Origin of the sequence: Paractinoplanes polyasparticus (genome assembly GCF_019710575.1) — a bacterium.
Taxonomy (GTDB): Bacteria; Actinomycetota; Actinomycetes; order Mycobacteriales; family Micromonosporaceae; genus Actinoplanes; species Actinoplanes polyasparticus.
The window spans coordinates 1-57,671 of record NZ_JAHWFK010000042.1 but is presented as its reverse complement, the minus strand read 5'-3'; the positions used below and the strand labels follow the sequence as shown (position 1 = coordinate 57,671).

The following is a 57,671-nucleotide window of genomic DNA, read 5'->3' as shown; positions in this document are numbered from 1 at the left end:
GGACGACGCCGAGCCCAAGACCGTGCAGTTCGTCAAGGACGGTGTGATCCAGGCGATGATCCTGCAGCGCCCCTACCAGCAGGGCTATCTCGGCGTCTACCTGCTCACGGCGCTGAAGGTGCTCGGCCCGGAGGCCACCAACAAGATCATCGAGCCGTACGTCACCGACAACGACGGCGTGCGTACGCTCAGCTCCGGCATCGGGCTGGTGACCAGGTCGAACCTCGAGCAGTTCCAGGCCGGCCTGACCGAGCTCGGCGTGCCGGCGCAGTGACCAGCGTACGCATGACCGGCCTGCACAAGGCCTATGGGACGACCACCGTCCTGGACGTGCCGGAGCTGGTCCTCCACGGCGGGCAGATCGTGGCCCTGGTCGGCGAGAACGGCGCTGGGAAGTCCACCCTGACCGGGATCCTCTCCGGCATCGTCCGCCCTGATCGGGGCACCGTGGAGGTCGGCCCGTCCACGCTCCGGCCGGGCGACCCGGTGCACGCCCAGCAGCTCGGGGTGTCCCTGGTCGCCCAGGAGTTCCCCCTGTTCGGTCAGCTGTCGGTGGCCGAGAACCTGCTGCTCGGCCGCCCGCCGGCCGGATTGTTCGTGGACCGGTCGGCCCAGCGCCGCCAGGCCCGGGCCCTGCTCGACCGGCTCGGTGCCGCGATCGGCACCGACCGGATGGTGGAGACGCTGACCGTGCCCCAGCAGCAGCTCATCGAGATTGCCAAGGCGCTCGGCCGGGAGCCACGGGTCCTGGTGCTCGATGAGCCCACCTCCGCGCTCGGGCCGGTTGAATCGGCCGCGGTGCTCACGGCGGCCCGGGAACTGGCCGCCGCGGGCGCGGTGGTCGTGTTCATCGGCCACCGCCTCGACGAGGTGCGCGAGATCGCCGAACGGGTGGTGGTGCTGCGCAACGGCCGGCTCGTCGCCGACCTGACCGCGGCCGAGGCGACCGAACAGCGACTGGTCCGGGCCATGGTCGGCGCCGAGCTCAGTGACCTGGTCGGCGAGCCGGCCACGGCCGCGACCGACCGGGACGCGTTCACCGCCGCCGGGCTCACCGCACCCGGCATCGGCCCCGTCGACCTGACCCTGCGCGCCGGTGAGATCCTCGGCGTCGCCGGGCTCATGGGTTCCGGTCGCAGCCGCCTCCTGCACACGGTGATGGGAGCGATCCCCCGCACCGGCGGCACGATGACGCTGGGCGATCGGTCCTACGACCCGGGCAGCCCGGCGGACGCGGCGGCAGCCGGCGTCGGCCTGGTGCCGGAGGACCGCAAGCACCAGGCGTTGCTGCTGGACGACTCGGTGCGGTGGAACGTGTCGCTGGCCGTGCTGCCCACGCTCTCCCACCGCCGGTATTTCCTGTCACCCGGGCGCGAACGGACGTTCGCGGCCGGCGCCGCCGCCGCGGCCGGCGTCAAGTGCGAGTCCATCGAGCAGCCGGTCCGCGGACTGTCCGGCGGCAATCAGCAGAAGATCGTCTTCGGCCGATGGTTCGCCGCCCGGCCCCGGTTGCTACTGCTCGACGAGCCCACCCGCGGCGTCGACGTAGGCGCCAAGGCCGGCATCTATCAGCTCATCGAGCAAGCGGCGGCCGACGGCATGGCGGTCCTGGTCGCCTCCTCCGAGCTGGAGGAGCTGATGCAGCTCACGCACCGGATCGCCGTCATGTCCCGGGGACGACTCGTGCGCACCTTCGACCGGGACCAGTTCAGTAAGGAGGCAGTCATGACCGCCGCCACCACGGGGGCTCCGCGATGACCGCCGCGCACACCGACCGCCCCGCCGTCACGCCCGAGGAACCGGTGGCGGAGCCGGCCGGTCGGCGGCTCGTCACCCGGCTCGCGGCGACCCCGGAGATCGGCGTCATCGCCACGGTGATCGTGCTGTTCATCGTGTTCTCGGCGGCCAGCGAGAGCTTCGCCGGCGTGTCCAACCTGCAGACCATGGGCTTCGACCTGGCCCAGTACGGGATCCTCGCGCTCGGCGTCAGCTTCGTCATTCTCACCGGCGGTATCGATCTGTCGCTGGGCTCGGTGGTGGCGCTGACCGCGGTGGTGTCGGCCTGGCTGAACGCGCGGGCGGAGCTCCCCGCGCCGGCCGCGATCGCGGTGACGCTCTTGCTGGCCGCCGCGATCGGTGTCCTGCACGGCGTCTTCGTCACCCGGCTCGGCGTGCCGCCGTTCGTCACCACGCTGATCACGCTGGTGGCGGCACGCGGCGCGGCTCTGGCCATCACCAAGGGCTTCCCGATCGACGGCGTCAGCGAGACGTTCACCGACCTCAACGCCTACCGGGTCCTGCTGATCCCGGTCCCGACCGCGATCTTCATCGTCTGCTGCGTGGCCGCCTGGGTCTTCCTGGAACGCACGTACGCCGGACGGCAGCTCTACGCGGTCGGCGGCAACCGCGAGGCCGCCCGGCTGGCCGGCATCCGCACCGAGCGCCGGATCATGCTGGCCTACGTCGTCAGCGCGCTCTGCGCCGGCCTGGTCGGGGTGCTCATCACCAGCCGGCTCTCGGTGGGCCAGCCCGGCGTCGGGCAGGGCTGGGAGCTCACCGCCATCGCCGCGGCGGTGATCGGCGGCATCAGCCTCTCCGGGGGCGCCGGGCGGGTGGTCGGCGTCGCGTTCGGCGCGATCCTGCTCGTGGTGATCAACACCGGTCTCGTCATCCTCCACGTCTCGCCGTACTACCAGCAGATCGTCCTCGGCCTGGTGCTGGCAGTGGCCGTGACCACCGACCGGATCCGATCCCGCCGTCTGGCCCGCGCCCGCCGGGCCACGCCGTGAAACGGCGCGCGTGCGTCCTCGCCACCCTTGCCCTCGGACCCTACGGTCCGTCACCGGCCCAGGCCTGGCACGGCGACGGAGGCCGGAGACGCCACCACGGTCTACCTGTCCGCCTCGGCGGCGGCACCGCCGAGGGCACCGCCGCCATCGTCCATCGGCGTCTGCCGGATCGACATCCTTGAGCTCAGCGCCGACCAGCACGAGGTCAGCCGGGTCCTGGCCCACGCGGTCGGCCTGAACCTTGCCCGCCGACTCGTCCACCGTCCTGCGCCTCCGGTGACCCCTCGTCCCCCATGATCGGAGTTTCGATGCAAGCTGTGTCTGCCGTCCTCGCGCTGCTGGTCGGCCTCATTCCCACCCCCAGGGCCGCCACCGTCTTCACTGATTCGTTCGGCAACATCCCCGGCTGGAACCGCCACGGTGTCGTGCTCGCCAAGTCACTGCCGTGGGAGAGCACCCTGATGCAGGATCCGACCCTCGTCCACAACACCGGCGGCGGGGCGAAGTTCAAGATGTGGTACGGCTCGCTGACCAACATCGGCTACGCGACCAGTGACGACGGCGAGCACTGGACGAAGAAGACGGATCCGGTGGTCAGCCAGACGCTGCCGACCGAGGGCGGCGCGCTCAACCAGCCGAGCGTGGTCTACCGCAACGGCATCTGGCACATGACGTACTTCGGAGTCGGCACTGACGGCGTCGGCCGGGTGCACTACGCCGAAGCGACGAATCCGGCCGGGCCGTGGCAGAAGTTCGGTGTGGTGCTCGACATCACCGCGGCCTGGGAGGACAACTGGATCTACAACTCGTCGCTGCTGTACGACGCCCAGGAGAGCATCTGGAAGATGTGGTACACGGCCGGGAAGATCGCCTCGGCGGGCGGTGAGCCCGAGTTCATCTGCTACGCCACCGCCACGAATCCCCGCGGCCCGTGGACCAAGTCGCCGGCCAACCCGCTCATCCGGCCGATGAACGACGGCGGCTGGGCCGGCCTCGGGATCGGCGGCCCGAACGTCCGCAAATTGGCCAACGGTACGTATGAGATGGTGGTGGTGGGCTGGCAGGCCGACTACCCGTCCCGCGGCGGAAAGCTGACCTCCCCCGACGGCATCCGTTGGAACCTCGACCGGTCGAAGATGACGCTCGACCTGGGGGTGGCCGGTGGTGTCGAGGACAACATGATCTATCGGCAGTTCCCGATCAACGTCGACGGCACCGACTGGGTCTGGTACAACACCAAAAACAACCGGCCCGGCTGGAACGAGACGGTCAACCTGGCCAAGTGGAGCCCGAGCCAGGCCATCATCGACCCGTCCAAGTGGGCGATGGCGCAGGGTCCCGACATCCCCAACGGCGCGTCGTTCGAGATGCGCAACGGCAGGGCCCAGTCGCTCGGCAACGCGCCGGCCGGGCGGCTGCAGACCCTGCAGGGCAACCGATTGATCAACGCCCGCGACTACTCGGTCGCGGCCGAGGTCACCCCGATGGAGACCACCCCGGCCGACCGCGACAACGTGCTCCTCGCCCGCTACACCGACCGGAGCAACTACTACTACGCCGGCATCGCTTCGTGGGGCAACAAGTACGCGATCGGCAAGCTGGTCAACGGGACCAACACCAAGCTGACCGGGGTCGGCTCGGACGCCGAGACCAGCGCCGGCACGACGTACCGCCTACGCCTGGAAGTCAACGGCACAACCATTTCCCTGTACGACGGTGGCCGGCTGGTCGCGTCGGCGACCGACAGCTCGCTGCAACCGGCGGCCAGCTACGTCGGCCTGCAGACGACCGTCTCCACGGGCCACGCCGCCTTCGACAACGTCTCGGTCACCACCAATTGAGACGGCGCCGGGTGCACCCCGCAGTCGGGAAGGGTGCACCCGGCGCGCCCGGGTCAGCGCAGGACGTCGCCGTCGGCCCGGTCGAGCAGGTCGAGTTCGTCGACCAGCGGCAGCCCCTCCCAGTCACCGCAGGACGCGACGGCGAACGCACCCAGCCGGCACCCGCAACGCAGCCGCTGCTCGATCGGCTCGCCACCGAGCAGCGCCGCGAGGTATCCGGCGGCGAACGCGTCCCCGGCGCCGACCGGGTCCAGCACGTCGACCGGGATCGCCGAAGCCCGCACCAGTTCGTCGCCGGCGAGGCCCAGCGCACCCGCCGCGCCGAGCTTGACCACGACCTGGGCCGGCCCCAGGGAGGCGATGGCCCGCGCGGCCTCGTCCGGGGCGGCGGTCGCGCCGAGGCCGGCGACCATGCGGGCCTCGTCATCGCCGGCGAAGACGACATCCGCGTACGCCGTGAGGTCGCGCAGCACCGTCCGGGCCCGCTCGGGCGGCCACAGTGCCGCTCGGTAGTTGTAGTCGAGGGAGACCAGGACTCCGTGCGACCGTGCCAGGATCATGCCCTGCTTCGCGGCCTGACGGGCGGTGTCGCTGAGCGCCGCGGTGATCCCGGTGACGTGCAGGACCCGCGCCCCGGCGACGAGGCCTTCGGGAACGTCGGCAGCCGCGAGCCTCGACCCCGCGCTTCCGGTGCGGTAATAGCGGACCCGGCTCACCTTGGACGTCCGTCGCTCCTTGACCATCAGCCCGGTGGGCGCGGACGGGTCCACCCGGACTGCGTCCACGTCGACGCCCTCGCCGCGCAGACGCATGAGAACGGCCCGGCCGAGTTCGTCGTCACCCACCCGGCCGACGTACGCGGCGGAGATGCCGAGCCGGCGGACGCCGATCGCCACGGTCGCCTCCGCCCCCGCCACGCCCAGCCGCAGGCTCGCCTCATGACGCAGCGGCCCGATTCCGGCGCCGGACACCACCGCCATGGTCTCGCCCATCGTCACCACGTCGGGCATCAGGCACGCCCCGGTCGCATCGAGATCATCAACCACATGGACCGATCGTCGCCGCCTTCGCCGGCAAAGTAAACACTATTCGCATATACGAATCGAGGCACATGATGTACCGCTGGGAGACGACGGCGGCGCTGACCACCCAGCGCGTCATCGGCATCGTCCGGGCCACCGAGGCGGACGCCGCGAGGCGCACCGCACAGGCGTTCCTGGACGCCGGCCTGCACACGCTTGAGGTCACCCTCACGACACCGGGAGCCCTGGGCATCATCGAAGCCCTCGCCGCCGGGACGCCCCCGCACATCGTCGTCGGCGCCGGCACGGTGCTGGACGCCGCGGACGCCCAGGCCGCGGTCCGGGCCGGCGCCCGCTTCCTGGTGGCCCCGAACGTGCGGGCCGACGTGATCCGGGCCGGGCACCGTCACGGCGTCCCGGTGCTCCCCGGCGCGGGCACCGTCACCGAGGTCATGGAGGCTCTCGAACTGGGCGCGGACGCCGTGAAGATCTTCCCGGCCGCATCGCTGACACCGGACTGGGTACGGGCGGTACTGGCCGCCGTCCCGTACGCGCCACTGGTGCCTACCGGCGGCGTGACCCCCGACTCGGCACCACAATGGATCGCAGCCGGCGCAGTCGCCTGCGGTGTGGGGGCCGCACTGACCACCGGCGGCCCGGCACAGGCGGCCGCCCGGGTCCACGCGCTGCTTCAGGCCCTGACTTGAGCGTGGCCACACCACCGCCAGCGGGGGGTGACGGCTTACACTCCCACCCCGCTTCCAGCCGCCGTTGCGAACCGACAACGGCGGGCCGCGGCGCGGGCCTCCTCGGAGGAATACCGATCTACTCTCACACTGAGCGAGTGCTCACACCAACGCTCAGGCCTGAACGGACGTCACTTCTCGCCCGGGCCGTCGCCGGGGCGAAGGGGCATCGGCTCGTACCGGTCATCGTCGACTCCGTCCCCGCCTGTCGGATCGATCAGTTCAGGCACCAGGTCGTGGACAAGCGTGTGGCGAGCCCCGGCATCTGCGATCACCTCGAGGGCGAAGACGAGAGCGCCCAGGGACCCCAGAAATGCCGCAACCTGAACCAGCTGCCGGGTCAGGACCAAAGCCGGATCGCCGATTCCCAGCACCATGATGACGCCACCCTCGGTGCCCGACCATTCGGCGACCAGGTCAGCATCGACGGACATGATGCCGACAATGACAAACGACAAGAACAGCGTTGCACCGAACGTCAGGATTTCCGTCGCGACTCGCACGGTGGCGCTTGCGACAACCGAGCGTTGCAGCGTCTGCCGCAGTCCGACCACGACGACCAGCAGCGCGGCGGCAAAGATCATCAATACCACAGCAGTCACGCGAAAGGGAGTGAGCCGGCCGACGTAACGCCAGACCTCTGACGTAACGAACAAGATGAGCAGGAGCCCGAGGAGAAGATGCAGCTCCCGCACGACGACCCGAACCACTTCAGCGCTGCGGGAGGCAACGCGGGAGCGCATGCCCATCGAGCGATCTTCTCGATTATCGTCCATTGTCATTGAATTCCTGCGCTCTTATGTGACGGACCAACGCAGATCGCTTGGCTGCTGTCGGCCGGCATCTGACCGATTGGCCCCTTGCTCGGCTGCACCCAAGCCCGAACCCGGGGCGCTCACGAGCTCGTCCGCGAGCGTGCCGGATCAAGCACTCCGGGCGTGACGCCGGTCCCGTGGGAATACGTCGCGGGCGGCCCTCTCAGTGTGCAGCAGGCCAGAGCCAGAGGATTCGAAATCTTGCGCCTGGCCGATGCCCGCAACCCAGCCATCATCGCGACTGTCGTCTCTTCCGGCCATCGACCGGCCGACGCTCAGCGTGACACGACGATCGCAAGAGATCTAATACCGAATTAGTCTCAGAGTAAGACCGGAGAATGAATAATTACCTTACGGTCGTCATCCGATTCGAAGTCCGACGTCTTCAGCCCGCGTGAGGCGACGGCGATCGATGACTGGATCACCGTTCGGCCGCAGCCGACGACTCGATCTCCAAGAGGCACGGGGCGGTTTCGATGTCACGGATACCGGCCACAGTCCCCACCGTCTCGGTGAGGAACGAGTAGAACGACCGCTCGTCCGAGGTGAGCACGGCAGCGCACAAGTTCGTCCGGCCGGTTGTGGCGGCGGCGAAGACCACCTCGGGAAAGGAGACCAGCGTCTGCCCCGTGACCTCCAGACGGTCTGGTGCCACGGTCATCCACACCGCAGTGAGCATCAGTTCTTTCGCCGCGGAGGGACGTAGGTCAACATCGAATGTCAGGTTCCCCGAGGATCGCAGGCGACGCAGTCGTCGCTCGGCTGTGCTGGGGCTCACCAAAAGCTTCCGAGCGATCTTTTGCAGCGGCATCCGGCCGTCGAGCCGCAGAAGCGCGACGATGGCCTCGTCGAGCGGATCGACAGCCGCCGGCGGTCCTGGCTCGTCGCCCTCAAGAGCGGGTCGCATCACGGCTACCTGATCCGCGGTGAGTGACTCATCAGCAGACGAATACCTGTCCAAGAAGTACGGCAATGAGCTGCGCGCGAACCGGCGGAGCTCGCGCTGCGCCGTGACATCACGCACCTGTGGCGTCCGGGGGAAGTCGCGCATGAAGAGATGCCCCGCCTCGGTGGCGGAGCGGAGGTGGATGGAAGCAACAATCTCGGTCCCGCCGGCGATCAGCGCGACCCAGGAAGTGCCGGTGCGCTTTGCGAGGGCGGCGGCCACCCTCATCGCGGAGCCCGGCGCGCAGCGAAGCCGCGCATACCATCGTTCTCCGGCCAGCACGCCTCCGTCGGTGTTGGCCGAGATTCGTAAGCCCCATTTCGCCTGAAGCGCGCTGTATCGACGCGCGATCGTCCGATCGGCGGCTCCCAGTGCCGCACCGAGCTGACGGAACGACGCCCGAGGATCGATGATCAGGGCCCGGAGCAGCTGATCGTCAACTGGATCCAGCCGCATCTTCGATCCCCCACTGATTGACGGAGAGCCCTGGGCGCACGTCCAAGATCCATCATACGAGCCGCAACACATGACCGATCCTCGCGTCCAGCTACGGCCGGCCGTCGATTTCTGTCTGCCGGCTGCCTTCCGAGGTCTCGCACCTCGTTCGGTTCCTAGAGTTGCTTCGCACCCGAGACAGCGACAAGTGAGGACGCAGATGACTCAGGACCGGCCGATCCTGTTCCGTGGAGCGACGATCGTCTCAATGGATCCGCGGATCGGGGTGGTTGACCACGGCGACCTCTTGATCGAGGACGGCCGGATCGCGTCGGTATCCGAATCCGGAGCACCGGATGCTCCGGCTTTGCCCCATGGGGGCGTCGATGTCATCGACGGGACGGGACGCATCATCATTCCCGGCTTCATCGACACCCACCGTCACATGTGGGAGGCGCTGCTGAGAAGCGGGGCGTCGCATCACACCCTGAACCAGTACTACTCGGACGTGCTGGGCGACGTCTGCCGGCGAGTGACTCCGGACGACGCGTACGTCGGCACTCTGGCCAGCGCCAAGAGCGCCCTGCTGTCAGGCATCACGACAGTGCAGGATGTGGCGAACGTGCAGCTGACGCCGAGCCACACCGATGCTTCAGTCGCCGCCCTGCGCGACTCGGGGTTGCGCACGATCCTTGCGTACGGCAAGCCGTTCGACCACATGATGAGTACCGGCACCGGCCTGCCCGACGACGTCCTGCGCGTACGCTCCGAGCTTCTGCCCCATGACGACGCGGATGTCACGATGGCCCTTCTCACCGAGTGGGGAAGCGATGACGACGAGCGCCACAACGCAGCGCTCGCCGACAAGCTCGAAGTCCGTACGGTGCGGCATATCGGGGCCACGACTCCGATCTCGCGCCTCAAAGATCTAGGCGTGCTCCGGCGCGGCACCACATTCATCCACGGAAACGGCCTCCCGGCCGCTCAGCTGCAGATCATGGCCGACAGCGGTGGAACACTGTCATCGGCTCCGGCGATCGAGCTCATGATGGGCCACGGCGTGCCTGCCGTGGGTCAGGCCCCGTACGGTCTTCTCATTTCCCTCAGCACCTCGGCCGAGGTCGTGACCGCGGCGGACATGTTCAGCGTGATGCGCGCCGCCTTGCAGACGGGTCGCCAATTCGGCCGCGGCGCCGAATCGGAGCGCGAGCTGACCGCGGTGGAAGTTCTCGCGATGGCTACCCGTGACGGTGCCCGATCACTGGGCCTGGAGGAACGCACCGGGACGCTCACCCCGGGCAAGGATGCCGATCTGACGGTACTGCGAGCGGACGAACTGGATGTCGTGCCGGTGGTCGACCCCATCAGCACGATCGTGCTGCAGATGGACCGCCGCCACATCGACGCCGTTTACCGGCAGGGCCGGCGCATGGTGGGCAACGGCTCCCTGGTCGACGATCCGCGACCGCTCATCGAGCGCCTGCGCAGTGCGGCCGATCGTCTGGGCCCCGTCCCGCGGACCGACGTCTCGGTTCAGCCGTGGCTGTGACGCCCTGACCGCGGTGTGGTTGCAGCCCGAACGCCCGCCTGGCTCCGAGCGCGTATAAGGGCGAGGTGGAAGCTCGCACATTGAGCAAGAGGACGTCTGATCAATCCCCGCAAAATGTATTAATCAGACGTCCTCTTACCAGGATCAGATGCCTCTCCTTGGAATCCCGCGACAATGTCTCCTGGCAGATCCCACCGATCCGCCGCTGCCGGGCGGAGAACCAGTGCGGCCCGGTCACCAGCCGCGGCGACGATCAGCGGGCCCCCGCGGCTGGTGCCCTTGTTCGTGATCGGCCGGGTCGGCACTCACCACCTTGGACGACTGACCAGGATGACAAAGATCGGCAGCCGGCTACGGCCCGGACACACCGGTCAAAGCCGGTAGTGCCGCTGTCCCCGAATCAGCGCACCGCAGCTCGAAGCGAGCCTCGAAGCGACCGCGTGCGGCGCGCTCGATCCGCCCGTCCCGTACCCCCGCCCAAGCCTGAACAGATGCGGCTTTACCTGGGCAATGATGCGCTCGGGACGACGGACATCGGCGCCGGCCGCACATAGGCGGCCGATGAGCGACACCCGCCGAACCAGATTCGGTCACGACCAAGATTCGGCCCGAACAACCGAACGAAGTTCGGGCGAATGCTGTTAAGCAAGGGCCGTCGAGTAAGCTTCGTCGCGCTGTCCCGCCAGCAATGACTACCTAATCGTGACCGAGCCGGTCGAGTGCTCGCCTCTGCATCGGCCGCAGGCCGCTGATCGATCGGAGTGGCAGGAAAGGTACACCCGATGGATGCAGTAAGTCCTGGAAGTTCCCATGACGGCAATGAGGTGGATAAGCCTCTGGGACGCGATCAAGAGTGCCGGGTGCTGCGTTCGATCGTGGGGACCGTGCGCGCCGGCCGAAGCGCGACGTTGGTTGTCCGTGGACCCTTGGGCGTGGGTAAGACTCGGCTGCTGGCCTACCTCGAGGACAGCGGGTCGGGTTGCGTCGCGCTGCATGCCTCCGGGGCCGAGTCCGAGATGGAACTGGCCTACTCGGGCCTGCAAATGGTGGTCGCCCCGTTGCAGGCGCGCGTTGGCCAGTTGCCGGCTCGGCAGCAGGACGCTTTGGCTGTCGCCATGGGCCAAGCCTCGGGACAGGCACCGGATCGATTCCTGGTCGGTCTGGCCGTTCTGAATCTCATGGCGGCCGCGGCGGAGGCCCAGCCGTTGCTGGTTCTGATCGACGACGCGCAATGGTTGGACCGGGCGTCGTTGGAAACGTTTGGATTCGTCGCGCGGCGGCTCGAGGCTGAGGCGGTGGGGCTCGTATTCGGGCTTCGGGACCCGGTCAGCCATCCGGAGCTCGATGGGTTGCCGACACTGACAGTTACTGGTCTCGGGAACAAAGACGCGCACACCTTGCTGACGACCGCTGTTCCGGGACGAATGGATCAGCAGGTACGGGACAGGATCATTGCGGAGAGCCGCGGGGTCCCGCTGGCGCTGCTGGAGCTCCCCCGAGGGCTCAGCCAGGTCGAGTTGGCGGGCGGATACCGTACGCCCTCAGCGGGGGCGCTCGTCAGCCGGATCGAGCGCAGCTATCAGCGCCGGCTCGCGCAGCTTCCCGCCGCGACCCGGCTCCTGCTTCTGCTCGCCTCGGCCGAGCCGGTCGGCCAGGTGGCGTTGTTGTGGCGGAGCGCGGCCCGGCTCGGAGTCGGCGTCGAGGCTGCAGCGCCTGCCGTTGCCGATGGATTGCTGGAGATCGACGCCCGCGTGCGATTCGCCCATCCCCTTTTGCGCTCGGTGATCTATCGCGAGGCCGATCTCACCGAGAGGCAGGCCGTGCATCGGGTTCTCGCGGAAGAGACCGACGGTTCATCCGATCCGGACCGGCGCGCCTGGCACCGCGCGCAAGCCGCGACCGGCCCGGATGAGGAAGTCGCCGCTGAGCTGGAATGGGCTGCCGGTCGCGCTCAGGCGCGGGGTGGCCTGGCGGCGGCTGCGGCGTTCCTGGACCGTGCGAGCACCCTGACTCCGGATCCGGAGCGCCGGACTCAGCGAATGCTGTCCGCCGCGCGAGCGCACAACCTCGCCGGCGCCCCTGAAGAGGCGTTGAACCTGCTCGGCGCGATCAGGACGGCCCCATTGACTCCGCTCGACCAGGCACGATCGGACCTCTTAAGGGGCCAGAGCGCTTTCGGATCGACCCGAGACGCTCTTCCGTTGCTGTTGAGGGCGGCCAGGAAGCTCGAACCGCTCGACTCTGAGCTGGCCGGCACGACCTATCTGGAGGCGTTGTCGGCCATTCTCTTCGCGGGCCGCCTCGCCCCGCCGGGAGTGCAACGCGAAGTCGCCATGGGCGCTCGGCACGCCGTCCGCTTGGCCGACCAGTCCCCCGGTGTGCGCCTGTTGCTGGAAGGTCTGTCGACCCGTCTGATCGACGGCTATGCGGAGGCGGCACCGATCCTCAAAGAGGCGCTTTGGACGTACCGCAACAGCAAGGCCGACCACGAGAAAGATCTACGCTGGCTCTACCTGGCCAGCTGGATCGCCATGGATCTCTGGGACGACGAGAGCTGGCACGATCTGGCCGACCGCCAGCTGCGCCTGGTCCGCGAGTCGGGAGCGATCAGCCTCCTCCCGGTCGCGCTCTGCTTGCGGAGCCGTCTGCATGTCGCGGCGGGTGAGCTGAGCGAGGGCGAGTCCCTGATAGCCGAGTCCGAGGCCGCCACCGACGCGATGCAAAGTCCGTTCGATCCTCTTCCTAAAAGTTATTACGTAGCGCTGCGCGCGCGATACGCCCACGCTCGTCGTCTGCTCGACTCGGGGTCGGCCCGGCAACGGTCGAGTGGAGGGGGGAACGGCATCAGCATCACCGCAGCCGCCTTCGGGAACGCTGTCCTGGCCAATGGCACCGGACGTTTCGACGAGGCGCTGGAGGCGGGACTGCTGGCAGTCATGCCCCCGGTGGGTCTTGGATGGGCCAACTGGGCCCTACCAGAAGTGATCGAGGCCGGCACTCGTAGCTCGGCTCGTCCCGCGGCGACAACAGCGATGCAGCAACTCGCGGAGAACACCCGGGCCGCCGGCACCGACTGGGCCCTCGGCATCGAGGCACGGTCGCGGGCGCTGCTCAGTTCGGGTGCCCAGGCGGAGACGCTTTTCCAGGAGGCCATCGACCGGCTCGGACGTACTCCGATGAGGGTGGACCTTGCCCGGGCCCACCTCCTCTATGGGGAGTGGCTACGTCGCGATGACCGCCGGAAGAAGGCCCGCGAGCGCCTACAAACCGCTTATGACATGTTCACGGCGATGCGGGTCGAAGGCTTCGCCGCCCGAGCGGCCCGCGAACTGGAGGCCGCGGACGGGGTCGCGCGGGAGACCACCACCGATCCGGCGGAGAGCCTCACCGCCCAGGAACTGCAGGTCGCCACCCTCGCGCGCGACGGATACACCAACCCTGAGATCGGAACCCGCCTTTTCATCAGTCCCCGGACCGTTGAGTGGCACATGTCGAAAGTCTTCGCCAAACTGGGCATCACTACCCGAAGAGCTCTCCGGGATGCACTTCCCAGACCGGCCGAATAGCCACCGTCTCCCAGGCAGTGCCGTATTGACCACGCTCAGAACCGCAACAGCGTCAGAGGCCGGATGTCAGCCGCGCCAGAGCTCCAGCACTGCGCGAGCCGGCCCTTGGCGCGACGCCCCACCCGCGGCACGGCCGACTTGCTCAGTCCGGCCAGGTAAACCGACGGACCCATGATTTGTCGTCGGAGCGCCATCAATACAGGGCTGAGCGGGCGAGGCCGGGTCCGGCCCACGTGGAGGGATGCTGCACCTGCCCGCGACCTCACGGGTCCGGGCCGGTTCCGGATCAACGAGTGAAGCCTCGGCTGTTCTCGAGAATCTCCGCCGCCTCACGCAGCATCTGTCGGGCTGCCATCCGGCCACCGGCCGCCCGGGCCAACTCGGGGCGTGGCACCACCACGACCGGGCAGGCCGCTCCGTGAGAGCCTCGAACAACCCCGCCGGCCGGCCAGCGACGGCCGGTGCCGATGACGAGAAGGTCGCGCGGAGATTCGACGCTGTCCTTGAGCGTCAGGGCCGGCACTCCTTGCGCCGCCCGCGCCAGCACCTCCAGGTCCCGGGGCATCTCCCCCACCGCTTCGTCAAAGGTTCCGATGATGGCCCTCCGCGTCCGGTTGGCCAGTACGCGTTCCCATTTCCGCAGGGGTGGTGTCCGCACACTTCCGTTGTACGACCAAGGCCGGACGGCCTCCAGCGGCACCTGCCGCCGACGTGCCTCGGCTATGGCGAACCGCAGCGCCTCAGGTCCCGACAAGGACGATGAAATTCCGACCACAACCTTGCCCGCACCATCACTCATTCGCACACCGTGACGCGGGGTCGGACCCGGTGACCAGCGTCATTCACGCAGAAACCATGCCGGGCGAGACGTGTTGACGGTGTATTGACACCGGCGGCCACACCCAGCTCCACTTCGTGCGGACGCGAGATTCAACTGCTGCGGCCGATGCTGAGCGAGCGCGATCGCTGCCAGGTCGGCCAGATCGGCCCGCGGACGACCCGGCGCAACCGTCACCGGGAAGGTGGTCCAGCAGAAGACGCCGAGTGGAATTCGCCGCACTTCATCCCCTCCTTCATGATTCGCCCGGCGGTCTATAGTCGGCGCGTGGCCAGAGTATTGATCACCGGCTCCTCCGCGGGCATCGGATTGGCGGCGGCGACCGCCCTGAGCAAGCAGGGGCACGAGGTGGTGCTGCACGCGCGCAACGAGTGGCGGGCGGCGGAGGCACTCGCCGCAGTGCCCTTGGCAGCGGGCGTTGTGGTGGCGGATCTCGCGTCATTCCAGGAGACCCGCGGCATGGTGGCTGAGGCAGAAAAGTTCGGACGGTACGACACTGTCGTGCTGAATGCGGGTCTCGGCCTCAAACACGCAACCGAACGGGAGCTGACAGTCGACGGCAACGAGCTGACGTTCCAAGTCAACACGTTGTCGGCGTACCTGGTGACGGCCCTGCTGTCCCGCCCGCGGCGGCTGATCTTCACGTCCTCCGCGCTCGCGGGCGAAGGCAAGCTCGACCTCGATGATCCGAACTTCATGCGCAAGCCGTTTCAGGGCTGGCAGGCCTACCTGAACACGAAGCTGCAGCTGATCCTGCTGGCACTCGGCGTCGGCCGCCGCCTTTCCGAAGTAGACAGTATCGCGTTCGACCCGGGTTGGGTGACGACCCAGATGACCCTGCGCAACGGCGACGGAGGCCCGCTGACTCCGGATCATGCGGGCGCACGCCTGGCCCGGCTCGCGACGACCAGGGACGTACCACCGGACTCCTACGACACGGAACGCCCTTGGCGACCAGGAAGAGACGAGAAGGACCCTGAGAAGCAGGACGGGTTGCTCGCGCTCTGCGCACAGCTGACCGGCTCGGCCCTCTGACACCCCCGGCCGCAGATCATCGCTGACCTGCAAGTGCTGCGGGTCAGACGGCTGTGTTGCGAGACAGCCCCATCGCCGGTCCCGCGGAAACGGCCGGATCCAGTCGGACCGCGATATCGACGGTTCGGCCCAACGCACGCCCCAAGGCCGGCTTGAAGATGGTTTTGAGCTGCGACTCGACCGAGTCACGAGTGGCAACGTCAGGCACGTCCACCACCGCTACGTCGTCGATCAGCGCCCTGCACCGGGTAAGGCGCAAAACATGCAGTTGCTCCGGCGGCAGGATGCCGGTCACGTCATCGATGACGGCACTCCACACAGCGTCGAGTTCAGGCATCCTGAGAGGCTACAACGGCCCGTACGGGTAAAGGAACCGGGACGGATCGGGGCGGATACCGGGCAGGTCGGGATTGCCGCCGGCCAAGCCGAACTGTCCCACTGGCGCAGACGACCAACTTGAGGGCCGTTGCAGTATTAAGAGGCTCGGAACCGGCCCGGCGCCACCCCGTAGGCGCGCCGGAACGCGGCCGAGAAGGCGAACTCCGTCGAGTAGCCGACCTGCCGGGCGATGGCCGCCAGCGGCGCCGGGCTCGCCCGTAACAGCTGGGCGCCCAGGCTCATCCGCCGATCGACCAGGTACGCCATCGGAGGAGTGCCGGTCACGGCGGTGAAGCGCCGGTGGAACGTCGTACGCGACATACCCGCGACCGAGCTCAGCTGCTCCACCGTCCATGGCCGCTCGGGCCGCGCGTGGATCGCGTGCAGCGCGCCGGCAATGCCCGGGTCGGTGGCCTCCGGCCGGTCCGGCACCTGGCGCAGCATCTGCACGACCATCAGGTCGATCAGGGCCGCCCGGGCCGCGTCGGTGCCCGGCTCGGGCCGGTCCAGGTCGGCGCGCAACATGGTGATCAGCGTCCACAGCTCCGGCTGCTCGGCGTAGTCCGGCGTGATCAGGACGAGCCCCGGCAGCTGCCGCAGCAGGGCGGGCACCCGGCCGTCCGGCATCCGGTAGGCGCCGCAGAGGAACTCGAAGTCGGCCTGTCCGCTCGGCGCCGGTTCCTCCACCGTGAAGACCGGTAGGCCGTCGAGGGCGACCGGCGCGTGGGACAACCCGTGCACGACACCGGCCGCGGTGAAGATCAAGTCCCCTGGGCGGACGCGCAGAGGGTCGGCCTTCTCCTGGATCAGCCATCCCTCACCGTGCAGCATCACATGGAAGCCGAGTGCGGCCATGGGTGGGAAGCGAAGTCCCCACGCACCCGACTCCGTGATGCGGCGCCCGTTCACGCGCAGGGCCCGGACGCTGTCGAGTGCCGCCGAGATCATGTCCACGACCCCGATGGTACGTCCGCGTATCGCCTCGGGCCGCGCAAGCATGGTCGAGCGGAACCGGAGCTGGTTCGGTTGACGGCGTGACATCACCACTCGTCGAGATCCTGTCCGCGCAGGCCGCGGAGACCGAACAGCAGAGCCGCCCCACCGCGAAGAGCCTGCAGGCGGCCCGGGAGGCCGGCGCCTTCGCCCTGCACGACCGCACCGCCACCGAGGCCGCCCAGTTGCTCACCGAGATGGCCCGGGGCTGCCCGTCCACCAGCTGGATCGCCGGCACCTCGCTCACCAGCAAGATCTTCAGCCGCCGGGCGATCGGCGACGTGATCGGTCCGGACGCGCTTCTGGCCGGGTCGGGCACGCCAGGCGGCCGGGGGGAGACGGCTTCCGGCGGCGTACGCGTCACCGGCCGCTGGGCGAACGTCTCCGGCTGCGAGGACGCGGAATGGGCCGGCCTGGCCCTGCTGATCGACGGGACGCTGTCCTGGGCCCTGATCCCCACGCGTGACCTGCGTGTCGAACACACCTGGTCGGCGGCCGGCATGCGCGGCACCGGCAGCCACACCCTCATCGCCGAGGACGTCCTCGTGCCGGCCGGGCGCGTCGCGCCGCTCGACTTCGCCGCACTGGCCGGCGACATGGTGCTCTTCGGCCTGACTGTGCTCGCCCCGGTCGTCGGGGCCACGCTGGGTGCGCTGGATGTGGTCACCGCGATGTTCGCGTCCGATCGCAAGCCCTACATGAGCTCCTACGCCTCCATGGGCGAGTCCCCGGCCGCGCGTACCTGGCGGGCCGAGGCCACCGCCCTCGCCCGGCGGGCCGAACGCACGATGCTCGCCCTCGCGGCGGCCGGCCCGGGCGACCACGGCCTCGACATGTCCGGGGCGGCCCGGGACTGCCGCGCGGCCATGGACCTGATGCTCGACCTGCACGGCGCAAGCGGTTTCGCCGATTCCAACCCCTTGCAGCGCTACTGGCGGGACGTCGCCGTGGCGAGCCGACACCCGCATATCAATGCGTTCCTCGCGGCCAACCGGCTTTAGCAGGACTCTGTCAGGTGGGTACGGGTTGGTGGCGGTGGCCACTGCACCAGCAGCCGGCAGTCGGGCAGGACCCCGTCACTGGCGGATGGGAGGCCTGCGCGGACTGTTCTGCTTGCGGGGCGCACCCGCAGGGTGAAGAAGTGCCCGGACAGCGAGCCGGCAGGCCTGTCTTCGGTGTTGCCCGACGCCGGTAGCCGCTCGCGCCAGTGCACGAGTGCGGCTTGGCCGGCACCGCGCTCGAGGGCCAGGTCTTGATACTGCGGGCCGTCGAGCATCAGACCACGCAGATACCGCCCCCCGTTCGCTGCACCTCACCGGCGGGGTTTACAACCCCGGGCCGCGGTTTGGGTTCCCCGGTGATCGTGCCGCCGATTCTGCCGGTCTCGCCCAAGAGTGCTCGGCCCCGGACGGAACATGTCACGGCCCCGGCGCCCACGCCGCCGCGAGCTGGTGTGCGGCAGCGTGGGGCCGGCCGGCTTTGCTGCCGTACGAGGGCAGGAAAGCGACATTCCCGGGCGGCGATCAGGGCCTCTCGAGCTCCTCGTCGGTGATCCACGAGCCGTGGAAGCCGGTCGGGACTCTTCGGGGAAGCGTGACGGAGGCGACCGGCTTACCGCCGACGTCGGTGGCATCGAGGACGAGCAATTTCGAACCACTACCGTCACGCCGGCTGGCGATGCTGAGCAGCCAGCCGTCGTCCTCGGCACGGCCGGGACTGGCGGACGGGACGAACACCGCCTCGCTGGCCACGACGTCGGGACCGAGTTGGTGTTCGGCGATGGCTCCGGCATCCGCATCGAACTTGACGATCGACGTGGCGAGTGGGCCACCACCGGAGACAGCGTACCGGTAGCGGGACAGGCGCCCGACACGGTCGTCGTCGATGGTGGGGAACTCGATCCCCCGGTCGTCCAGGTCCGTTTCCGTCACTGCGCCGGTGGCCGGGTCGAGCACCCAGCGGTGCAGGCGAGCCATGCCACTGTTGGCCGCCGCGGCGGCCGGCCCTTCCGGGTCGGGATGGCTGGGAATGCCGACTGAGGAGATCGGGTTGCCGATGACCTTCCACATTCGTGCCACGTCGGCGCCCGCATAGCGGGCGCCGTCGAGCACCACCCGCCCGGCGGCGTCGGTGTGGGCGTTGCCGACGTGGAACACGTATGACGGTTCAACCTCGTACCATCGGACTTCACCCGGGCGTTCGAGCGGCATGACGCCGATCCGGGCGCCGTAGGACTCGTCCCAGTCGTACGGGAGCGCAGCCTCGAGCCGATTCATGTTCAGGGTCATCGGTAGGTCGAGGAACACGGCGTGCTTTTCGGTGATCGCGAAGTCGTGCATCATGGTCGGCCCGGGAACGTCGATCGGCGCACTGGTCACCAGCTCGCCCGAGGCGGAAAGCTTGTGATAGGTCAGGAACGGCGGGGTCACGCCGTAGCCGAAGAAATGAAGCTCGCCGGTGACCGGGTCGGCCTTGGGGTGTGCGGTCATCGATGTGGTGAGCCGGCCGTCGAAGTCGCTGATGCCCAGGGTCTCCAGCTCAGGGGACATCACGTGCGGCAGGCCGGATTCGATCAACGTGAAGATCTTACCGGCGTGCGCGATGACACTGGTGTTCGCCTCGACAGCAGTCCGGTCGATCTGCCCGTCAGGGCGGAAAGTCGTCTGCCCGTTCGTCCGGGCGGCGAACGGCTTCGTCCGCACCCAGCGATTGCGGTACCAGGTTGCCCGGCCACTCTCCAGCCGGATGCCGTGGACCATTCCGTGGCCCACGAGCCAGTGCTCCGACGGCTCGCCCGGCAGCGGATTGGGCCCGTTGCGCAGCAGACGACCGACCAGCTCCGGCGGCAACGCACCCTCGACCGGCAAGTCGGCGGCGTCGATCTCATCCGGTACCGGAGCGAGATGGCCGGTCACGTGAAGCGGCGCCTCGGATGTGTACAGACTCGCCATGGCGGAGTCGCCCACCTGCGTCGCCCTTTGTGGCCGACGTGGCTCGTCCTCGCGGCGTTCAGTCAGATCTTGCGACATGGTTCCTCTCATGGGGGTTGTTGTGGTGGCCGGTGTGCTTGTTCAACCACCAGCCGTCCGTTCATCCACCAGCCGTCCGTCAGGAGGGCTCCTCAGGGTGCCTCCGGATCTCGCCGAGTGCTGCGGGTCGACGTGTTCAATCTCAGGCACCGGAAGCAGGTGGGACCCCGGGTAACACACGGGCACAACCCCGTGTGTTACCCGGGCCCATCTCCTCTACGGGATCCGCCATGGGGCAAAGCCTCCCTTCCGGATGATCGATGAGCGCCTTGACCGCAGGCCGCTGTCCACACGCGGAGGTGGACTCGAGCGAAACGGGCGCCTCCGCGTAGTGCCGGTCGGGCCGGAGCCGCACCAGCGAACCGGATCGCAGATCGGCCGCGCACAGCACGTCCTGCACAAGCCCACGCCCAGGCCGGCCCGCAGTGCTGCGAGCACCGCGTCGGCGCTGAGGGAGGCGAGCTGCTCAACACCGACCCGTTCTGGAAGATCGGCGTGGTGGCGGAGCGCTCGATCGAGTCGTTCGAGGTCGTCATCGGCGCGCTGAGCTGACCGTCCTGCCCCCACCGGGAACACGGTGAACGCAACCGTCGTGACGAAACATGCGGAAGGACTTCCATGACTCGCCTTGCGGGGAGAACCGCACTCATAACTGGCGGCGGGACCGGGATCGCCCGAGCCACAGCCGGACGGTTCGCGGACGAAGGAGCGACCGTTTTCATGACAGGCCGCCGCCATGCCGAGCTCGACGCGGCCGTCGAGGACATCGGCACCAGGGCGATCGCCGTTCGGGCCGACATCACCAGCACCGCCGACCTCGACCGTCTCTATGCCACCATCGCCGAGCGGACCGGCCGGCTGGACGTGTTCTACGCGAACGCCGGTGTCCGGCTCAAGGTTCACGGGATCCGCGTGAACGTCCTGAGTCCAGGGCCGACCGACACACCGATGCTGCGCACCCTGCTGTCCGACGCCGAGGTCGCCGAATTCAGTCAATGGGTGGCCGGCCAAACGCCGTCAGGCCACTCGGGGAACCGGTCGACGTGGCTGAAGCCGCGCTTTTCTCGCCTCCGAGGACAGCGCTTTCGTCAACGGCGCTGAGCTGTTCTTCGACGGAGGGTACGCCCCAGGTCTGAGCCCGGTCCACTGCAGTGCGTACCCCGTCGCCACCGCTGCCGTTAAGTTTCAAAGCGGTGTCCTTCCGTCCTCGCGGATGAAGAGAGCCGCCTGCTCGCCGACCGCCACGCTCGGCGCCATCGTGTTGGCCATCGGGACGTGGGGTAGCACCGAAGCGTCCGCGACCCGGAGCCCCGCGCAACCGATGACCCGTAGCCTCGAGTCGACCACGGCGAGTTCGTCGTTGCCCATCCTCGCGGTGCCGGTCTGGTGCCAGAAGGTATGAACACTCTCGCGCAGGTAGCGTTCCGCGTCGGCGGCACCGGGCAGCCGCTCGTCGCCGATCCAGGAGCGCAACGCGGGCGCGGTGACGATGGATCTCGCGATATTCAAGGCCTTCAACGCCTCGGTCATGTCGTCGGCGTGCGTGAAGTAGCCGGTCTCGATGAGGGGGCCGGCCGTCGGATCAGCCGAGGCCAACCTGACCCGGCCGGGATTGTGCATCGGCACCCCGACCATGAAGTTGATGCCGCCACCGGGGGCCGGGGTGACATACATGAACCCGCGCGACCAGAATCCGGCCACTCCGGTGTCGCCGGGTGGTGGCAGCTGCACCCCCGGCGCGGTGTTCCAGACCAGGTCGAGATGAGCGTGGTCCTGCAGGTTGCGACCGACGCCCGGCAGGTGGCCCGTCACCGGGATGCCGTGCCGGGCCAACTCGTCGGCGTCGCCAATGCCCGAGAGCATGAGTACCTTGGGGGTGTTGACCGCGCCGAGCGAGAGCACCACTTCCGTTCGCGCGTGGATGTCCTCGGTGCGACCACCGGTGAGAACCCGGACGCCCACGGCCCGACCGCCTTCGACAATCACCCGTAGCACGAGCGTGCCGGGCATGACGGTCAGGTTGGGCCGGTCCGGGCCGGCCACATAGGCCCGATAGGGTGAGAAACGGCGCCCATTTCGAATGGTCTTGACGGACCTCACGGAACCTCGGTCGCGCGTGGCGAGCGCCCCGTTCACGTTTGAACAGGTCGGCAGTCCGGCCTCCCCCGCTGCTGCGAGCACGGCTTCACCGAGCGGATGCGGCGACGCGGGCTGCACGTGCATCGGACCGTCCTCGATGCGCCGGAAGACCTCGCCGATCGCCTCGTGCCCCCATGCCGGGTCGCCGGTCAGACGGGCATAGCGCGCCCAGTCGTCGCGGTGCCCACGAACCCAGTTACTGACGTTGACGCTGCCTCCGCCGCCGAGAACCCTGCCCATCGCGTACGGCAGTGTTCGCCCGCCGACCGCCTGATCGGGCACCGTGGTGAAGTCCCAGACCCGCTCCGATTCCAGGTTCAGCGGCCAGAGATCCGGGTCCTGCACGGCCTCCGACTCGTCGCTGCCGCCCGCCTCGACAAGCAGCACCGACACGTCAGGGTCCTCGGCGAGCCGACCCGCCACCGTTGAACCGGACGAACCACTGCCGCACACGATGAAGTCGTACATCCCATCCATCTCCTGCTGGTGAGGAGGGCCCGGGCTCAGCGATCCCATCCGCACCCGGGTCATTAGACGGGAAACATACGGGAATGACCGACAGCCAGCCGTGACGACAAACCCGGCTGTGCCCAAAGGTGTCGACTTCCGGCGGCCCTACGGGTAACGCCGTTGCACGCGCAACCGTGCCCGAAATGGCGCGGAGATACGGTCTGAATGACAGCGAGATCCGAGGAAGGCAACCCCTTGAAAGCGATCGTCTACCGCGAGACCGGAAGCCCGAGTGTCCTGCGACTCGTCGACAAGGTGGCATCGGAACCGGCACCCGGCGAGGTCCGCGCGGGTATGGGTGTATCTGGCCACGAGAGGCCGACCAAATGGCACCGCTCAGGAGTTCACAGTCGTGCCTGCCGCGAACGTGGTGAAGCTCCCCGACAATGCTTCTTTCGACCAGGGCGCCAGCCTCGGCGTGCCGGCGATAACCGCACACCGGGCGCTGACGGTGACCGAAGGGGGTCCGCAGCGGCTCGCGCCCGGCGCTTTCAGCGGCCGGATCGTCATGGTCGCCGGCGGGGCGGGCGCGGTCGGACACGCAGCGATCCAACTGGCCCGCTGGGCCGGCGCTACGGTGATCGCCACCGTCAGCGGGCCGGAGAAAGCCGCCCTGGCTACCGCGGCCGGTGCCGATCACGTCGTCAACTACCGCGAAGGTGACCCTGTCGCGCAGATCCGAGCGATAGCTGGGGACGGCGTGGATCAGATCCTCGAAGTCGCCTTCGCGCCCAACGTGAAGCTCGACCAGGCAGTGATCAAGAACCACGGCACCATCGCGATCTACGGCGACAACGGTGGCGACGTGGCACCGCTGGACCTCGGCGTGAACGCCGCACTGAACACCCGGCTGCAGTTCCTGCTGCTCTACACCGTTGGCGAGGACGCCCTGGCTACGGCGACAGCAGACATCACGGCGGCTCTGCGCGACGGCGCACTTCCAGTCGGGCCAGAGCACGGGCTTCCGCTGCACCGGTTCCCGCTGGCCGAGAGCGCCCGCGCGCACGCGGCGGTGCAGAACAACGCGATCGGCAAAGTCCTGATAGACGTAGCAGCTTTCAAATCACCGGTGCGCCCGGAGCGGTAGGGGTGGAAACGCTGGGCTCAAGAGTCCACGGTGCGGTCGACGGCCGGGCGACACCGGCCAACTACTCCTCCATCATGGGTGAACCCTCGACTCCATCGGGTATCCAGCAACCCCCGCGAGCACAGTAGGCGGGAGAGCGGCACGATTCAGATGCGTTCGAAGGTGTCGCGCCTATCGAAGGAGGAGTTCGTGACTGTAGCGTTCGTGCACGGCAATCCCGAAAGTGCAGCGATCTGGACCGATCTGCTCGAAGAGCTGCGGAGGGTCGGCGTCACCGACACCGTGTGCCTGTCCCCTCCGGGGTTCGGCGCACCGCTGCCGGACGAGTTCAGCGGCGATGTGGCCGGCTATCGAGACTGGCTGATCGCGGAGATCGAGCTCTTGAACGTGCCGGTGCACTTGGTCGGGCACGACTGGGGCGGAGGCCACGTTCTCAACGTGGCCATGACCCGGCCCGATCTTCTACAGAGTTGGGTCAGCGATGCCATCGCGCTGTTCGAACCCGACTTCGTCTGGCACGACCTGGCACTGCGCTGGCAAACCGAAGGTACGGGCGAAGCCGACGTGGCCACTGAGTTCGGCGCCTCGCACGAGGAGAAGACCGAGCAGATGATCTCGCTCGGTTTCGCCCGGCCGATTGCTGAGCGCCTCGCCTCGGCGCAGAACGCAGACATGGGTCGCGCGTTGCTGGGGTTGTACCGCTCCGCGGCGCAGCCAGTGATGGCCGAGCTCGGTCGGGCACTGACCAGGGCGGCGGCACGGCCTGGGCTTGTCCTGCTGGCGAGCGATGACCCCTACGCGGGCTCCGAAGCCCAGCGGCGCCGGGGAGCTGCGCGAGCCGGCGCGCGGGTGGAGATCCTCGACAGGGCCGGGCACTGGTGGATGGCCCAGGACCCGGCCCGGGCCGCCGACCTTCTTGCCGGGTTCTGGGCTTCCATTCCGGATCAGCCCGCGGCCCCGACCTCGCCGACACCGCGCGCACATCCGACCTTCGGAGAAGTTCGCCCCCCACGGTCAGGAGAAACGTTCGGTGGATAGTCCTCGCCGGCCGTGTGCGCCGCGCGGGATTCACCCGCTCGGCCGAGACGCGGGCACTCTGATGCTTCTCCGCCGGAGACACGAAGTTCGCTTTCATCGCTGCGGTCGGCCACGCCGCGACGGCGGCGGAATCCCCACAGGAAGACAAGGAGGGTTGCGACGGTCGAAGCACCTGCGGCAAAGGGTATGAGCGCCGCATTTCCGTTGTCGACCAAGGGCGCCCAGCAGGAACAGGCCGGCAAGGACCATCGCAGTTGCGATGAGGAATCCGACCCCGATCGTCCGGCTTCCGCTACCACCGTTCCTCCTGCGTCATCCGCGAGTCCAGTTGCAGCTTCTGGCAACGGATCGCCGCACCGACCTCATCGACGAACGAATTCATGTCGCCCTCCGCTGCAGGCCTGGGCCGGAGACCGACGGTGTTCCCGGAGTCGAGCTGCGCTCGTTGGGAGTGGTAAGGCGGGTATTGGTGGCGAGCCCTGAGCTGGCGTCGACTATCCGGCCGGGTGAACGAATCGAGTCATTGAACGCCATGCCAACCGTTTCGATGGTCGACCCGGTCTCCGGCTGGTTGGAGACGGACCGGTGGGATCTCGACCGGGCCGACGGTGCTCGACTGGTCGTGCACCATGAACCGCGGATCGCCTCCCTGGGAGCCGACGCGGTGCTTGAAGCGGTGCGGGCCGGAGTGGGAGTGGGCCTCGTCCAGGACCTGCTGTGCGCGGCCGATCTGCGATCCGGGTCGCTGGTCCGGCTCTGGCCCGAGTGGTACTCCGCGGAAGCACCACTCTCGCTCGAGTTCACCTCCGCGCGAGGCCGGCTTCCGGCAGTCAGGGCACTCATCGACTACCTGTGGGAGAGCTTCGCCGAGGCGCGAATCCGGGTCTGACCCGTGAGCCATCCGGTCAGCCCGGCCCGGGTTCGAAGGAGACCGTCGCGAGAGCGGCCAGACGAGAGGCGGCAGCGCTCGGCGTGCGGCCGCGGTGCGTTGCGACACTGACAACTGTCTCGAGCGCGGCATCCTCGATGTCGATCCAGCGGAGGTGACTGTCACCCTCGACCGAATATCGAGGCAGGATTCCGACGCCCAGGCCGTTGCGGACCAGGGCCGCAGCATCGTTGACGTCCGAAGTCTCGATCCGGATGTCCCGCCACAGCCCGCGCTGCCGGAACTCGTTGTCGACCAGAGATCGCGACGTGAATCCCGTGTGGTTCTCGACGAACGGTTCCGAGACGGTGTCTTCGAGCCGGACCCGGGCTCGGCCGGCCAGCGGGTGATGAGCCGGGACGACCAGCCCCATGGGCGAGGTGGCCAGCACAGCGACGCTCAGGTCGGGATAGGCCGCCGGCTTGGCGCTGAGGAAGGCCAGGTCGAGGTCGCCGGTGCGGAGGCCTTCGGCCAGTCCCGTGGTGCCGGTGGCGGACGGCGCCAGGTGCATGGTGACACCGACGTGATCGGCGTGGAACCGGCCGAGCAGGCCCGGGACGTCGAACAGGGTGACGTTGGTCATGTAACCGATGCGAAGCGATCCGGAGAGTCCAGCGCCCACCGCGTCCACGGTGTCTCGAGCGTCCTGGAAGGCGTCCAGGATGGCGACCGCCTTCGGCAGCAGGGCGCGGCCCGCCGCTGTCAGCCGCACTTGCCGGGTCGTCCGATCGAACAAGCGCTCGTTCAAATCGGACTCGAGGGCGGCGACGGTCGCGGAGACAGCGGACTGCACCAGATGCAAATCATTCGCGGCCCGGGTGAAGGTTCCCGCCACCGCGACGGCAACGAAAACCTCCAGATGACGCTTGTCCATGATTTATCTCCGACTTCGATCAGAATCATCAAAATATATCGTGGCAGATGATTGGAGACGGCAGCATGGTTGCTTCATGGCTACTACCCAGACGACTCCGGTCCGGAGTGTCACCCACGGAGCCGGATTTTGGATCGCCGCGGCCGCGTTCCTCGTCGTCATGGCGTACAGCACCGTGCCGACGCCACTCTGGTCGCTGTATCAAGAGCGCGATGGCTTCTCGACTTTCGCGATCACCGTCGCGTTCGCGGCGTACGCGGTAGGTGTTGTGATCAGCCTTTTCCTGGCCGGGCATCTCGGCGACGCCTACGGACGGCGACGCATCTTGCTGATCGCCATCGGGCTGGAGATCGCCTCGGCCGTGATCTTTCTGCTCTGGCCCGCCCTGCCCGGCCTGATCCTGGCGAGAGTTGTCTCCGGGCTCGGCATCGGCATGCTGACGGCTACGATCACGGCGCACATCCTCGACCTGTATCTGAGAACGCGCCCCGGCACCGACCTTACGCGGGCCCAGGTAGTGGCGGCGGCAGCCAACCTCGGCGGGTTCGGTGTGGGCGCCTTGGTGTCCGGCGCGCTCGCTCAATGGATCACCGCACCGCTCATCACCCCGTACGTCGTCTTCATGGTTTTTCTCGTCATTGCCCTCGTCGGGGTGGCTCTCGTGCCAGAGACCGCTACTCCCCCGGACGTACGTCCGAAATACCGCCCGCAGCGCGTCAGCGTCCCGGAGAACGCGCGCGGAACCTTCTTTCTGGCCGGCGGTATCGCCTTCGCCGCTTTCGCGGTGCTGGGTTTGTTCACCTCGCTCGTGCCGGGCTTCGTGTCCGGCCAGCTGCACATCACTTCAAGATTCACGGGCGGTCTCGTCGTGTTCGTGACCTTCGCCGCTGCCGTGCTCGCACAGATCGCCCTGCGGTCGCTCACCATGCGCGCGCAGACAGCGATCGGGACCGTCCTGCTGGTCCTCGGCATTATCGTGGTGACGGTCGTCGTGGTGCAGGTCGGCGAGCTCGGGTGGTTCTTCGCCGGCGGCGTCCTGACGGGCGCCGGAGGTGGCCCGCTGTTCAAGGCAGCCCTGGCAGTGGCGGGCTCCCTGGCCGACCCCAGTCATCGTGGTGAGGTACTCGCCGGCATCTTCCTGATCGGCTATGTCGGGCTCACACTGCCGGTGGTCGGCATCGGCGTCGCGACCCAGGCGATCTCGCTCACGACGGCCCTCATCGGCTTCACCATCGCCACCGTCGCGATCGCCTTGTGCACCGCGATCCCCCTGTTGGCCCGCCTGCCGGGTGGGCCGCGGGTGCGTAAGACGTCCGCGGGTTGATCCGTTCTTTGCCCGGCACATCGCCCTGCCGGGTTGCGTCTCCCACCAACCGATCCCTCTTCAACACTGGAGAATTCTCATGTCTGACACCACCGTGACCCCGGGACGGCTTCCGGCCCACCGCTATGTGATCCGCGGTGGCGTGGTCTTGTCCATGGACCCCGCCGTGGGTGATTTCGAAACCGCCGATGTTCTTGTCGAAGGCAAGAAGATCGTGGCAGTCGGGCCCGAGCTTGACGCCGGCGACGCGGATGTCATCGACGCCCGCGGGCGCATCGTGGTGCCGGGTTTCGTCGACACGCACCACCACCTGTTCGAGACCGCGCTGCGCTCCTTCCTGCCCGACGCGCTGCTCTTCAACGACGGATCTGGCACGCCGAGCGCTGATCCCTCGTACGTCGAGTACGTGCTGCAGAAGTTCGCGCCCGTGTACCGCCCGCAGGACGTATACATCAATTCGCTGGTCGGCGGGCTGTCTCAGCTCGACGCCGGTGTCACCACGGTTCTGGACATCTCACAGATCCATCACTCGCCCGAGCACACCGACGCGGCGGTCCAGGCTCTGGTCGATACACGACGCCGGTCGGCGTTCGGCTACTTCGAGGGTGACGGCCGCGTCGGAGCGGCCTACCCTGACGACGCGTATCGAGTCCGGAAGCAATGGTTCTCCTCGGACGACCAGCTGGTGACCATGGTCATGGGCGGTGAGGTCTATCTCGGCGACGACGTGCTCACCCGGTCCTGGACCATCGCCCGCGATCTGAACCTGCCGATCGCGGCACACGCCGTCGGAAGCTTCGGGCAGGGTCCACTCATTGACGCAGTCGCACGCGGTGAGGGCGGCTCGAAGAAAGACATCGGGCTGGGTCCGGACGTCCTACTCATTCACATGACAGGGATGAGTGACTTTGCCTGGAAGGTAGCCCGGGACGCCGGCGCCAAGGTCTCCGTGGCCGTGCCCGTCGAGATGGTCATGCGGCACGGCACACCACCGCTGCTGAAGATCCAGGAAATGGGCATGGAACCGTCGCTGAGTTCCGACGTCGAAACCACGATGACCGCCGATCCGTTCACACTCATGCGCAGTGCTCTGACCGTGCAACGCATGCTCGTCAACCAAGCCGTTCTCGACCAGGGTGGTGACCACACCGGCATGCCAGCGCTACTGCGCACTCGCGACGTGCTGCGTTTCGCCACCGCCAACGGCGCCGACCACCTGGGCCTCGGCCACCGAACCGGCTCTCTGACCGTTGGCAAGGAAGCCGACATCGTGCTGCTCAACGCCAGGGCGCTCAACGTCGCACCGCTCAACAACGCGCCCGGCGCCGTGGTTTCGCTGATGGACCGGACCAACGTGGAAACCGTCATCGTGGCCGGCGAAGTCCGCAAGTGGCAGGGAAAACTGCTCGACGCCGACCTCGACCAGCTCAGCCGCGAGCTCGAGAAGTCACGCGACTATCTCTTCCGGACCACCGGCATACGCCGAAACCTCCTCGCCTGAGTCAACGAGAGATGATCACTGAGACGCCACCACATGGGCACATGACACACAAGCGTTGGCCCAGCGGCGCGTAGTTCGTCTCCATCCACCACAGGGCGAGGTCGCGCATCGAACGGACGTGCCTTCGTCGAGGGTGGCGCCCGATCCGTCTGCCGGCTGCGGCACTGCAGGCTTCGCCGTGCGGCTCCGGGCGGACGACGTACAACGCCAAGTGGCAATGGCCGCACGGGACGCTGTCCGGGCAGCCGACCACGCGCCCGGGTTCGGGCTCCTGCTGGAAGGTCTGGCCACACACCTGATCGACGGTTACGTGGCCGCGGCTCCCATCCTCAAGCAAGGGCTCCGGGCCTACTGCGACATCCAGCCGGACTTGAACGAGGATCTCCACTGGAACCACCTGGTGGTCAGGGTGGCGATCGACCTCTGGGACGACCAGAGCTGGCACGAGCTGGCCGACCGCGAGCTCCGCTTCGTCCGCGAATCGGGCGCGATCAGCTCGGAATCACCACCCGACGAGATCTTCGGGATACGCTTCCCCGGTCGGCCAAATGATTCTCGTCCGGTCGCTTCGCCGAGTCGAGCGACCGACCGCCGTACCACCGGCAGCTTGCGAGACTTGGTCAGTGAATTGGCCGTCCTGGTCGCGGCTGCATTACCGCGGTGCGCCGTTATCGGCGGTAGTCCGTAGGGGATCGGCCGTACTCGGTGCGGAACGCAGTCGCGAACTGGCGAGCACTCCGGTAGCCACACATGGGCGCGATCTGCGCGACGGAATACGAGGTCCCGTGCAGCAACTCCGCCCCAGCTTGTAACCGCATCCGACGCAGATACCGGTACGGAGTGAGCCCGGTGGTGGACCCGAAGACCCGGATGAAGTGGAACTTGCTGACGTTGACAATCGCGGCGAGTTCCTCGATCGTGACGTTCTCGGCAATCTTGGCCCGCATGTATTCCGTGATCCGGTCGACCTGCCGGGGGCTCAGCGACGGGAGCTGCGCCCCGTCACGCCGTGCGGGTCGCCTCGTCCGCCACGCAAGATGAGTGACCAGCGCCTGGGCGATGGCGTCGGCGTAGAGCGCCGGTGCGCCACTGTCCAGTGCGCCCGCCAGCGCCCACGTGCTCGCGGCTACGAACGGGTCGTATTCATTGGCTCTGTCGAGCGCCGGGACCCCTCCGGCGGCAGCGGGATCGAGCAGCAGGTGCAAGGAACGCAGCGGGGTGTTCGAGGCGCTGCGCCAGCGTATGAGGTTGTGCCGGCCAGGTGAGACGATGCAGATGGAGCCCGGCCGACGTACCTCGCCGTGCCACTTCCCCCGGCTACGGTGTTCGAGCCGGTACTGCCCGCTGGTGGCCAGGACGATGAACAGCTGGTTGGACTCGACGCAGAACTCTGCGGTGGCGGGTGGATCGGAGTATCTGGCGGCTTGGACTGTCCGCCACCCCAGGCCGGTGCTGGTCTCCAAGCGCTGGCCGGGGCCGTCATGCGCTGAGGGCGCCGCGATCGCCATGCCTCATATGGTGTCACGGTCGGCGCTGGGCCGCTTGTCCGCCGCCGGAGCGACGGCACCCGCCTGCGCATTGTCCTATGGCCTGCGCATTGTCCTATGGCTCGACGCCCCGCCGAGGCCGAGGCCGACCCCGCCCCGGTCGGCCCATTCCGGAATTCGTTCTGATGCCGGTGGAGCGGCCCGGCCTGTCGGCCCGGACTCGCAGCTCTCGCGATTGAGAAGGATCTGCTCTCAATGCGCGAGCTGATGATGTTTGGGAAGATCAGAGCTTCCGTATCCGTCCACAGCAGACCATCAAATGGTGCGAAGACCCGCGCCCAGGTATAGCCGGGTGCGTTCACGGGACTAGTGGCTGCTGGTCGTTGCTCCGCGCCGCGCCTTGAAGGTCAGCAATATGAAAGACGGTCCTACGCAATCTTCGGGACGCACCCAGGCCCCGTCGCGAGCAGTGTGGAATCGCTCGGACCGCACGGCATTGATGACATCGGGAGAGATCGGCATGAGGATGTGGAATCCTGCTGCGGACTTACAGCCAGCCGAAGTGATCAGTTGCGCCACTGCCGCTGACGTCCAGGCTGCCTTGGCCAGAGCCGCGAACGCGAGGCTGGGCGTCTCCGTGCTGAGCGGAGGGCATGGCCGGCCGGGACGCTCCCTGCAGCGTGGCGGCGTGGTGCTCGATCTTTCCCCGATGCGTGCGGCCACAGTCATCGGAGACGTGGTCATCGCCGGAGGCGGCGCCCTGTCCCTGGACGCGATGATCGCGGCTGAGAGAGAGGGGTACTCGATCGTCGCGGGAACAGTCGGCTCAGTGGGTATCGCCGGGTTCACCCTCGGAGGCGGGTACGGTCCGCTGAACGGGCTCGTCGGAACCGGGGCTGACAACTTGCTCGCCGCTGAGGTCGTCCTCGCCGACGGCCGGCTCGTCCACACCAGCGAGCGGAGTGATCCGGATCTGCTGTGGGCGCTGCGCGGCGGTGGCGGCAACTTCGGCGTCGTGACTGCGCTGCATCTGCGCGCATTCCCCATCACGTCAGTTCTCACCGGCAGGGTCACCTTTGGATGGGACCAAGCTGCTGACGTTCTGCGAGGTTTCGGCGAGCTCTGTGCGAAGGCGCCTGACGAGTTCACGGCCCGAGCCGGGGCCACCACCCTGCCGGACGGCACCGATGTGGCCTACGTCGCGCCCACCTGGCTCGGAGATCCGGCGTCCGGTGAGCAGTGGATGGAGCGGGTCACCGGACTCGGCCGACCGCTGTCCGTTGACATGCGGACCATGGCGTTCAGCGACGTCCTGCGCGAAGGTGAGGCAGCTTTCGCGGATACAACGATGCATCACGACATGGGCACACGGAATGTGGCCGCCGTGAATTCCGCGGTGGCAGCCACCATCATCGAAGCCGCAGAAGCACGCACCTCGCCATCCAGTGTCATCGAGATCGTCCCGTTCCACGGCGTTGCGACCCGCTTGCCCATCGAACTGGCCGCCTTCGCTCAGCGCAAACCGCACTTCCTGGTTGAGATGATCGGGTCCTGGAGTCCGGATGACGGGGCCACCGACAAGGACTGGGCGCGTGACACGTCTCGCAAACTCGCGCCGCACGCACTGCCCGGCGGCTATCCGAATCTTCTCGGACCCGCTGACGACGAACAGGTCGCGCACGCATACGGCCCGAACACCGAACGTCTGGTCGCGCTCAAGCGCCGTTATGACCCGCGGACCATCTTCTCCGCCACCCCGTTGCCCCGCTGATCGTGCTTGCCGGTCTCGAGGTCGGCAACGGAGACACTAGCGAAGTGGGACAGCGCGCACAGGACATTCCCGCACAGCGCGGAAGCGCGTCGAGGCGCAAACGCGCCGCCGAGCCTGGGGCACGGCCAAGTTCAGACGAACAGGTTGGTGCGTTCGGTCGTCCTCGTCGGCGCGCGCGGGTAAAGGATCACCGCGAGGGCCCGGTCGGCGCGGCGGGGTTGGCCGCGGACAACGGCTCGATGTCGTGGTCGGTGAGCGGGTTCACGATGATTCTGATGCCCTGCGGCGAGTTGATCCGGAACAGCGAGCCGGGAGCGATCGCATACCCCGGCGTCGCGCAGCACACTCACCGCCCGTGTCTCGTCCGGAACCCGCACCCAGATGTTGATGTCGGTCGTGCCTGGGTCGGCTGGCCCCGGGAGGACAACCCGTGTATCAGCTCGGTGCGCCGGTCCTCATAGCTTTTCGCCGCGTTCGCGATCTGCACTGTGACCTGGGGATCCTTCCACAGTTGCAGGAGCAGTCGCTGCAGGATGGTGGACACCCAGCCACTGCCGATCCGCGTCCGGCCGACGACGCGGGCGATGGTGGCCTCGTCGCCGACGAGCAGCGCGATCCGCAGATCAGGTCCGAAGGGTTCGGACGCCGATCGGACGAATGCCCACTTGCCGGTGACCGGCCCCACGCAGTTCGGCGGAACGTCGACCAGCTCGGCGGCGTGGTCGTCCTCGATCACCAGGACGCCCGCGTGCCCCTGGAGCAGCCGGCGCAGATGCTCGGCGCGACTCGCACTCACGGCCGCACCGGTCGGATTCTGCGCGCGTGTGGTCACGACGACGGCGCCGACGCCCGACCTGAGGGCCTCGGACAACGCCTCAGGCAGCGGGCCCTCCTCATCGACGGCCGTCGCAACGGCACGCAGATCGAGTGCGGCCAGCAGGTCGAACAGATTGGCCCATCCCGGATCCTCAACGGCCACCGAGTCGCCCGGCCGTAGATGGGCGGTGAGTAAGCGCTCGATCGCGTCCAGGGTCCCGCCGTGACGGTGACTGACGCGTCGTCGACCGGGATGCCGTCCGCCGCCAGACGCAACCGTGCGGCATCGACGAGCTCGGGTATCGCCTCGACCTTCGCACAGCCGGTCGGCGGCCCGAGTCCGTCGGCGACCCGGACCAGACCAGGCCCGAGGGGAGGCAGAAGGGTCGTGTCCGGTTCGCCGTTGGTCAGATCGCGAATGCCGGTCGGGACCGGCACCCGCAGGGCAGACCGCCGTTCTGCGACCGCTGGGCGGGATCGCACCCGGCTGCCACGGCGGCCATCAGCCTCGGCGATCCCCCGCCGGCGCAGCTCGGAGTACGCCTTGGCAACCGTGGCCGGGCTGACGTGCAGATCCAACGCGAGCACCCGCACTGGTGGAAGCGGGACGGCTCGGGGCCGCGGAGGTACAGCGCGAAGTGGCGATGGCCGCCCGGAACGCCGTTCGAGGTTCGGGGCTGGGAGGGCGGTGACGGCGGCGACAATGCCAGGCCGCCGGCCGCTCATTTTGTTGCGCAGTCTGCGGCGCACCGGCGCCATCACGGGGCGCCTCCATGGATCCGCGAGCTTCCTGCAGGCAGGCACCCAGCGGCCGAGGATGCACGCCACCCGTCAACCGAACGCGAGGATGCCGGACCGTCTCCTTGAGCGCCCGTAGTCGAGGACGTCCGGCATCATGGCTGGCATGGACGTCGAGGAACTGATCGCACGCCACCCGCGGGTATTCCACGCGGATATCGCGCTCCGACCCTGCCGAAGGCCGTGGTAAGTTATATGCATGTACATGCAAACGAGATCGTCTGAAGCCGGCCCCGAGGTCATCAGCGCGATCTGGTCGCAGGTCGCCTCCTTCACCTCTGCCGTCGATGCGGGTCTCGGCAAGTGGCTAAATGACGCCTACCGGGTGGGGCTGACCGAGTACCGGGCGTTGACCTACCTCAGTCAGGCTGCCGACAAGGAGCTGCGGGTCAACGACTTGGCCCAGCGGATCAGTCTCAACCAGAGTTCCGTGACCCGGCTGGTGAGCCGGCTGGAGGGCAAGGGCCTGGTCCGCCGCGACACTTGCCCGGACGACGGGCGCGGCATCTACGCGGTGATCACCGAGCAGGGTGAAGCCTTGGTCGCCCGGGTGCGTGGGCCGTACGAGCAGCATGTGCGTGACCTGCTCGGCAACATGGACGGGCACTTCCCGCAGATGGACGCGCGCCAGCTGAGTCGGGCCCTGAGTGACATCAGCGCCTTGATCAACTCCTAAAGGTTCGGCGCAGGCAGAACGGATGCGCTGCTCCTATATGTATGCATGTACATGCAGTTAATGCTCTTCTCCGTGTATCGAAAGGCCGTCATGAGCTGGTTCTATCTGAGCATCGCTGTGATCTTCGAGGTCGCCGTCGGGCTCTTCGCGAGCAAGGCCAAAGGTTTCACCCACGCCTGGTGGACCGTCGCCACATTGGCCTCCGGGGCGATCGCCACGTTCTTCCTCGGCCTGGCGCTGCTGTCGTTCGACGTCGGAGTGGGTTACGCGATCTGGACCAGCGTGGCGGGCGTCGGCATCGTGATCGTCGGCGCGCTCTTCCTCGGCCAGCGGCTCGACTGGAAGAAGACCCTCGGCATCCTCATCGTCATCGGTGGGGTCGTGGGCCTGCAGTTGAGCGGTTCCGCATAACCGACGTCATACCCTCAACCCCCTGGAAAGGACCGAACTAATGACCACGACATCCACGACCAACCCCAAGATCAGCCGCTCCTGGCTCGTCCTCCTGCTCGCCGGCGCCTTCGAGGTCGGCTATGCGCTAAGCGTCGGCGGAAGCGAAGGGTTCACCGTGCTCGGCTGGTCCGTTTCCGCATTCATTTTCTTCCTGCTGACGCTGTACTCCCTCAGCGTCGCCCTCAAGCACATCGACGTCGGCATCGGCTACGCCGTCTGGGCGGGCATCGGCGCAGTCGGCGCGGCGCTGTTCGGCCCCTTGTTCTTCCAGGAGTCACTCACCCCGGCCCGTGGCATCTGGCTGGCCGTGATCATCGGTGGTCTGGTCTGGCTCAAACTCGCTGACAGCCCCAAGATCAGGTCCCGGAAGACGGTAGCCGGGTCCCGGTCGGTTCGGCCAGACGCCACCACGTCGCTGCCGGGCTGAGCGTCGGCGACAGCGGTCCGGGTAAAGAGCATCGGATTGATCAGCGGGAGACTGGGTTGCGGCATCTGCGCGGGTTGATGCTGGACGGGCAGCTCAAGTTGATGCAGCCGATGGCGGCCCGGCTCGGGGTTGATCACCAGCAGCTACAACAGTTTCTGACCTCCTCGACGTGGGACGTGACCCGTGTCCGGCGACGGGTGGCGACCTGTGCCCCTGTCATCCCGTCAGAGAACATCCGCGCCGCCTGCAGACGCGACGGACGCGGCCCTGCGGACCGACTCCACCGCCGTCCCCGTATCGCATGCGCTATCCATGCACACGGACCAGACCATCAGGAATCACTCGCACCAGCGATATGGACACAAGAGTGACCTGACCCAGGAAGATCAGCAAACGACGCCAGAGACGGTGGGACCTGCCCGGTGACAGGTCCGCTGATGTTCCCGGACGACATGTGCAAGCTCTTGTCCGGTCCGTTGGACTGTAGCGATTGAGGTTCTAACTGCGCTGACAGCAACAGTTTCTCACCAGCTGTCAGTAGGAGGCCGTAGTCGCCTACGGTGGGAGATGCTCGCTGGCGGACCGCTGCAGGTGCAGGGCCCGGCAAAGTCGTGACGGTGTCCGCTTGAGTGGAGGAGTCATGCCCGCACTGCCATCGTCGCTGATCGACGCCCGTCCGAAGCGATGATCCGCCGGCTGCTGCAGTCCCTGGACCCGGATCTGCTGACCATGGTGATCGGCGCGTGGCTCACCGGCCGGACCCTGGCGGACATCCCGGCCGGTCGGCGGGCGATCGCAGTCGACGGCAAAGCCCCGCGCGGCTCCGGCACCGCGGACACGGCTGCCGATCATGTGATGGCCGCCTGCAACCAGAGCGCCGGCGTGGTCCTGGCCAGCACCGACGTCGACGGCAAGACCAATGAAATCACCAGGTTCGCGCCGCTGCTCGACCAGATCAGCGACCTGCGCGACACCGTGATCACCGCTGATGCGATGCACTGCCGGCACGACCACGTCACCTGCCTCGCCGAACGCGGCGCACACTGGATCCTGACCGTGAAAGGCAACCAGCCCCACCTGTACAAACAGCTCACCCGCCTGCCCTGGAAGGCGGTCCCGGACGCCACCCGTGACGACGACCGCGGACACGGCCGCCGCGAGATCCGCACGTGCAAGATCCTGACTGTCTCCACCGGCATCGACTTCCCGCACGCCGTCCGGGCCCTGCAGATCCGCCGCCGCAGACGCCGCCTCGACGAGCCGAAACGCTCACCACCGAGACCGTCTACGCCATCACCGACCTGCACCTCCACCAGACCAAACCGGCCCAGCTGGCCGCATGGATCCGCGGACACTGGTCCATCGAGAACAAAATCCACCGGGTGGTGTCATTCTGCATCCGGCAACAAAGTGCGTGAGTCGACCGATGGCCGAAATACGACGCCACAAGAAGTAACCCAGCACGCGCCAATCGTATTGGCCAGAAGGTCATTGGCGTCGGCGGCACGGCCGCTACTTAAAATCAAAATGCCAAGATATTGGAGCGCTCCTATCATGCCGCTGAAAGCCGGCCCGCGAAGAGCGATCTAACCCGAGCCCGCACCTCACTGAGAAGCGGTAGCAGCAGTCCCAGCGGGACAGTCATGACGATGTTGAGTATGAACGTCCGATGTCAATGGCGACGAGTGGGGTGAAGGTTTCCCTTCTCGTACCACGGTATTCGAACGGCGTAGCTGCCCACTGCCACCTGCAACGGAAGCATGGTTACGGTGATTACATCGAGCAGGTAGAGGCAGGCAGTCCAGGCGGTGAACAGCCGCGGCCACGTAAAGTGGCTGCGCGAGTGAAGAAAAAACCACGACCCAAGAATGAACACGGTTCCCAATGCAGCGGCGGCCGGCAACGCAGGGATCTCCCACTGGGCATCAAACATGAAGGCCCTCCATCGGTGCGACGTCTCCGACCCGTCATGCTCATCGGTGCCATAACGTCCGGCATCGGCCATAGGATCGAGACTTCCGCCTCCCCGGTAGGCAAGAAGTATGATCGTTGCCGCGTGGGCCGCTGCCCGATCGCCACGGCTACGGAGTTGTAAAACGCCCTGACGGTGGGGTGTAGTGAATCATGCAACTTTCGAGGGGCGAAGGCGGAGTGCGCCAGCCGGTGGGGCGTGAACGGGAGCGCCTCGCGCTACGTGAAATGCTGGACACAACGCGTAGTGGCTACCGGGCCGCTCTCGTCGTTCGGGGGCCCATCGGCGTCGGGAAGTCCTGGTTGCTCGCTTACCTGGAGGACAGCGCATCGGATTTCGCCGTCACGCGTGCCTCCGGAGCCGAGTCGGAGAAGGAGCTTCCGTACGCAGGCCTGCAACTCGTCTGCGCCCCCATGCTAGGCCGGGTGGGCCAGCTGCCGGCCCCGCAGCGTGACGCCCTACGGGTGGCGCTCGGCCTGGCGTCGGGGAAGACGCCGGACCGATTCCTGGTCGGCCTGGCCGTGCTCAACTTGATGGCTGCCGCTTCTGACGTTCGGCCGTTGCTATGCGTAGTCGACGACGCGCAATGGCTCGATCGCGCAACGGTAGAGACCCTGGCCTTCGTCGCGCGGCGGCTGCAGGCCGAGCCGGTGGCTCTTGTATTCGCTGTGCGAGAGCCAACGAACCAGCCGGACCTCGACGGGCTGCCGGCACTCGAGGTGGGTGGGCTCAACGACAAGGACGCGCACGCGTTGCTGGCGACAGCCTTGCCCGGGCGAATCGACCAGCGCGTAAAGGACCGGATCGTCGCCGAGAGCCGCGGGATTCCCCTGGCCCTGCTAGAGCTTCCCCGCGGGCTCAACCAGGTCGAACTGGCGGGCGGCTATCGCACTCCGGCTCACGACCCTCTCGTGGGCCGGATCGAACGCAGCTACCGGCGGCGGCTCGGGCATTTGCCGGCCGACACCCGGCTCCTGCTCCTGCTCGCAGCGGCCGAGCCGATCGGTCAGGTACCCCTGCTGTGGCGTGCCGCGGCGAGGCTGGGAGTGAGCGCCGAAGCTGCCACACCCGCGATCGCCGACGGCCTGGTCGAGGTCGACGCGCGCGTGCGATTCGCCCACCCGCTGCTACGGTCGGTCATCTATCGCGAGGCGAACCCGGCCGAACGGCGACGAGTGCATCAGGTGCTCGCCGAGGAGACCGCCACCGAGGCTGACCCCGACCGGCGGGCCTGGCACCGGGCGCAGGCCGCGATCGCTCCGGACGAAGATGTCGCGGCCGAACTGGAAAGCTCCGCCGGACGGGCGCAGGCCCGCGGGGGCCTCGCCGCGGCGGCCGCCTTCCTCGAGAGCGCAAGCGCCCTGACACCGGACCCGGTGCGCCGAGCACGGCGCGGGTTGGCCGCCGCGCGGATCAAAAATCTGGCGGGGGCCTCCGAAGAGGCGTTGAACCTGCTGAGCGCGGCCGAGATTTCCCTGTTGAGCCCGCTCGACCAGGCACGGGCCGACCTGCTTCGCGGCCAGATCGCTTTCGCGTCGAGCCGCGCCCGCGACGCTCCTCCCTTGCTGTTGAAGGCGGCGAGAAACCTCGAGCCCCTCGACTCTTCTCTGGCCGGCAAAACGTATTTGGAGACGTTGTCGGCAACCTTCTTCGCGGTCGGATTGGGGGCGGAAGGCGTACAGCGCGAAGTGGCGACGGCCGCCCGGAATGCCGTCCGCACCACCGACCAACCGCCAGCGGTACGTCTGTTGCTGGGTGGGCTGGCAACGCGTCTGATCGACGGCTATGCGGCTGCCGCGCCGATCCTCAAGCAAGCACTCCACGCGTACCGCGGAATCAAGCCGGACATCGAGGAAGACCTGCGCTGGGCCTATCTGGCCAGCTGGGTAGCGATAGATCTCTGGGACGACGAAAGCTGGTACGAGCTCGCCGAACGCCAGCTCACCTTCGTCCGTGAATCTGGGGCGATCAGCATGCTACCGATCACACTCGGCTTGCGCATCTACCTCCACGTAATGTCAGGTGAGCTCGCTGAGGGCGAGTTCCTGATCGCCGAAGCCGAAACCGCCATCGAAGCGATGCGGAGCCAGTTCATCCCTTATCCGGAGTGTCATTACGCCGCACTTCAAGGACGTTACGCCTACGCTCGTCCCCTCATCGACAAGGCAGTCGCCCAGGAACGGTCGAGGGGCGAAGGATTCGGTGTCGCCGCCGTCGCTTTAGCGAGTGCCGTGCTCAGCAACGGCAATGGGCGCTTTGAGGAAGCGCTGGAAGCGGCGCTGCTCGCCGGCAGCCATCCAGCGAATCTGGGCGCCACCAACTGGTCATTGCCGGAAGTGATCGAGGCGGGCACTCGTGGGCCATCTCGTTCTGCCGCGGTCGAGGCGATGCGGCTGCTTACGGATAGCGCCCAAAGCTCCGCCACCGATTGGGCACTCGGCGTGGAGGCCAGGTGCCGGGCGCTGCTCAGCTCTGGTGCGGAGGCCGAGACGCTTTTCCGAGAGGCGATAGACCGGCTCGGGCGCACTCGCATGAAGGTAGACCACACACGTGCCCATCTCCTCTACGGAGAATGGTTGCGTCGTGCCGACCGGCGTCGGGAGGCACGCGAGCAGCTACAGATTGCCCACGACGTGTTCACGGCAATGAAGGTCGAAGGCTTCGCCCAGCGAGCGGCACGAGAACTGGAAGCTGCGGACGGCGTCGCACGACCGGTTACGATCAGTCCGATCGACAACCTGACTCCACAAGAATTACAGATCGCTACGCTTGCTCGCGACGGCTTCACCAACCCCCAGATCGGAACCCGTCTGTTCATCAGTCCTCGCACCGTCGAGTGGCACATGTCGAGAATCCTGGCCAAGTTGGGTGTCACCACCCGACGAGCCCTTCGGAACGCGATTCCCGGCACGAGCGGGTCATTCTCACTCTGACCTCGGTCGCATGTCGGCGCGATCACGCAGCGGCGCACCCACTTCGTGCAGGTGACGAAGCGCCTGACGGTACGAGTCGAGCAGCGCGGTCGCCTCATATGACACACCGATCTGCTGGCAACAGGCCTACACGATCGGTTGGGCCTTAATACTGCAACGGCAGTTAGCAGGCGAGACGTCTTTATGATCGGCTCAGGATCGTCGGCGACAGGAAGTCGTCGAATCGCCCGTCGGCCTGGTAGGGCAGCGCCGTGCCCCGACCCTCCGGCACGAACAGGTCGTCGACCACCACGGTGTGCGTGCACAGCACCGCGTCCGCGTTCTTGGCGTTACATGTCTTCGACGCCCTGCCGCGGCAGTAGCGACGACATCTGCGTGCAGGCGCTGTCGTCAGCGACGATCCATCCGGTGGACGCGTCGCCGCGGCCAAGCTCGGACAACACCTCGACCTGGGTGCGCACGTTCACGCCGTGACCGCCGAACTCCTCCGGCGTGCTGATCCGAAACATGCCGGCGTCGCGCAGCGCGGCCAGGCTCTCCTCGGTGAGCCTGCGGTTCTCCTCGTCCCGGCGCCGTTCTCCCGCAGTAGCGGCACGAGCTGCTGGGCCCGCTCGAGCAGGACCTCCAAGGTCGGCTGTTCACTTGATGCCACGGCGAAAACTCCTTTAGACCCAAGTCGGCGGGGCGACCGCCACGTCCGGGCATGCAGTCTCATGGGCGGCACCGGCCCGGCGCTCACGCTGCGAACCCAAAACCGGCGGCGAATTCTGAGCGGTGGTCACAAGCTGGCCGGCCCCGCGGCCGTTCATGCTTCGGTGCGCGCACTGCCGTGCCGCCCCTCTCAACTCCGGAGTCCGTGAATGCCGCCGTTCGACACCGTTGTGTTCCGCAGGGTCCTCGGCCGGCTGCCGACGGGGGTCGTGGTGGTCACCGGAGCCGGCCCGGACGGCGAACCGGCCGGGATGACCTGCAACTCGTTCACGTCGGTCTCGCTGGACCCGCCGCTGGTCCTGTTCTGCGTCTCGTACACCTCGACCACCTGGCCGCTCCTTCGCACCTCGGGGCGGTTCTGCGTGAACGTGCTCGCCAGCCACCACGATCTGCTGAGCAGCCGGTTCGCGTCCGGCGCCGACCGCTTCTCGCCCGGCGACTGGGTCACCCGCCCGGGCAGGTTCGGCCTCGCTGACGCGGTATCCCTGGATTGACTGCGAGCTGTACACCGAGCATGACGGTGGCGACCACTGCATCGTGTCGGGCCGGGTCATCGAGCTACGCACGGTGTCCGAACACCCGCCGCTTATCTACCACCGCGGCGCGTACGACACGGTGGCCAAACGGCGTCCGCGTCCATCGCCTTGCGCCGGGCCGGTGACGACCGGCGGGAATCGATGACCGCCGCCCGCCCCCAAAGCCCGTATCGGCTCTGCAGCCGGCTCAGGTAGTCGTCGGCGCCGGCCTGTTGGTCCTGGGCGCCGCGACGGTGGATCTCGTACACGCCGTCGGAGCGGACCCGCACCACGGTGGGCGCCTGCCGATCGATCGGATCGCCCGGCTCGGATTCGTCCAGCGCCATCCTGGCAGCGGTGGCCGCCCGGCTCGGGTCGGTGCCGCTCACGTACAGCACCGGATGGTCGTCCAGGATGGACTCGACCGGCGCCCGGCGGACCCCGTACACCATCATCGAGCCGTCGACGATGGCCGGACGCATCCAGGCCGGGACGACAAGCTTGCGATCCGGCACCAGCATCATCACCCGCTCCTCGATCAGCAGGCGCAGCGCCCGTTCGGCCGTGCCGCAGTCGACTTTGACCACCTGCCCGATCGCGTACAAGGTCGGCTCCTGTTTGCTCCACAGCGCGACTTGGTGAGCCGGCGGAAGCCCTGTTCTTCGGGATGACGGCGCGGGACGCCGAGCTGCTCGACCCGCAGGACTGCGCGGCCCGGATCGGCCTCGATCCGCAGCAGGTGCTCCAGCAGAAGCCGGACGCCGAGGCGCTTTCCAGGATGGCGGACCTGCTCGCCGGGCGGACACCGGACGCGCTTCGCACCACCGGTCTGCTATGGCAAGCCGGGGTTCGTGTGCGCCGGTCTCCGCACCAAGACGACCGGTTCCGGCGCGTGCCGCTGCCCACATATCCCGTCCAGCGCTCCGCGATGGACGGCACCACTCCGGTCGAGGAGGACCGGGCGACGGCCGAGTCGTCCACCGAGGTCGAGATGACGATCGCCGAGGTGTGGTGGGAGATGCTCGGTGTGCCGCACGTCGGCGTCGGCGGCGACTTCTTCGAACTGGGCTGCCATTCTCTGCACGCCACCCCCCGTGGTGCCCGGCGGGGAACCCGTGATGTCGTACGCCCAGGAACGTCTCTGGTTCATGGACGCGTACGCGCCCGGCACGACGGCGTACACAATCCCCGAGACTTGGCGGCTGCGCGGCCCGGTCGACTCGCCGCCGGCCCCGTGGCGCGAGCGATGCTGATCACGATCGGCCCTTGCGATCGCAAACGGCCGCCTCCACGCGATGGAGATAGCAGCCAGGGCAACCACCGGGAGAGGCCAACGTGACGTTGATTCGTCGGTCCTGGATCCATGCCATCGAGTGTTCGATCTACCCGCGATAGCGGCAACCGCACTAGCGAGAACAGCAGACGACGTCACTGCCCATGCACGTGGATCCGCTCGCCTTGAGGGCTGAAAGGGAGAAGACCTCGGCCACCTCGGCCGCCGCATCGGCGTAGCCGTGGGGCTGCCGGGTGTCAAACTCTACAGCCTCACGGATATCTGATCAATGCGCTCGGTGCGCCGGACGGCGGATGGTCCGTCGGGAGCGCGCAGACGAGTGGGGGCCGACGCAGCGATCATGATGTAGCTCACCACGAGGGATTCCGACCTACCGACTTTGCGGCGTTCGATTCGCGCTGATCGGCGAGGACGCCGGCGCTCTCGCGCGTCTGTGGCTGAGATGCGATGTGCTCGGTGCCACCGATGCGCTGGCCACCCCGCGCTGCCCACGACGCTGACGGAATCCCCAGAGGAAAAGCAGAAGGGCAACGACATTCGCCGCCGCCCCGGCGAAGGGGATAAGCACAGAGCCCCCGTTGTCGAGGACGGCGGCTCCCAGCAGGGGCGCAGCGGCGATGCCGCCGTACATGGCAGAGGTGTACCAGCTCAGGGCGATCGGGGCGGTGGGCGGGTCGATCGACGACAGGCGGTGCTGGATCGGAAGGGAAGTGCCGAAGGACGCTACTCCCCAGAGGCCGAAGATCAGCGCTGTGGCAATGTACGACTCCGCCCCGAGGACTATGCAGCAGAGAACCGCTGCGGTTGCGGTGAGGAAGCCGATCGCTGTCGTCCGGCTTCCGAACTTGTCCGTCATGCGGCCCGACACCAGTGTGCCCAGCGTGCCCGTGACGCCATAGACCAGGAGCAGGATCGCGAGCAGCGTTCCCGACCCGCCGGTCACTCGCGCGGTGACAGCCGAGGAGAAGATGTAGACCACGTTGAATCCGATGAACACGAAGATCGTCGCCAGCAGGGTCAGCACCACGCGCTTGTCCTTGAGCGGGGTGAGGCGTTCCGAGAATCGGGTCCGCGGGCTGATGGGGAGGCCTCGCAGGAAGAGCGCTTTGGCGACGGCCAGCAGCAACGCGAGCGCTGCCACCACCAGGAGGGGAAGCTGCCATCCACCCACCGAGCCCAGCATGGTCCCGAGCGGTGCCCCGAGTGCGGTGGCGGCGGTGAAGCCGAGAGCGACGAAGGCAATGGCTCGGCCCCGGCTCTCCGGTGGGGCGATCGCGGCCGCAGCAGCCGTGGCCGCCGGAAGGACAGCTGCCGCGCCGACTCCGGCCACGATCCGGCCCGCGATGAAGAGCCCCATGCTCGGCGCCAGGGCCGAGGCGGCCGTGCCGCCGGCGATGAACACAAGGCCGATGAACATGAGCGTCGTCCGGGACATTCGAGCGGCCCAGATGGAGATCACCGGCGCAGCGATCGCGGCGACTACGGCGAGATAGGTGATCGAAAACGATACGTCGGTTTCCGGGACATCGAGACTCCGAGCGATGTCCGGCAGGAGGCCCGCAATTACGAAGGCGTTGGTGCCGACGAGAAACAGGCTCGTCGTGAGCAACGCTAGGCGTGGGTATAGCTTCGGCCGGTTTGGACACGGTTGTTCGGACATGACCTGTCTTTCCGACGAGGTGTGCGGTCTTGGGCGCGCGCTCCGGAGCGCGTCGGCGGCCACGACTTCGGGTATGTGCCGGATCGATGCGCCTGCTGTCAGCCGACGACCGGTGCGTCATCGAAGCTCTCGCAGCGGCGGCCTCGCGAGCTTCCGGCTCTCATCCAGCTCCGCTGGGATCCCGTCGACCCTCCGCTGGTCTTGGGTCGATAGGTTCACCCTCAGCCCGTCGGAAGTAGCGAGACCCCGGGTAACTCACGGGCGAAACCCCGTGTCACTCCTGAGGTGCAGGCTCCGGCGGCATAGACCGGGCGGCGCCGAAGTCCGGAGGCGCCGGCGCTGATCGGGCCAGCCGCGATGGTGAGCGGAGACGCAGCCACCCGTTGTGAAGTCCGTCGCCTCGAGGCGAGGGAGCGTCATTTTACGGATGTCGACGCGCCGCTCGACGCGCTGTGCTTTTCGAGGAAACCATCGCGCCCCCTCGCCCAGGACACATCGTGGCGGCGAGGCCACCGCTGACACCCACACAGGCCGTTGCGGCCGTATCGGCGGTACCTCCGATGTCGCGGCCCGAGATGGTCATTCACATGGACTGACGGCGGGAACGGATAGCGGGTGGAGGCGGTGCAGCTCAGGAGCCGTCAAGAAGTCTGGAGGAAAGTTGGCCGGGCCGGAACCCGAACTTGTGCACAACCCGCTCTGCAACCTCGACCTGCATCCGTCGTGGCGCGAGAGAGAGCCAGTATGACCATCGACAGCTCTAGCGTGGATCTTGCTGTTATCCCGCCAACCTTGCTTAGAGGGCGTCTGATCCTCTAAAGAGGGTCAGACGCCCTCTTAGCCGGCAACGTCTCCGTCCGGTCCTCCGGTGTGGTCCGCCGAGGCTCATCGGACACTCGAACTTCCTCACGACACACGAGGTCTGACGAACCGCCGCCCGTAGCCCCACAAGATCAATCACCTTGCCGGCCGACGAGGCTAGCACCACTCGGCACATCCCTCAGAGGATGCCGAAATCCATCAAGTCGCAAGGCTGCTGCGCCGGCAAGCGTGCACGCAGAACGCGGTGCGGTTGATCTTCGCGGTGACGTGCAGCAGCCGGTGACGCAGCTTCTTGGGCTCCGCTTGGGTGCGGGCCCGTCGAGGAGCAGATGGTGGGTCCGGGCCAGCAGGCCGACGCCGGTCAGCGCGAGCTCGAGCACAACTTTGTCCGCGCTGAACCAGCTCGACCGTCATCGCCGGTGGCCGATCCCTCGCGAGACGACCGGCCGACCCGGGCTCAGACGGGTTGCAGGTGAGTCTTGACCACCTCGACCAGCTCGGGAGTCCACTCCATCGGCTGGTGCGCGGTCCTGGTGTGCAGCTCGACGTGCTGGAGCAGCTCGTCCTCCTCCCCCGCGGTGAACTCAGCGGGACAGTCATTGTTGAAATCGGCACAACGAATCTTCACGCCCATGCCGTGGTCCTACCCGCCGATCGAGCTCCGAACCCGAATACTCCTCGGACAGGTGAAACCGCCACCTAGCCGAAGCCTCCGCCGGTCTCGACGTCGATCTCAGTGGCCAGGAGCGACGTGCCGTCGATCGAGGCCGACCTGATCGCCGTGTTCAGCGTCGGTGCCGGCTGCGGGATCTCACCGATGGTCAGCACACCGACCTGGCTGCCGTCCGACAGCACGATCCAGCCACCCTTCACGTCGGCGTTACGAACCTTCGCCGCCGCACGATAGAGACCCGACGGTTTGTGCACCGTGGGCACGTCGTACTTGTAGGTCTTACCCTGCACCTTGACCTGGCCGGCGATTTCACTGCCGCTGTACCGCCCGGTCAGCGTCGCCCCCGCCTTGCCACTGAGCGTCACCGAGCCGTCGGTTGCAGGTCCTTTGAACCATGCTTCGAGCCGCTTGCCGTCACACATGTATGCGATGCCCCGTCCGTCGCGGATCGCAACATAGAGAGTGCCTGCCTTGCCCGGCAGGTGCGCCGCGTAGGTGCTCCGCTTGGGCCAGGCCAGCGTCTCGGTCGCGAGGGAGGCCGGGGCGGGTTCCGTCGTCGCCGTCGCCGTCGTCGGTGTGGCCTCCGGGGCGGCCGAATCAGTCCGGGGAACGAGAACGGCGGGCGGCGCGGCGCCCGGTTCGTCGTCGGCTCTCGACTCGACGGCGATGAGCGCGACCGCAGCCAGCACGACGAGGACGGCTGACGAGACGAGCGTTCGCCGGCGGTTCCGAATGACGCGGGCGCGCGGCTTCTGCCCGATCGAGAGCACTGGCCCCGCGCCGAGAGCGGCAGGCTCCCGTACGGCGGGTGACTCCTCGACCCAGCCATGATCCGGATCGTCAGGCGGGGTGTCAGCAGCGGACACGTGAGATGTCCACATGTCCGCGACAGGTTGTGGCGACGGGCTGGCGGCGGCAGTCGCCGCCGGTCCGGCCGGCGGAACGGGACCCGGGCCGTCGGCCGCTCCCGAGTCGGATGCGGCGAAGGCATCTCGGCCCGGAACCACACCAGCATCGGACGCTGGGGCAGGACCCGGAGCGGGGCTGTTCCGGTCTTCGACGAACGAGCCCGACGCTGCGGCCGGCACCGAAACAGAGCCTCCGGCCGAATCCGACCCTCCGGCGACCGCCGGCACCGCGAAAGAGACCGCGGCTGAATCGGGCTCGGCCGCGGCCGGGATCTGCACCGGGTCTGCGGCTGAATCCGACCCGGCGGCCGGGGCCGGCGCGGGAGTGGCGGGGATCGCGTCGGACAGCTCCGGTTCCGGCGCCGGAGGAGCTGACCCAGCGTCGGAGGTCAGCTCATCGGCGATGGCACGGAACTGGGCTGCTGCGCTGCGGGCCGACGGGCGTTCTCTCGGGTTCGTGGACAGCAGCTTGCGGAGCAGGGCCTGAAGCTGCGGCGGGAGGCTCTCGAGGTCGGCGCCGGGCGGCCGTACGCCGGTGAAAGCCTCCACTGTCATCACGCCCAGTGAGTAGACGTCGGCGGCCGCAGTGGGCATCGCCGGTCCGGAAAGTTCCGGTGCCGCGTAGGCCGAATCGGGGACCGGCACTCCGGCCTCGCGCAGCAGGGCCGGTACGCCGCACCCGCTGATCTTGACGGAGGACTGCGTACGGTAAACGTTCCCGGGCTCGAGGCGCAGGTGGACGACGCCATGGGCGTGGGCGACGGCCAGCGCGTCACCGACCCGGGCGGCCAGGAGCGCGGCGTCGGCCAGGGACCCCCAGCCGTTCTCCTCGCTCAATGCCGGGCCCTCGGCGGGGTCGAGGATCAGGGCCAGTAGGCCGTCGTCGGTGACCAGATCCCGCACCTCGACCAGAGACTCGTGGTGGAGCTCCCGCAGGGCTGCCTCCTCGCGCGCGAGGATGTCGCGCAGCCCCCGGTCGGCGGCGAATTCCGGACGGACGATGAGCGCGGCCACATCGGGGCCGCCGTTCCGGCTGGTGGCCCGGCGGACGGTCGACCACCCGTCCCGCGCTATTTCCTCGCGCAGCACATAGAAAGGGCCGAGCCGTTCCTCGACGGTCATCAATAAGGTCCTTCCACGCGACAGGAAATGTGACTCGGACTGCCCAGCTGGGCGATTTGACCCCCTGGACCATTCGATTCAGGATGGCCTTCCATCTGGGACAACGGTGCGTGGACGTCCGTCCCTAATGGTGCGTCGTGACAGGTTGCGCCTCTTTCAAAGATTCATCTTCTTAACCGTGCCGCCCATCGGTCAGACGTATGAATTCGGGAAGCCGTCCGGCGTATTCAGCTATGCGCCATCATGTACCTACCGTGATGGTCAATGGGCTCTACGTCAGGAATGAGCGAGCTATGGGCGAGCGTCCTGGGCCGGGTCTGACGACGGCCAGGTGGTGCTTCGGGTGCGGCAGTGACGCCGAGCCGGACGACGAGTTCTGTCTGGCGTGCGGGATGCCAGTGTTGCCGGATCTGACAGCGCCGGACGCCGGAGGGCCATTCACCTACGACACAGCCGACGAGTCGTTCACCGAGCCGGAAGGCTTCGGGTCGACCACACCGCCGGCCCCGGAGCCGGACCCGGTCCCGGCCGCAGCACCGCCGACCCAACTGCCGACGCCGACAACGCCGCCTCAAGCCGAACCACCGCGTGCCGAGCCGCCCACGCCCGAACCGACGCCCCATGCGCCCAGGCCGACGCCGCCCACGCCAGAACCGACGCCGCCCGCGCCCAGCCGCCGCCCACCGTCGGATCGGCACCGGCCACTGACCGCCGCCGTAATCGTGCTGACGGCGCTGCTCGCCACGGCCGGCGTCTATCTCGGCTACACGCGATGGACCGCTTCCCCGGCCGAGACGGCCATACAGGACTACTTCGCCGCGCTCGCCGACGGGGACGCCGCCAAGGCCCTCAGCCACGTCGACCTCCCGGCCGGCTTCGACATCAGCCGCTACCCGCTGCTGACCGAACCGGCTCTGGCCGACGCCGGCAACCGGCCGAAGGATCTCGAGATCGGAAGTGATGGCACACAGACGTTCGACGTCACCTTCACGGCCGGCGGCAGCCCGGTACGCCAACGTATCGCCGTGGTCCGGAACGGCGACCGGTACCTGCTGACGAATCCGTTCGTCGTACTGGCCGTGAGCGGCGACCGGAACCGGCAGCTCATCGTGAACGGCGTCGCCGTCACGCCGGGTGACAACACCGCTTTCCCCAGCGCCTATCGGGTCGTCGCGGCCGGCAACAGGCTGTTCGCCGAGTCCTCGATTACGGTGACGCCGGGTGGAAACGGGCGGAGCGCGAAGGCCGCCTTCGACACCCCGGCCCTCGCGGACGGCGCGCAGGCGAGCATCCAGGACGCTGTACGGGTCAAGCTCGACCAATGTGCCGCGGCGGCCGCCGACCGTACGCCGCACTGCCCGTTCTGGCTTCGGGTTCCGGGCTATCACCCGTACGTCCGGTGGTTGATCGTCGATTATCCGGAGCTGACGGTCGGAGTCGCGTCGTCGGTGCGGTTCAGCAGCAGGAGCCGCGGCACCGTCGCCTGGCAGTTGTCCTTCACCAGCTCGTACGGCCAGGTGGTCGAGAAGAGCGGCACTCTCACCTTTCCGGTCAACGGCACGGCCACACCCGCCACGTCCGGCATCGACGTGGTCATCGATGAGACCTGATCCACCGAAGCCACGGGAGCAAGGGAGCCGAGATGAGCACGACGGAGAACAAGCGGTGGGCGGCCGCGGGGCCGGCCGGCGGCGACGTGCCGTACCGGATCCGTTCCCTCGGCTACGGCGCGATCGAGATGAAGCTGAGCGAGTCGGTGCCGTTGGCCGCGCTGTTCAAGCTGTGGCTCATCGCCGCCGTCTCGTCCGTGGTGGTCTTCATGTTCTTCCTGGTCATCTGGGTAGCCGCCTTCGCCGATTCGGCAGCCGAGGGCGACGCCAAGCTCGGGGTGCTGAGCACCGGCACCTTCCTGGCCTTCGCCACGTTCTGGGCGGTGCTGCTGCTGTCCCGCACCGATGAACCGATCGACGAGTGGAAGACCCTGGTCGAGAACAAACACGAGGCCGCCACGTCCGCGTACGCCGCGATCTACGCCTCGCTCCGGCGCCGTCGCATCCCGGTGAACGCCGCCGCCATGCGCATCCGCAGCGACGTGCTCGCCCCGGAGGTCGTCAACAACCGGCTGGTCATCAACGAACGCAGCTACACCGTCTACACGTCCGTGTTCCCGTATGGCACCAGCCTCTACATCGGCTGGATGATGTGGCGCAGCCGGCGCGGGGCCACGCTGATCGGGCAGCTCCTCAAGGATCTGATCGGCAGCATGCTCGGACGCACCGGCTCGATCAACCAGATGCTGCGCACCGAGCGGGTCCGGGCCATGCGGGAGGCAGTGCACACCGCCGTCCGCGAAGGCGCCGACGTGGCCATCCAGGGCATCCGGGTGTCGCTGCCCCAGACCTTCGGCCATGACATCCCGGTGCAGGATCTCCGGGGCGATACGCCGGAGCCGTCGGTGCCGAGCGGCATCGGCGGCTGACGCGTGCCTGAGCGCACCAGCGACGAGCGCGAGTCCGGCACCGTTCTGCAGGCGGCTGGCGGTCACGTCACGTGGTGCTGGGTCGGCGTCCGGATCGAGGCCGCCGCCGACCTGACCGAGACCCGCGAGTACGCCGACCTGCCGGAACGGGGACGCCTGGTCAAGGCCGTGGCGGCCGAGGCGGCGTGGATCGCCGGCCAGTGGGACGACGCGTACGGAACCCGATTCGATCTTCGTTACGTCAGCTCGCCCGGCGCCGGGCTGTCGTGTGCGCTGCTCGCCCGCGTGCAGGGCTGCGGGCCGCACGTCGTGGAGGCGGCGGTGCGCCTGCGCGAACGCCTGGCGGTGCTGCCCCGGCACGTCCACGCCTCGCAGATTCTCGACCCGGCCGAGGTCCGCCGCTTCCTGATCCCGTTCCGGCCCGGACCCGGTGGGCTCGCCGAGATTCGCAAACGCGTCCGGCTCGGCGACCCACAACGGCCCGACGCGGGGGTGCAGCATTACCTGGCCGTCGAGCCGTTCACGGTGGCCGCGCCCGACTGGGAACCGGTGTGGCGGGCGATGGCGGCCCAGCTCCGGCCCACCGTCCTGAGCATCGCCCTCGAGCCGTACCGGGTCCCGGCCGGTACCGGGCGCGGGCTGCAGTCGCTGGCCACCGAGTACGGCCGGCTGGCCATGCCCGGCCGCACCCCGGACGGCCTGTTCACCGAGGGCGTCCCCCTCGCCCCGGACACCTTCGCAACCGACGCGGCCAAGCTCTACGCCGACGCCGCCCGCCGCTACACCGGGCACGCGTACCGCACCCGGATCAGCATCGCCTCGGCCGGCCGGCTCGATCACGCGCTGCCCGAACTCGTGGCGGCCGCCGTGTCACCGCCGCAGCAGGCCCGCGAGCAGGGACCTCTCACCGAGACGTTCACCGGTCCGGCGTACGTCGTCGTCCGTCCGGCCGCGCACGAGGTCGAGACCGCCCGCCGCAACCTCACCACCCTCGACCTGCGCCGGTGGGACGCCGAGCACACGGGCCGGCTGCCGGTCGACGTCCCGGCGGTGGTCCGCCTGCTGGCCGATCTGGTCGACGCGCGCGAGGCCTCCGCGGCCCTGCGGCTGCCGCTGGCCGTTCACGGCCACATGCCGGGTTTCCCGGTACGCCGTCCCGGCATCGCGCTCGAAGCCGAGTACCGCCCGCGCGGCCCCCAGGTCACGCTGGGCCGCCAGCTCGTCGGCGACCAGATGGCCGGACCGCTCGGCGTGGCACTCAACGACCTGACCCGGCACGCCCTCGTCGTCGGCACCACCGGATCCGGCAAGACGAACAGCATGCTGACCTTCTGCGAGCAACTGTGGCGCGACCACCGCATCCCCTTCCTGGTGCTGGAACCGGTCAACACCACGCTCGACGACTACCGCTGGCTCGCGACCCGGCCCGGCATGGAGGAGCTTCTCGTTCTCACCGTCGGCAACGAACGCGTGGCCCCGCTGCGACTCAACCCTTTCGAGGTGCCACCGGGCGTACGGATCAGCGCGCACATCGCCGGCCTGCTCGCCTGCTTCGACGCCGCGTTCGGGCTGTGGGACCCGCTGCCCCACATCTACAACCGGGCGTTGCGCGAGACGTACACGAAACGCAACATCGTCATCTCGGACACGGCCGGTCCACCCCCGGCGGGTGGCTGGCCGACCCTGCGGGACTTCGTGGCGCGACTGCGGGAACAGACCAGCAGACTCGCGTACGCCGGTGATTTGAAGTCGAACATCCAAGCCGCCTCGGTGCTCCGGGCCGAGTCGCTGGCCGAGAACGCCTGCGGCAGCACGGTCGACGTCGCCCGGTCGTACCCGATCTTCGAGTTGCTCCGCCGCCCGGTGGTCGTCGAGCTGGCCGCGATCGGTGACAACGAGAAAGAACTCTCACTGATCACCGCGTTGCTGCTGCAGGTGATGACCGAGTACTACAAGGCGGGCGCGGAAACCGGGGGCCTCGCACATGTCACCGTCGTGGAGGAGGCTCACCGGCTCCTCGGCCGGCCGCCCGACCGCGACGGCGCCACCCGCGAGGGCAACGCGCAGGCCCGGGCGGCGGCTTCGTTCGCGAACATGCTGGCCGAGAACCGCAAGTATGGAGAAGGACTTGTGATCGTCGAGCAGGTGCCGGGCAAGCTCGTCGAGGACGCCTACAAGAACACCAACCTGAAGGTCATGCACCGGTTGCCGGCCGAGGACGACCGCCGCTTGATCGGCGGCACCATGCGCTTCTCCGACGACCAGCGGCGGTACGCGGGCACGCTGGCGCCCTTCACCGCCTTCGCCTATCACGACGCGATCGACCGTCCGGCATTGATTCAAGTTCCCGACGTACGCGGTGAGGCTGCGCGGACCACCGGCCGCGCGCACGCTCCGCTGGCCTCCGACGCCGAGTTGGCCGTCCGGTTCCGCGCCTTCGCCGACGACCACGAAGCGGTGGCGGCCGCCACCGCCCCGTTCCCCGACTGCGACGGCTGCGCCCACCGCTGCCTGTTCCGTGGCCGGGCCGCAACCGCAGCCGCGTCCGCCTCGGCCGCCGCCTTCCGCGAGCGCATCCGCGGCTACCCGAAGCAGCCCGCGGACTGGCCTGACTGGTGGACAGAGACCATCCGCGCGACGTCGGCGCTGGCGGCCCGGACCGGAACCGAGGCGCTGACACCGGCGCAGCAGCGCGACTACGAGGCCTGCGTCTTCCTCCACCAGGGCCGCCGCGCCTGGCGCGACGGCGCGCCGAAATGGGTGTCCCTCTACCGCCGGAATGCGGGAGCCGTCTCGTGAACGACAAGCCCGACGAATTCCCCGACGAGGATGAGGAAGCCGACGACGAACAGGCGCCGGAGCCGCCGTCGGGCGGGGCTCAGCGCGCTCACGGAGAAGCCGAGCCGGTCGGCGACGTCAGGTCGGCTGACGAGGCCGAGGAGCACCGGGACGAGCAGGCGCCGGTGCCACCCCCGATCGAGGCCGGACAGGATCAAGCCGACGTCGCCTCGAGGGAGTTGCCGCCCGGCGAGACCGAGGAGCAACCACGCGCGGGCGCGTTCGAACAAGACCAAGGCGACTTCACCCCGCCACAGCCACCCGGCGAGACCGAGGAACAGCCAAAGGAGCAGGCACCAGAGCCACCATTCCCGGGCGCGGCCCAGCAGGGAGAGGGTGAAGCCCATCCCGTAGCGGAGCAGGAGTTGCCCGACGACGACGGCGAGTGGCCGGAGGAGCGAGCGCCGGAGCCGCCGGTGGCCGCCATCCGCGATGAGCACCCGGTGCCGTCCGCGGAGGACACCGGGACGCTGCCGCCGGAGTTCGAGCCGACGACCCCGCCGGAGCCCGGATCGGAGCAGGACGACCGGCCAGGTGATCCCCGTTCGGAGTTGCCCGAAGACGGGGAGGCGCCCGAGCCACCCTGGACCCCGGCCGAGGCCGGACCCGTGCTGAGCCCGTCCGAGGACCCGCCCGAGCAGACCTCCGTCCGCTCCGACCAGGCATTCCCCACCGAGGAGCCGCCGCACGAGACAACGGGGACCGACGGGCCGCGGGAGCAGCCGCTGACCGCGGAGGGCAATGAACCTCATTTGTCGACCATCGATGAACGGCCCCACCCCGGCAGCGAAAAACCATCGGTCTCTACCGACGAGGCGGACAGTGGCCGCGATGCCACGGAAGCCCCATCGGCTGACAGCTTCGCTGAAGCGACAACCCAGGGCACGATCGGCGGGGCGCGCGAGCGGCCGCCCGCCGACGGACCGGCCGGCTCCGATTCGCGGGCGGCCATCCGGGACGCCTGGCGATCGGCCCAGGAAGCACGGCTCGAACAAGCGGTGGGCCGGCTGCCTGAGCCGGTGGAGACACCACCAACCCGCCCGGCCGATTCTGACGAACTGACGGCCGTCGACACCCCGGTCGCCGCGAGTGAGATCGACCAGGGTGACCTGATCCGCGAGGATCCGGACATGGCCGAGGCGGTCGCCGAAGTGCTGAGGCAGTTCGGCTCGGCGATGGGCCGGCTACCCGGCTACGAATCGCTCGGTCAAGCGGTGCAGCATGCCGGCAACGGGATCGGCATGGTCGACGCTTGGCGCGCCAACCGGCACCTCGGTGCCGCCGAGGCAATCAACGCGGGCCTCGACGCGCTCGTCGACGCGCTGGGCGGAGGCAAGGACATGAATGTCCCGACCGTGATGGATCCGCTCAAGGACCGCATCCGCGCGATCGTCGGCGCCCGCTTCCCGGCCCCGGGTGACGCCTACGGCCAGCCGCCGTTGATCCGCAGCAACAGGCGAAGACGAGACGAAAGCCAGCCGTGAGTTCCGCGTTCCGCGAGCGGGACCGCATCAAGATTTGCGTCCGGTCGGCGATGAGGGCGCAGACGGAACTGGAGGGCCGCTGTCTCGGCGGCCAGCTGGATTTACTACCGCGCTCAGCCCTCTCCGATGCGCCAACTGTCAGGGCTGCTCGACGTCGACGCCTGAGTGCCCGAGGTCACAGTCGAGCCATCGGCTTGACGGACGAGGAAAGCTCAGTAAATATTGACTCAATGAACGGCGATTCTTCTCTGCAGGCGCGGGCGCGCATCCACGCCGCGCTGGGCGACCCCGCACGACTGGCGATCGTCGACGCGCTCACCCTCGGCGACGCCAGCCCCGGTGAGATCGCCCAAGACCTCGCGATGCCGACCAATCTCGTCGCTCACCACCTCAAGGTGCTGCAGGAAGCCGGCCTGATCGTGCGCACTCGCTCCGAGGGCGACCGCCGCCGCACTTACCTGCGCCTGCAACCTGACGCCCTTTTTTCCCTGACGCCGCCATCACTCCAGGACGCAGAGCGCGTGGTGTTCGTCTGCACCCACAACTCCGCGCGCTCGCAGCTGGCCGCCGCGCTGTGGCGCGACCGGGTCGGCGGCGCAGTCGCCTCGGCCGGCACCCGACCCGCAGCCCGGGTCCACCCGCGCGCAGTCAAGATCGCGCACCGCCACGGCCTGCAGCTCGACCCCACCGGCACCGCCGACGTCGCTGACGTCGTGCACGACGGCGACCTGGTCATCGCCGTCTGCGACAACGCCCACGAAGACCTCACCGGCCCCGCCAGGCCCCGGCTGCACTGGTCGATCCCCGACCCCATCCGCGCCAACACCGACGCCGCGTTCGAAGCCGCCTACACCGACCTGGCCGGGCGCATCGACCGAGTGGCGCCAGCCGTTCCGCACATTCCCCGGCAGAACTGACAGTTCCGCACGACACCTCGCACCCGCTCCGGTGAACTGGGCGGTACAGGGTGCCCGCGCCGACTGCCCGTCGCCGCGGCCGACCAAATCCCGACCGCACAAAGACCGGAGTACCGCATCCATGCACCCCACCGCCGCCTGGCGCCGCCTGCTGGCCGAGTTCCTCGGTACGGCGTCGCTGGTCACCGCCGTCGTCGGCTCCGGAATCATGGCCACCACGCTGTCGCCCGACGACGTGGGCCTGCAACTGCTGCAGAACTCGGTGGCCACCGCGTTCGCGCTCGGTGCCCTGATCCTGACGTTCGGCCCGGTCTCCGGCGCGCACTTCAACCCGGTCGTCTCCACCGCCGACTGGTTCCTCGGCCGCCGCACCCGCACCGGCCTGACCGCCACCGATCTCGCCGGCTACATCGCCGCCCAGACCGCCGGAGCAATCGCCGGCTCGGTACTGGCCAACCTGATGTTCGACCTGGCCCCGGTGACCTTCTCCGGCAAGGACCGCTCCGCCGGGCACCTGTGGCTGGGCGAGATCGTCGCCACCGCCGGACTGCTTTTGCTCATCTTCGCGCTCGCCCGGTCCGGCCGAGCAAGCGTGGCCCCCGCGGCGGTCGGCGCTTACATCGGCGCCGCGTACTGGTTCACCAGCAGCACCAGCTTCGCCAACCCCGCGGTCACTGTCGGCCGTGCCTTCACCGACACGTTCGCCGGCATCACACCGGCTTCCGTGCCCGGCTTCGTCATCGCCCAGATCGCCGGTCTGATCGTCGGGGTCGGCCTGCTGCTCGCCCTGTATCCCGGTGCGGGAAAGGCCGCCGACGAGGTCGTCGTCGAGCACGACCCCGCCCGCAGCGTCTGATCACATCCCGCACCCCCCAATCGAAGGATCAACGTCATGAGTGACAAGCCCAGCGTCCTGTTCGTCTGCGTGCACAACGCCGGCCGCTCCCAGATGGCGGCCGGCTGGCTGCGCCATCTCGCCGGCGACGCCGTGGAAGTCCGTTCCGCCGGCTCGGCCCCGGCCGAGAGCATCAACCCGGCCGCCGTCGAGGCGATGCGCGAGGCCGGCATCGACATCACCGACCAAACCCCCAAGATTCTCGAGTACGAGGTGGCGCAGGATTCCGACGTCATCATCACCATGGGCTGCGGCGACGCCTGCCCGGTCTTCCCCGGCAAGCGCTACGAGGACTGGAAGCTCGACGACCCGGCCGGCCAGGGCGTCGAAGCCGTCCGCCCGATCCGCGACGAGATCAAGTCCCGCATCGAGGCGCTGCTGGCCGACCTCATCCCGGCCCGCAAGCCGTGAACCCGCTCCGCGATCTGATCATCATCGGTTCGGGGCCGTCCGGCTACACCGCGGCGCTGTATGCCGCCCGGGCGGAACTCAAGCCGCTCGTGATCGAGGGCGTTCAGTCCGGTGGCGCCCTGATGACGACCACCGAGGTCGAGAACTTCCCCGGTTTCCGCGACGGGATCATGGGCCCCGAGCTCATGGACAACATGCGCGCCCAGGCCGAGCGGTTCGGCGCCGA

50 protein-coding genes and 4 pseudogenes (1 of these 54 running past the window's edge) are annotated in these 57,671 nt (G+C 68.1%); 33 read left to right on the top strand and 21 right to left on the bottom strand.

The genetic code is table 11. The features are described from left to right. The 4 genes from KXC43_RS35810 to KXC43_RS35795 all read left to right on the top strand — a co-directional run. A protein-coding gene (locus KXC43_RS35810; RefSeq protein ID WP_221380657.1) for a substrate-binding domain-containing protein crosses the window boundary here: on the top strand, nt 1-274 show its final stretch. The gene continues 854 nt to the left of window position 1, outside the view; only the last 274 of its 1,128 coding nucleotides appear in the window; the start codon falls outside the window, past its left edge; it ends in the stop codon at nt 272-274. Further along, on the top strand, nt 271-1,758 hold the full coding sequence (locus KXC43_RS35805; RefSeq protein ID WP_221380656.1) for a sugar ABC transporter ATP-binding protein: 1,488 nt from the start codon (nt 271-273) through the stop codon (nt 1,756-1,758). The genes KXC43_RS35810 and KXC43_RS35805 overlap by 4 nt, the downstream gene beginning before the upstream one ends. Further along, nucleotides 1,755-2,789 carry an ABC transporter permease gene (locus KXC43_RS35800; RefSeq protein WP_221380655.1) on the top strand — a complete coding sequence of 345 codons (1,035 nt, stop codon included), beginning with the start codon at nt 1,755-1,757 and terminating at the stop codon, nt 2,787-2,789. Before KXC43_RS35805 ends, KXC43_RS35800 begins: the two co-directional genes overlap by 4 nt. Before the next feature lie 308 nt (nt 2,790-3,097). Then, the gene (locus tag KXC43_RS35795) at nt 3,098-4,630 is read left to right on the top strand and encodes a glycoside hydrolase family protein (protein ID WP_221380654.1); all 1,533 of its coding nucleotides are present in this window, start codon (nt 3,098-3,100) and stop codon (nt 4,628-4,630) included. 53 nt (nt 4,631-4,683) lie between these two features. On the opposite strand, the gene KXC43_RS35790 is transcribed toward KXC43_RS35795, so the two are convergent. Then, the gene (locus KXC43_RS35790) at nt 4,684-5,676 is read right to left on the bottom strand and encodes a sugar kinase (RefSeq protein WP_308129413.1); all 993 of its coding nucleotides are present in this window, start codon (nt 5,674-5,676) and stop codon (nt 4,684-4,686) included. A 65-nt stretch (nt 5,677-5,741) separates the two neighbouring features. Between KXC43_RS35790 and KXC43_RS35785 the strand changes: the two genes are divergently transcribed. Further along, nucleotides 5,742-6,359: a bifunctional 4-hydroxy-2-oxoglutarate aldolase/2-dehydro-3-deoxy-phosphogluconate aldolase gene (locus tag KXC43_RS35785; RefSeq protein WP_221380653.1), complete on the top strand. Its 618-nt coding sequence runs from the start codon at nt 5,742-5,744 to the stop codon at nt 6,357-6,359. Nucleotides 6,360-6,529: 170 nt separating this feature from the next. On the opposite strand, the gene KXC43_RS35780 is transcribed toward KXC43_RS35785, so the two are convergent. Both KXC43_RS35780 and KXC43_RS35775 read right to left on the bottom strand, forming a co-directional pair. Continuing rightward, a complete protein-coding gene (locus KXC43_RS35780) occupies nt 6,530-7,147 on the bottom strand; it encodes a hypothetical protein (RefSeq protein ID WP_221380652.1) in 618 nt (205 codons plus the stop codon). Nucleotides 7,148-7,634: 487 nt separating this feature from the next. Beyond that, a complete protein-coding gene (locus KXC43_RS35775) occupies nt 7,635-8,615 on the bottom strand; it encodes an Lrp/AsnC family transcriptional regulator (RefSeq protein WP_221380651.1) in 981 nt (326 codons plus the stop codon). A gap of 70 nt (nt 8,616-8,685) precedes the next feature. Between KXC43_RS35775 and KXC43_RS35770 the strand changes: the two genes are divergently transcribed. Together KXC43_RS35770 and KXC43_RS35765 are read left to right on the top strand one after the other, a co-directional pair. After that, on the top strand, nt 8,686-10,143 hold the full coding sequence (locus KXC43_RS35770; protein WP_221380650.1) for an amidohydrolase family protein: 1,458 nt from the start codon (nt 8,686-8,688) through the stop codon (nt 10,141-10,143). Nucleotides 10,144-10,925: 782 nt separating this feature from the next. After that, nucleotides 10,926-13,709 carry a helix-turn-helix transcriptional regulator gene (locus KXC43_RS35765; protein WP_255645417.1) on the top strand — a complete coding sequence of 928 codons (2,784 nt, stop codon included), beginning with the start codon at nt 10,926-10,928 and terminating at the stop codon, nt 13,707-13,709. Between the two features lie 286 nt (nt 13,710-13,995). Here KXC43_RS35765 and KXC43_RS53325 read toward each other — a convergent pair whose 3' ends face one another. After that, the gene (locus KXC43_RS53325) at nt 13,996-14,508 is read right to left on the bottom strand and encodes a universal stress protein (protein WP_369076971.1); all 513 of its coding nucleotides are present in this window, start codon (nt 14,506-14,508) and stop codon (nt 13,996-13,998) included. A 147-nt stretch (nt 14,509-14,655) separates the two neighbouring features. Between KXC43_RS53325 and KXC43_RS35755 the strand changes: the two genes are divergently transcribed. Further along, complete coding sequence (locus KXC43_RS35755) at nt 14,656-15,582, top strand: SDR family NAD(P)-dependent oxidoreductase (RefSeq protein WP_221380648.1); 927 nt, start codon at nt 14,656-14,658, stop codon at nt 15,580-15,582. A 43-nt stretch (nt 15,583-15,625) separates the two neighbouring features. On the opposite strand, the gene KXC43_RS35750 is transcribed toward KXC43_RS35755, so the two are convergent. Further along, entirely contained in the window at nt 15,626-15,919 is a 294-nt protein-coding gene (locus KXC43_RS35750) for a hypothetical protein (protein ID WP_221380647.1), read from the bottom strand. Nucleotides 15,920-16,056: 137 nt separating this feature from the next. After that, on the bottom strand, nt 16,057-16,908 hold the full coding sequence (locus KXC43_RS35745; protein ID WP_255645440.1) for an AraC family transcriptional regulator: 852 nt from the start codon (nt 16,906-16,908) through the stop codon (nt 16,057-16,059). Nucleotides 16,909-16,994: 86 nt separating this feature from the next. Here KXC43_RS35745 and KXC43_RS35740 point away from each other — a divergent pair, with 86 nt between their 5' ends. After that, complete coding sequence (locus KXC43_RS35740) at nt 16,995-17,954, top strand: acyl-CoA dehydrogenase family protein (RefSeq protein WP_308129412.1); 960 nt, start codon at nt 16,995-16,997, stop codon at nt 17,952-17,954. A gap of 32 nt (nt 17,955-17,986) precedes the next feature. Here the strand turns inward: KXC43_RS35740 and KXC43_RS53615 are convergent. Next, nucleotides 17,987-18,208, bottom strand: a pseudogene (locus KXC43_RS53615) (IS701 family transposase); the annotation flags it as partial. Between the two features lie 268 nt (nt 18,209-18,476). After that, a complete protein-coding gene (locus tag KXC43_RS35735) occupies nt 18,477-19,904 on the bottom strand; it encodes a carotenoid oxygenase family protein (protein WP_221380645.1) in 1,428 nt (475 codons plus the stop codon). Nucleotides 19,905-20,600: 696 nt separating this feature from the next. Between KXC43_RS35735 and KXC43_RS35730 the strand changes: the two genes are divergently transcribed. After that, complete coding sequence (locus KXC43_RS35730) at nt 20,601-21,083, top strand: SDR family NAD(P)-dependent oxidoreductase (RefSeq protein WP_255645416.1); 483 nt, start codon at nt 20,601-20,603, stop codon at nt 21,081-21,083. Between the two features lie 84 nt (nt 21,084-21,167). On the opposite strand, the gene KXC43_RS35725 is transcribed toward KXC43_RS35730, so the two are convergent. Next, the gene (locus KXC43_RS35725; RefSeq protein WP_221380644.1) at nt 21,168-22,715 is read right to left on the bottom strand and encodes a GMC family oxidoreductase; all 1,548 of its coding nucleotides are present in this window, start codon (nt 22,713-22,715) and stop codon (nt 21,168-21,170) included. Between the two features lie 111 nt (nt 22,716-22,826). Here KXC43_RS35725 and KXC43_RS35720 point away from each other — a divergent pair. The 3 genes and pseudogenes from KXC43_RS35720 (at nt 22,827) to KXC43_RS35710 (ending at nt 25,645) form a co-directional block, all read left to right on the top strand. Then, nucleotides 22,827-23,718 (top strand): annotated as a pseudogene (locus tag KXC43_RS35720) (zinc-binding dehydrogenase). A gap of 189 nt (nt 23,719-23,907) precedes the next feature. Further along, nucleotides 23,908-24,756, top strand: a complete 849-nt coding sequence (locus tag KXC43_RS35715; protein WP_221380643.1) for an alpha/beta fold hydrolase — start codon at nt 23,908-23,910, stop codon at nt 24,754-24,756. 259 nt (nt 24,757-25,015) lie between these two features. Beyond that, nucleotides 25,016-25,645: a LysR substrate-binding domain-containing protein gene (locus tag KXC43_RS35710; RefSeq protein WP_255645414.1), complete on the top strand. Its 630-nt coding sequence runs from the start codon at nt 25,016-25,018 to the stop codon at nt 25,643-25,645. 16 nt (nt 25,646-25,661) lie between these two features. On the opposite strand, the gene KXC43_RS35705 is transcribed toward KXC43_RS35710, so the two are convergent. Next, nucleotides 25,662-26,558: a LysR family transcriptional regulator gene (locus tag KXC43_RS35705; protein WP_221380641.1), complete on the bottom strand. Its 897-nt coding sequence runs from the start codon at nt 26,556-26,558 to the stop codon at nt 25,662-25,664. On the opposite strand from KXC43_RS35705, the gene KXC43_RS35700 reads away from it, so the two are divergent. The 3 genes from KXC43_RS35700 (at nt 26,557) to KXC43_RS35690 (ending at nt 30,071) form a co-directional block, all read left to right on the top strand. Beyond that, nucleotides 26,557-27,882, top strand: a complete 1,326-nt coding sequence (locus KXC43_RS35700; RefSeq protein ID WP_255645438.1) for an MFS transporter — start codon at nt 26,557-26,559, stop codon at nt 27,880-27,882. The two genes, KXC43_RS35705 and KXC43_RS35700, sit on opposite strands and share 2 nt — an antisense overlap. Nucleotides 27,883-28,009: 127 nt before the next feature. After that, a complete protein-coding gene (locus KXC43_RS35695) occupies nt 28,010-29,383 on the top strand; it encodes an amidohydrolase family protein (protein ID WP_221380640.1) in 1,374 nt (457 codons plus the stop codon). 133 nt (nt 29,384-29,516) lie between these two features. Then, nucleotides 29,517-30,071, top strand: a complete 555-nt coding sequence (locus KXC43_RS35690; protein WP_221380639.1) for a hypothetical protein — start codon at nt 29,517-29,519, stop codon at nt 30,069-30,071. On the opposite strand, the gene KXC43_RS35685 is transcribed toward KXC43_RS35690, so the two are convergent. Then, complete coding sequence (locus KXC43_RS35685; protein WP_221380638.1) at nt 30,052-30,891, bottom strand: helix-turn-helix domain-containing protein; 840 nt, start codon at nt 30,889-30,891, stop codon at nt 30,052-30,054. The genes KXC43_RS35690 and KXC43_RS35685 overlap by 20 nt on opposite strands. 394 nt (nt 30,892-31,285) lie before the next feature. Between KXC43_RS35685 and KXC43_RS35680 the strand changes: the two genes are divergently transcribed. Beyond that, complete coding sequence (locus KXC43_RS35680; protein WP_221380637.1) at nt 31,286-32,641, top strand: FAD-binding oxidoreductase; 1,356 nt, start codon at nt 31,286-31,288, stop codon at nt 32,639-32,641. Between the two features lie 187 nt (nt 32,642-32,828). On the opposite strand, the gene KXC43_RS51655 is transcribed toward KXC43_RS35680, so the two are convergent. After that, nucleotides 32,829-32,987 carry a hypothetical protein gene (locus KXC43_RS51655; RefSeq protein ID WP_255645413.1) on the bottom strand — a complete coding sequence of 53 codons (159 nt, stop codon included), beginning with the start codon at nt 32,985-32,987 and terminating at the stop codon, nt 32,829-32,831. Further along, a complete protein-coding gene (locus tag KXC43_RS51650; RefSeq protein ID WP_308129411.1) occupies nt 32,988-33,620 on the bottom strand; it encodes an aminotransferase class I/II-fold pyridoxal phosphate-dependent enzyme in 633 nt (210 codons plus the stop codon). Between the two features lie 834 nt (nt 33,621-34,454). On the opposite strand from KXC43_RS51650, the gene KXC43_RS35670 reads away from it, so the two are divergent. From KXC43_RS35670 to KXC43_RS35650, 5 genes and pseudogenes are all read left to right on the top strand, one after another. After that, on the top strand, nt 34,455-34,931 hold the full coding sequence (locus tag KXC43_RS35670; RefSeq protein ID WP_221380636.1) for a MarR family winged helix-turn-helix transcriptional regulator: 477 nt from the start codon (nt 34,455-34,457) through the stop codon (nt 34,929-34,931). Between the two features lie 72 nt (nt 34,932-35,003). Beyond that, complete coding sequence (locus tag KXC43_RS35665; RefSeq protein ID WP_308129410.1) at nt 35,004-35,342, top strand: DMT family transporter; 339 nt, start codon at nt 35,004-35,006, stop codon at nt 35,340-35,342. A 40-nt stretch (nt 35,343-35,382) separates the two neighbouring features. Beyond that, nucleotides 35,383-35,811 (top strand): DMT family transporter, encoded by a 429-nt coding sequence (locus KXC43_RS35660; RefSeq protein WP_221380635.1) that lies wholly within the window; start codon nt 35,383-35,385, stop codon nt 35,809-35,811. A gap of 32 nt (nt 35,812-35,843) precedes the next feature. Beyond that, nucleotides 35,844-36,023, top strand: a pseudogene (locus KXC43_RS53320) (transposase); the annotation flags it as partial. Nucleotides 36,024-36,495: 472 nt separating this feature from the next. Continuing rightward, nucleotides 36,496-37,401: an ISAs1 family transposase gene (locus KXC43_RS35650; RefSeq protein ID WP_255645412.1), complete on the top strand. Its 906-nt coding sequence runs from the start codon at nt 36,496-36,498 to the stop codon at nt 37,399-37,401. Nucleotides 37,402-37,483: 82 nt separating this feature from the next. On the opposite strand, the gene KXC43_RS35645 is transcribed toward KXC43_RS35650, so the two are convergent. After that, a complete protein-coding gene (locus KXC43_RS35645) occupies nt 37,484-37,744 on the bottom strand; it encodes a hypothetical protein (RefSeq protein ID WP_221380634.1) in 261 nt (86 codons plus the stop codon). 191 nt (nt 37,745-37,935) lie between these two features. On the opposite strand from KXC43_RS35645, the gene KXC43_RS35640 reads away from it, so the two are divergent. Then, nucleotides 37,936-40,716, top strand: a complete 2,781-nt coding sequence (locus tag KXC43_RS35640; protein WP_221380633.1) for a helix-turn-helix transcriptional regulator — start codon at nt 37,936-37,938, stop codon at nt 40,714-40,716. A gap of 181 nt (nt 40,717-40,897) precedes the next feature. Here KXC43_RS35640 and KXC43_RS51630 read toward each other — a convergent pair whose 3' ends face one another. Both KXC43_RS51630 and KXC43_RS35635 read right to left on the bottom strand, forming a co-directional pair. Continuing rightward, complete coding sequence (locus KXC43_RS51630) at nt 40,898-41,026, bottom strand: hypothetical protein (protein WP_255645411.1); 129 nt, start codon at nt 41,024-41,026, stop codon at nt 40,898-40,900. A gap of 19 nt (nt 41,027-41,045) precedes the next feature. Beyond that, nucleotides 41,046-41,282: pseudogene (locus tag KXC43_RS35635) on the bottom strand (acyl-CoA dehydrogenase family protein); the annotation flags it as partial. Nucleotides 41,283-41,576: 294 nt separating this feature from the next. On the opposite strand from KXC43_RS35635, the gene KXC43_RS35630 reads away from it, so the two are divergent. Beyond that, on the top strand, nt 41,577-41,921 hold the full coding sequence (locus tag KXC43_RS35630; protein ID WP_221380632.1) for a flavin reductase family protein: 345 nt from the start codon (nt 41,577-41,579) through the stop codon (nt 41,919-41,921). Nucleotides 41,922-42,013: 92 nt separating this feature from the next. On the opposite strand, the gene KXC43_RS35620 is transcribed toward KXC43_RS35630, so the two are convergent. After that, entirely contained in the window at nt 42,014-42,547 is a 534-nt protein-coding gene (locus KXC43_RS35620; protein WP_221380631.1) for a hypothetical protein, read from the bottom strand. Between the two features lie 62 nt (nt 42,548-42,609). Here KXC43_RS35620 and KXC43_RS35615 point away from each other — a divergent pair, with 62 nt between their 5' ends. After that, on the top strand, nt 42,610-43,281 hold the full coding sequence (locus tag KXC43_RS35615; RefSeq protein WP_221380630.1) for a hypothetical protein: 672 nt from the start codon (nt 42,610-42,612) through the stop codon (nt 43,279-43,281). 325 nt (nt 43,282-43,606) lie between these two features. On the opposite strand, the gene KXC43_RS35610 is transcribed toward KXC43_RS35615, so the two are convergent. The 3 genes from KXC43_RS35610 to KXC43_RS35600 all read right to left on the bottom strand — a co-directional run bounded on the left by KXC43_RS35610 (nt 43,607) and on the right by KXC43_RS35600 (nt 48,421). Beyond that, a complete protein-coding gene (locus tag KXC43_RS35610; RefSeq protein WP_221380629.1) occupies nt 43,607-44,845 on the bottom strand; it encodes an MFS transporter in 1,239 nt (412 codons plus the stop codon). Between the two features lie 1,330 nt (nt 44,846-46,175). Next, on the bottom strand, nt 46,176-46,352 hold the full coding sequence (locus tag KXC43_RS35605) for a DUF1059 domain-containing protein (protein WP_221380628.1): 177 nt from the start codon (nt 46,350-46,352) through the stop codon (nt 46,176-46,178). A 65-nt stretch (nt 46,353-46,417) separates the two neighbouring features. After that, nucleotides 46,418-48,421 (bottom strand): serine/threonine protein kinase, encoded by a 2,004-nt coding sequence (locus KXC43_RS35600; protein ID WP_221380627.1) that lies wholly within the window; start codon nt 48,419-48,421, stop codon nt 46,418-46,420. A 722-nt stretch (nt 48,422-49,143) separates the two neighbouring features. Between KXC43_RS35600 and KXC43_RS35595 the strand changes: the two genes are divergently transcribed. From KXC43_RS35595 to KXC43_RS52940, 3 genes are read left to right on the top strand one after another with little or no spacing between them, the layout of a single operon-like run. Next, nucleotides 49,144-50,031: a hypothetical protein gene (locus KXC43_RS35595; RefSeq protein ID WP_221380626.1), complete on the top strand. Its 888-nt coding sequence runs from the start codon at nt 49,144-49,146 to the stop codon at nt 50,029-50,031. 32 nt (nt 50,032-50,063) lie between these two features. After that, nucleotides 50,064-50,900, top strand: a complete 837-nt coding sequence (locus tag KXC43_RS35590) for an adhesin (protein WP_221380625.1) — start codon at nt 50,064-50,066, stop codon at nt 50,898-50,900. Between the two features lie 3 nt (nt 50,901-50,903). After that, nucleotides 50,904-53,699 carry an ATP-binding protein gene (locus KXC43_RS52940; protein ID WP_221380624.1) on the top strand — a complete coding sequence of 932 codons (2,796 nt, stop codon included), beginning with the start codon at nt 50,904-50,906 and terminating at the stop codon, nt 53,697-53,699. On the opposite strand, the gene KXC43_RS35580 is transcribed toward KXC43_RS52940, so the two are convergent. Further along, nucleotides 53,669-54,178 (bottom strand): hypothetical protein, encoded by a 510-nt coding sequence (locus KXC43_RS35580; RefSeq protein ID WP_221380623.1) that lies wholly within the window; start codon nt 54,176-54,178, stop codon nt 53,669-53,671. The genes KXC43_RS52940 and KXC43_RS35580 overlap by 31 nt on opposite strands. Here KXC43_RS35580 and KXC43_RS35575 point away from each other — a divergent pair. From KXC43_RS35575 to KXC43_RS35560, 5 genes are all read left to right on the top strand, one after another. Beyond that, nucleotides 54,155-55,222: a hypothetical protein gene (locus tag KXC43_RS35575; RefSeq protein WP_221380622.1), complete on the top strand. Its 1,068-nt coding sequence runs from the start codon at nt 54,155-54,157 to the stop codon at nt 55,220-55,222. The two genes, KXC43_RS35580 and KXC43_RS35575, sit on opposite strands and share 24 nt — an antisense overlap. After that, nucleotides 55,219-56,139 (top strand): arsenate reductase/protein-tyrosine-phosphatase family protein, encoded by a 921-nt coding sequence (locus KXC43_RS35570; RefSeq protein ID WP_308129409.1) that lies wholly within the window; start codon nt 55,219-55,221, stop codon nt 56,137-56,139. The genes KXC43_RS35575 and KXC43_RS35570 overlap by 4 nt, the downstream gene beginning before the upstream one ends. Before the next feature lie 121 nt (nt 56,140-56,260). After that, nucleotides 56,261-56,995 (top strand): aquaporin, encoded by a 735-nt coding sequence (locus KXC43_RS51620; RefSeq protein ID WP_255645410.1) that lies wholly within the window; start codon nt 56,261-56,263, stop codon nt 56,993-56,995. A gap of 36 nt (nt 56,996-57,031) precedes the next feature. Then, the gene (locus tag KXC43_RS51615; protein WP_255645409.1) at nt 57,032-57,445 is read left to right on the top strand and encodes an arsenate reductase ArsC; all 414 of its coding nucleotides are present in this window, start codon (nt 57,032-57,034) and stop codon (nt 57,443-57,445) included. Continuing rightward, the coding region (locus KXC43_RS35560; RefSeq protein WP_221380621.1) for an NAD(P)/FAD-dependent oxidoreductase at nt 57,442-57,671 on the top strand (230 nt) is incomplete at its 3' end. The genes KXC43_RS51615 and KXC43_RS35560, both read left to right, overlap by 4 nt.

Excerpts from the sequence above, each read along its gene's own strand:
- KXC43_RS35700 (WP_255645438.1), top strand. The coding sequence starts at position 26,557 with ATGATTTATCTCCGACTTCGATCAGAATCATCAAAATATATCGTGGCA.
- KXC43_RS35640 (WP_221380633.1), top strand. The coding sequence starts at position 37,936 with ATGCAACTTTCGAGGGGCGAAGGCGGAGTGCGCCAGCCGGTGGGGCGT.
- KXC43_RS35770 (WP_221380650.1), top strand. The coding sequence starts at position 8,686 with ATGACCGATCCTCGCGTCCAGCTACGGCCGGCCGTCGATTTCTGTCTG.
- KXC43_RS35600 (WP_221380627.1), bottom strand. The coding sequence starts at position 48,421 with ATGACCGTCGAGGAACGGCTCGGCCCTTTCTATGTGCTGCGCGAGGAA.
- KXC43_RS35615 (WP_221380630.1), top strand. The coding sequence starts at position 42,610 with ATGACGGCGCGGGACGCCGAGCTGCTCGACCCGCAGGACTGCGCGGCC.
- KXC43_RS53325 (WP_369076971.1), bottom strand. The coding sequence starts at position 14,508 with ATGAGTGATGGTGCGGGCAAGGTTGTGGTCGGAATTTCATCGTCCTTG.
- KXC43_RS35730 (WP_255645416.1), top strand. The coding sequence starts at position 20,601 with ATGACTCGCCTTGCGGGGAGAACCGCACTCATAACTGGCGGCGGGACC.
- KXC43_RS35680 (WP_221380637.1), top strand. The coding sequence starts at position 31,286 with ATGAAAGACGGTCCTACGCAATCTTCGGGACGCACCCAGGCCCCGTCG.
- KXC43_RS35750 (WP_221380647.1), bottom strand. The coding sequence starts at position 15,919 with ATGCCTGAACTCGACGCTGTGTGGAGTGCCGTCATCGATGACGTGACC.
- KXC43_RS35775 (WP_221380651.1), bottom strand. The coding sequence starts at position 8,615 with ATGCGGCTGGATCCAGTTGACGATCAGCTGCTCCGGGCCCTGATCATC.
- KXC43_RS35645 (WP_221380634.1), bottom strand. The coding sequence starts at position 37,744 with ATGTTTGATGCCCAGTGGGAGATCCCTGCGTTGCCGGCCGCCGCTGCA.
- KXC43_RS35670 (WP_221380636.1), top strand. The coding sequence starts at position 34,455 with ATGTACATGCAAACGAGATCGTCTGAAGCCGGCCCCGAGGTCATCAGC.
- KXC43_RS35735 (WP_221380645.1), bottom strand. The coding sequence starts at position 19,904 with ATGGCGAGTCTGTACACATCCGAGGCGCCGCTTCACGTGACCGGCCAT.
- KXC43_RS35765 (WP_255645417.1), top strand. The coding sequence starts at position 10,926 with ATGGATGCAGTAAGTCCTGGAAGTTCCCATGACGGCAATGAGGTGGAT.
- KXC43_RS35795 (WP_221380654.1), top strand. The coding sequence starts at position 3,098 with ATGCAAGCTGTGTCTGCCGTCCTCGCGCTGCTGGTCGGCCTCATTCCC.
- KXC43_RS35590 (WP_221380625.1), top strand. The coding sequence starts at position 50,064 with ATGAGCACGACGGAGAACAAGCGGTGGGCGGCCGCGGGGCCGGCCGGC.
- KXC43_RS51620 (WP_255645410.1), top strand. The coding sequence starts at position 56,261 with ATGCACCCCACCGCCGCCTGGCGCCGCCTGCTGGCCGAGTTCCTCGGT.
- KXC43_RS35785 (WP_221380653.1), top strand. The coding sequence starts at position 5,742 with ATGATGTACCGCTGGGAGACGACGGCGGCGCTGACCACCCAGCGCGTC.
- KXC43_RS51615 (WP_255645409.1), top strand. The coding sequence starts at position 57,032 with ATGAGTGACAAGCCCAGCGTCCTGTTCGTCTGCGTGCACAACGCCGGC.
- KXC43_RS35660 (WP_221380635.1), top strand. The coding sequence starts at position 35,383 with ATGACCACGACATCCACGACCAACCCCAAGATCAGCCGCTCCTGGCTC.
- KXC43_RS35745 (WP_255645440.1), bottom strand. The coding sequence starts at position 16,908 with ATGATCTCGGCGGCACTCGACAGCGTCCGGGCCCTGCGCGTGAACGGG.
- KXC43_RS35650 (WP_255645412.1), top strand. The coding sequence starts at position 36,496 with ATGATCCGCCGGCTGCTGCAGTCCCTGGACCCGGATCTGCTGACCATG.
- KXC43_RS35710 (WP_255645414.1), top strand. The coding sequence starts at position 25,016 with ATGAGGAATCCGACCCCGATCGTCCGGCTTCCGCTACCACCGTTCCTC.
- KXC43_RS35605 (WP_221380628.1), bottom strand. The coding sequence starts at position 46,352 with ATGGGCGTGAAGATTCGTTGTGCCGATTTCAACAATGACTGTCCCGCT.
- KXC43_RS35755 (WP_221380648.1), top strand. The coding sequence starts at position 14,656 with ATGCTGAGCGAGCGCGATCGCTGCCAGGTCGGCCAGATCGGCCCGCGG.
- KXC43_RS35630 (WP_221380632.1), top strand. The coding sequence starts at position 41,577 with ATGCCGCCGTTCGACACCGTTGTGTTCCGCAGGGTCCTCGGCCGGCTG.
- KXC43_RS35685 (WP_221380638.1), bottom strand. The coding sequence starts at position 30,891 with ATGGCGATCGCGGCGCCCTCAGCGCATGACGGCCCCGGCCAGCGCTTG.
- KXC43_RS35780 (WP_221380652.1), bottom strand. The coding sequence starts at position 7,147 with ATGGGCATGCGCTCCCGCGTTGCCTCCCGCAGCGCTGAAGTGGTTCGG.
- KXC43_RS35800 (WP_221380655.1), top strand. The coding sequence starts at position 1,755 with ATGACCGCCGCGCACACCGACCGCCCCGCCGTCACGCCCGAGGAACCG.
- KXC43_RS35705 (WP_221380641.1), bottom strand. The coding sequence starts at position 26,558 with ATGGACAAGCGTCATCTGGAGGTTTTCGTTGCCGTCGCGGTGGCGGGA.